Here is a 57,671-nt window from a genome sequence, read left to right as displayed (position 1 = left end):
AAACTTTCACGATTAATAATTATCAATTAATAATTAACAAGACTATTCGTTATTTAATAAGAAACTTATAAACGGTTTCTTGCTTGTACACTTCCCTTTTTTCTAAGGGTTTTACCCCAAACTTCGGCTGATTGATACCATCGGGGAAATCTTGCATCTCAATAGCTACACCTACAAATCGTGGGTTTTTTGATGGTTTTTCTTTGGCAGTACATACCTTATCGAATACAGGAACATCATCTAAAAAGTTACCAGTGTAAATCACAGCCACACGCTGGGTAGTATAGGCTTCCATAGTAATACCACTCTCAGGAGAATGTAATACCAACTGAGGAGCACCATTGAGTCCGCTGTGGTTGAGCACAAAGGGGTGGTCGTAGGCACGAGTGATTTTGAATTGAGGGTGCCCTTTCGCAATACCCTCAGCGATAACTTTACCTTTACGGAGGTCGAAAGTAGTACCTTTTACAGCTATGTAATCACCCGTAGGTATCAATCCTTCTGCCAATTCACAAATATTATCAGCAGCGATTTGTAGTACTTGGGTATCGCCATTCATTTCCATATCACCTGAAAGATTGAAATAACTGTGGTTGGTGATATTAAGGTAGGTTTTGGCATCGGCAACAGCTTCGTAAGCAATGTGCAGGCTGTTGTCATCAGTGATGGTGTAAATCACTTTGAAATCTACCTTTGCAGGGTAGCCTTCTTCACCATCAGGACTTGTGTAGTGCATTTCTAAACCATTAGCGAGCTCTTTTACTTCAAAGAGTTTACTGCTAAAACCTTCTTTACCGCCGTGCAATGAGTTTTCACCATTGTTTTTAAATAGGTGATAGGTTTTCCCGTCGATAGTGAAAGCAGCGTTGTGAATACGTCCTGAAGTGCGCCCTATGGTAGCTCCATTGTAGGCGCCATTACCTATGTAATCTTCTAAATGCGCATAGCCTAACACTACGTTTTTCAGTACGTTGTGCTTATCTTTTACAGCTATTTCGGTAATAGTACCGCCTAAGTTCAAAACAGACACGCGAAAGCCATTTGCGTTCTGTAAGGTATATTGATAGACAGCCTGTCCGTTGTGAGTACCGAACAGGCTTTTGTTGATGGTTATCATACTTTGTCTTGTTTATAGTTTTTTAGCGCCGTCGCTTACAGAAGCGATATAGAAATCGGCAGCATAACCTATTTTGTTTTTGTAAGCCTCGCCTACGTTTTTAATGAAGTCGTCTACTTTGTCTTTTTTCACGATGCTTACAGTGCAACCGCCAAAGCCAGCTCCCGTCATACGTGAACCTACTACCCCAGGTTGTTCCCAAGCAAGAGCAGCCAAAGTATCGAGTTCTACGCCTGTTACCTCATAATCGTCGCGCAAAGAAATGTGCGATTGGTTCATTAACTTACCAAACTCAGCTAAATTACCTGCTGAAAGCTCTTTTTGAGCTTTAAGAGTGCGTTGGTTTTCATATACTGCGTGTTTAGCTCTCTTTTGGCGAACGGGACTCTTGATGAGGTCTTTGTTGGCTTCAAATTGTTCAATAGAGAGTTCTCCTAAGGCTTTAATAGGCAATTTAGTTTGCAATTCGGCTAAGGCTTCATCACATTCGGCACGGCGTTCGTTATATTTAGAATCGGCGAGACCACGACGTTTGTTAGTATTGGCAATCACGATTACCTCATCTTTAAGTACCACAGGAACATAGGCATATTTGAGGGTGTTGCAATCGAGCAGGATAGCGTGGTCTTTCTTACCCATAGCTATCGCGAATTGGTCCATAATACCAGAGTTTACCCCAATGAATAGGTTTTCAGTTTTCTTGCCTAATTGTGCCATTTCCACAGAGTCGATAGAGAGGTGGAAGAGGTCTTTTAGCACAATAGCGGTAAGCATCTCAATAGAAGCAGAAGAAGAAAGCCCTGCGCCATTAGGAATATTCCCAGAGAAGAGAATATCGAAACCAGAGTCGATTTTTTGCCCTGCTTCGAGGAACATTTTAATCACACCCTTTGGGTAGTTAGCCCAATCGTGTTTTTTGTCGTTGGTAAGTTCGTCGAGGGTGAACTCCATTACGCCAAGGTCGGCAAAGTTTTCAGAATACATACGGAATTTGCGGTCATTGCGTTTTTTTACGAGACCGTAAGTACCTTTGTCGATAGCGCAAGGGAACACATTACCGCCATTGTAGTCGGTATGTTCACCGATGAGATTCACACGTCCTGGTGCGAAGAATTGTTTTTCGGCAGGAGCACCGAATACTTCTTGAAACTTTTGTTCTAAGTGTTTCATATAGTTTTAATTTTAGTTATTAGTTTTGTTTAGAAATTACTTAATTAAATAATATAATGGAAAAAGGGAGTGCTGTCAAAGACAATTCCTAATAGATATGATTCTTGTAGAGACAATATATTTCTTATCTTATAAAGGATTTTAGCTGAGTCAAATACCAATCAAAGTCATCATACATAATAAAGTGGAGCCCTTTATTGGCATATCTAAGGTCTCTCAAAGATAAATTTTGATATTGATCTCTTATGTTGTCTTTTGAAGAAGTAAATACGGACTCTAAGAGCACTAAGGCAGGCACTTTTATCTGTTTTATTTCCTCTCTGAGGTCTGTATTAGAGATTTCACACACAAGTTTGGCGAGGGTCTCCCTATCTGAGGCTACACTCCACTGAACGATGGTAGGCTTCTTGGCTTCCTTTGTTGTATAGTACATCATTGAAGCCATTTGCGAACGCTCAAAGTCTTCTTTGGGCATTGCTGTAAGTTCCTTGATCATAGGAGTACAATCCTTGTTAGGTGTTATCTTAAAATTAGGATCAGAAAGCAAAGGCAAGCAAGGCAAAGCATCTACAATCACTATTCTATCAAGTAGGTCAGAGGCTTTAGCAGCTATTTTCATAGCAAGGATGCCCCCTAAGCTATGCCCTACAATCGTAGGTTTTTGGATGTTCTCCTTTTTGATATAGGAGATAATGGCATCTGTCCAATAGTCTAAACTTGGATTCTTTACAGGGGTAATTCCTCCAAACCCCGCTAAGGTAAGCAGGTAGCAAGTGTGGTTAGTGATCAGAGCAGGTACAGTCTCTTGCCAGACATCGCTGGAGCAGCCAAGTCCTGGAATAAACAAAATAGGACTTCCTTTTTCTCCTACTTTTTTCACTGAGAATGGAGATTGTCCAAACGTAGATAGTGGCAAAATAAGTAAAAGGGAGGTTATAAAAACATTTCTCATAGTAAAAAAAAATAGATTTTAAATTAAAAATTAGCTTGGTTTCAACTTTGGCAAAGTTTCAAACTAAAAGTTTGTATTACCTATTTAAAGTACTTTTTAGCAATTGCTCTGAGTTCTTTTTCTTTGTCTTCCAAACGCTGAAAGAGCACGAACTGGTTGCGGGCACGAATGTAATTCTCCTCAGGATATGAGGTTTTAAAGTACACATCGTTATTAAAATAATCGGCGAGGAAACGGATACCGATAATGAATATCATATATTTGGCTCCGTCGACGATATGTTTTTTCTCTGAGGGAGTCATCACAGGGTTCATTACTGAATAACCTTTACAAAGCGCTTCGAAGAACTCGGTATTGAAAACGATTTTGCTTTCATCGGCTTCGTTTTCTTCGGTAGGACTTACCGAAGTGCGCACCATATCGCCGAAATCGTATAGTAAGATACCTTGCATCACTGTATCGAGGTCGATTACTCTAAAATCATCGGGATTGGATTTATTGATGAGTACGTTATTGATTTTGGTGTCGTTGTGGGTTACGCGTATAGGAATACGCTTTTCGTCTACTTCTTTTTGGATAAGGTCGAAAATTACCTTGTGTTTTTGCGCAAATTCGTATAGCTTTTCAGCTTTGTCTTTGCGTGCAGGTGTTGCCTGAGCGTAAGCATCTTCGAGTTGTTGGAAGCGTAAATCTCCGTTATGGAAATTAGGAATGGTAGCCTGCAATCGAGAGGTATCGATATTGGCAAAGGTTTTCATAAAAGTTGCAAAGGCTGTGGCAGCTTTTTCGGCTTGCCAAGGAGCTTCGATGAATTCATAAGAAGTATAGCCTTCTGCAAAAGGGAATACTCGCCATACAATGCCCTCGGCATTTACGGAGTATCCTCCTTGTTTAGCTTTCATCATCGGGAGAATGATGTGATTGTTAGGTTCAGTTTCCCAAAGCAGTTCGATGTTTTTGATGATGCTATTAGGGGTTTTGAACACATTGCTGTTAATCCCTTGAAGGATATAATTTGTATCGGTGGTTTTTACCAAATACGTACGGTTGATGTGTCCGTTGCCATAAGGTTCCACAGAAAGGAGGGTTCCTTTTAAGTTAAATTGATTGGCTATTTCTTTCATTTTAATTTAGGTAAGAGGTAAGAGATAAGAAGTAAAATAAAAACTTATTATCTCTTACGGGTTAAACATTTTATTATTGAACTTTGCCAAAGTTTCAAACTTTGGCAAAGTTGAAAGCTGTTATCTTTTTAGTCTTCAAATGATTAGAACCTATCGGGGTACTCGCCTTTATCTACGAGTTTTTGTATTTCGTTTTGTACCATTGCGAGGTCTTCGTGATAGGTCATACCGAACCAGTTGTCGTGATTGGGTAATACTTCTAATTTATATCCGTAATCCTTAATAGCGTGTTGTACTACCATAGGGATATAAAATTCGGATTTAGGGTCATCTTTATGTTCGGCTACAAATTCTTTGAAATAACGGTCGGCTATATCCAATACTTCGTGAGTAAATCCCCAGAAGTTCATAGATACGTAGGTGCTTAGGGGATACTCGGCGCCTGTAGCTTCGTCTACGGCAGTAGTTTCGTTAATTTTGCGCAGTTTGGTAGCTTCGTTGATAGAGAGTAGGTGATGATTGGCGTCTACTTCGCAGATACCGCGTGAAACAGTTCCGTTTTCACTAAGGGTGTTTTTCAGTAGATATCCTCCTGAGAAGAATGTTTTTTCTTTACCAGCATTGAGTGCTTCGTACATCAATTTAAAGCCTTCTTTGCCATAGTAATCATCGGCATTGATGATGAGGAATGGGTTTTTTACAAACTCTTTTACACAAAGCATAGCGTGCCCTGTACCCCAAGGTTTTTTACGTTCGATGCCTTTTGGGTTAAAATCGTCTTGATATACATAAGTAATGGGCACATTATTGAATCGATTTTCTAAGTGTTGGCGTGCTAAATCGTCGATTTCACGACGGATAATGAGTACTACATTGTCGAAACCAGCTTGTAGTGCGTCGTAAATACCGTAATCAAACAAAGCATTACCATTGTGAATATTTTCTAACTGCTTGTCTGAACCAAAGCGACTTCCTAAACCTGCCGCTAAAATTACTAATGTTGTCATATAAAGTTAATTTCTTAATAAATAAAAGTCTTGATAAGTGAATGTACTTATTTTGCATCGGCAAAGATAGGGATAATTTTGTAATCTGGAAAAAAATATAACGAAATTTTTACGAAGAATTTAAAAATGCTTTCCGTTACTTGTTCTTTTATAAGAGTTTTGATAATGCCAAAAATGCCAATAATACCAATTAACTTAGCCAAAGTTTGAACTTTGGCTAAGTGTGTAGCGCAAAAGCGACGCACCGGAGTTTTTCGGAGAATCTCGGGAGGACTTTGAAAGTCTCGGGAAGAGGAGTGAAAGAGTTGAAAATTTGAGGAGGAACGAAAGTTTTTGGAAGGATTTTAGAAAGGTTTAGAAAGATATTGAAGGTATGGTTTAGTGTACTTAGCTTATAGAAAGCTTATAGGAAGCTTATACGAATCTTGGACGATTGGTATACAAAGACTGTATTAAACGTTGAGAAACAGGCATTTAGGAGGTGTTAAAGATATATTAAAACGAAAGCTGAGGTGTAGGGGTGTGCTTTCGTAATTTAGGGTAAAGGGCGTTTGGGTTAGGGGAGGGGTGTTATAACTTACCTCCCCCGCTCCCCCTCCAAAGGGGGACAATCCGCAATCATACCTATTTAAAACTTTTTGCATATTTTCAATGGAGGAGAATCGGTTAAATGTGAATGCTGTAAGGATTATATGGGTGATTTTGGTAAATTAGTTTTTTTTGTTACCTTTGTGCTTTCATTGCTTATTAGCATTCGCTTTTACTTATAAGTTATGGTATCAGAAAAAGATTTAGAAGCCTTAATGGCTCAGGTAGATGGTGCTGTGGACAGGCAGTACGACTTCATTAAAGAGATGAAGCAGATAAAGCAAACGCTTTGGGAACTGAAAGCCCAAATGCGTGCTTCTTCGGCATTAACTTCGGCGGTACCCGCAGAAACGGCAGTGCCTGAGGGTACACGTGAGGCAGTAACAGAGACTCCCCCTGTGGAAACGGTAACTCCTGTTGAAGAACAAACCGTAATTAATACTGTGGCTGAGGAGATGACGGCAGCTGTTGTAGAGAAGCAAACGCCCGTTGCGGCGGTTGCTGAACCAGTGCAAGAAACTTCGCAACCGAAACAAGAGACCCCTCCGATTACTTTTACAACAAAAACGAATCCGTTTGCGCCTAAAAAGAAGGTGAGAAATCCGTTTGAGCCGAAGCAATCTACTAACTGGGAGCGATTTATCGGTGAGAATTTGTTTAGCAAGATAGGGATAGTGATTATTATTATTGGGGTGTTTATAGGGGTAAAATACTCTATTCAGCACAACCTTATCAGCCCTGCAATGCGCTTGGTTTTAGGTTACTTAATGGGTATAGGGCTTTTTGTAACGGGAGCTATGCTCAAGAAAAAATATGAGAGTTTTAGTGCTATCTTGGTGAGTGGAGCAATGACGATTTTTTACTTCGTCACCTTTATTGCATATGCTGTTTTTGGTTATTTCCCACAATCTCTTGCCTTTGTGCTGATGTTCCTCTTTACAGCCTTTACGGTACTTGCTTCGTTGAGCTATAACCAAGTGGTGATAGCTATTATAGGGCTTGTGGGAGGCTATGCGGTACCTTTTCTTTTGAGTAATAACTCGGGTCAGGTAGAAATCCTATTTGCGTATACAGCAATTATTAATATAGGTGTGCTGATACTTTCGTTTTATAAGCAATGGCGTTCACTGTACATTTCGGCGTTGTTCCTCACTTGGCTATTGTTGTTCTCGACGTGGGCATCGGCTTATCAGTACGACGATTTTATACCTTACTTTGTATTTAATTTGGTAACGTTCCTCACTTTCTATGTTGCTTTTATAGCTCAGAAAATACACAGGGTACAGGAATTGGAAGCGGTAGATGTACTTTTGTTCTTGTTTAGTAGCTTGTCGTTCTACGCGATGGGTGTTTGGCTTATATTGGATTATTATCCTAATAATCGGACTTTTGTGGCGATGTTTACATTGCTTAACGCTGTATTTCACTTTTTGGTGGGTTATTATTTTCACCTCAAAAAGACGCCTTCTCAGGCTTTGAAATACTTAGTTTTGGTGTTGGCACTCTCATTTGCTACTTTGGTAATCCCGATACAGTTTAAAGGAACGTGGATAACTATTTTCTGGATAGCCGAAGCTGCCTTACTCTTTGGGTTTGGGCGTACTAAAAAAATGCCTGTGTACGAGCGAATTTCATACGCAGTAGTGATTTTGGCTACTTTCAGTTTGCTGATAGATTGGGGGAAAGGCTCTTATAGTATCTTTGATATGGAAGACGCGAGTGCGTATATCACACCTTTTGCTAACTCGCTCTTTATTACAGGGTTACTTTATAGTGTGGCGGTAGGAGCAATGGCTTATATCAATGATAAATACAAAGAGACAGGGACGCTTAATAAAGTGTTGAGCTTTTTGTTCAATATTTTTTCGGTACTTATTTTGTATTGCACTTTTTACAGAGAGATAAGCGTGTTTTGCGATATGAGGGCTTTACATCAAGACCCTGAAATTTACAGCCATTATGAGGCATATCAAGACCTGAACACTTTTAAAGGAGTATGGCATATTATATACAGTGTGTTGTTTATTTCGGCTTATAGTTTTCTGAATGTGAAGTACCTGAAAAAGAAATTGTTGGCAGAACTACAAATAGGCTTAAACTTTTTGTTACTGACTATATTTATGACCTTGGGGCTTTACTATTTCAGTGAGTTGCGTGAACGTTATATGGAAGAAGCGCAGGAAGGAGGGCAGTTATCACTTTGGTTTTTAAATATTAGATATGTGGGTTTGCTCTCGCTGGTGGCATTAGGCAATAGCATTTATGCCCTCAGTAAGTTTTTGGAATTTAAAACAGGAGCAAGGCGTGTATTGGAAATGTTGTTGCATTTGGTTATTTTGTGGGTTGCTAGCAGTGAATTACTGCACTGGACAGATATATATGAGTCGGTAGCTAATTATAAATTAGGTCTTACAATTTTATGGGGAGGTTATGCTATTTTATTGGTAGTATTGGGTATTTTTAAAAGGAAGAAATACCAGCGAATATCGGGTATTATACTGGTAGGTTTTACGCTGTTGAAGTTATTCTTTTACGATACTACCCACCTCGACACTCTTCATAAGACCATAGTGTTTGTACTGCTTGGGGTATTGCTACTGGTAGCATCATTCCTCTATAACAAATATACCAAAGAGATAGAGGGAGAGCAAAAATAAGAGGGTGGAAGATTAAAAAGGGAGAGAAAAAATGCTAAATGTGTATTATTTTTCCAAATAAGAAGAGAGAGAATGGAGGAGTTGGTTTTATTATAGTAAGCTGTAAATCAAACTAATAAAAGGCGAAAATTGTTGTAAGGAAAATTTTTTGATAAAAAAATACATATAATTAAAATAAAAGCATTACTTTTGTGCCATAATAACCAAAATTTAATTTTGTAATGATTAGAGATTATAGAGACATTAAGCTTACTGTACAACGTCCTACTCCTATTGACAAGGAGGTGAACTGGAATAAATCGTTGGTAGTGATTAGTGAAACTGATATTTATGGTCGTATTACCAATGTAAACGATGTGTTTTGCAATGTTTGTGGCTATAGTGCTGCGGAAATGGTAGGGCAACCACATAGTATCATTCGCCACCCTGATATGCCTAAACTGATTTTTAAACTGCTTTGGGATAACCTTAAATTGGGGAATAACTTTATTGGGGTGATTAAGAACTTAGCAAAATCAGGGGAGTATTATTGGGTAATCACCGATTTTGAAATGCGTAGAGATGCGGATGGAAATATCACACACTACATTGCACGCCGTAGATCGGTGCCCAAAGGAGTAATAGACAACTATGTAGCGCCGTTTTATGATACGCTTTTGAAGCTTGAGAAGATAGGTGGAATGGAGCTTAGCACCCGTTTTTTCAAGAACTACTTAGCTAAACAAGGCAAGGATTATATTGATTTCATTATAGATATAATGAATGAAAATAGAGAGAATGTGTCTTTCGAAGAAAATCAAGTATCATCAGTAGATACTACACAAGTGATTTCAGATGATATTGTAACTATGAATGAGGCTCAAAACGAGAAACGCAAGAGTTTCTTTGGTAGATTGTTTGTGCAATAACTATCTAGAGCAACTTATGTGATTAACTAAAAAATTTAAAATAATATGTCAGAATTTAAAAGTGCTGTACCTACAATTGCAAGACCCACTCCTATTGACCGTGAAGTACAGTGGGATAAGACCAAAGTACTCATCAGTGAAACAGATGCGGTTGGTACTATTACCAAAGTGAATGATGTGTTTTGTGAGGTATCACACTACACTGCTGAAGAACTCATAGGACAACCTCATAACTTGATACGCCACCCCGATATGCCAAAACTTATTTTTAAGCTTCTTTGGGATAACTTAAAGGCGGGAAATAACTTTGTGGGTGTGATTAAGAACTTAGCTAAAACAGGAGAATACTACTGGGTGGTTACTGATTTTGAAATGCGTCGTGATGCATCGGGTAATATTACACATTACATTGGCAGAAGAAGATCGGTGCCTGAAGCAGCGATTAAAGACTATTTGGCACCTTTCTATGATTCACTTTTGAAAATGGAGAGAATAGGGGGTGTAGAATTGAGCAGTCGTTTCTTTAAAAACTATTTGGCTAAGCAAGGAAAAGATTATATCGATTTTGTGATAAGTATTATGTCAGAGGGTCAAACTAAATTTACAGCTGAAACTGTATCGGGTGTTGATAATAACAACGTGACAGTATCTGACGATATTTACCAAGTAGATGACTCAATGAATGAAAAGCGCAAGAACTTCTTCGAGCGTTTGTTTAACTAATAAAAATATTAGAGAGAGATAAGAGAGGAATAGAGGTAGACTCTATTCCTCTTTTTTGTGGCATAGGATTTGTTATTTATTGAGCGTGGATTGTGAATTGAAAATTATTTTATACTTTTGCCCCGACTAATTAATTCAATAACGAAATGGACTTAACAGCCTATCACTTTGTATCGCTGTTTCGCAATAATGTACAGCAATACCCACAGAAAGACGCTTTGATGGGAAGAGACGCTTCTTCTCATTGGAAAGGTATTACGTGGGAGACCTTAGGCAGTACCACAACCCTTTTATCTAAATCTCTGCTTTCATTGGGTATCCAGCCCCAAGAAACTGTAGGGATTCTTGCACAGAACACCCCACAATGGTCGCTTGCTGACCTTGCTTGCCTGCAAATACGTGCCATTCCGGTACCCATATATACTACAAATACCGCTAAACAAGCCCTCTACGTGATGAACCACGCTGAGGTGAAAGTGCTGTTTGTGGGCGATGAAAAGCAATACCACAAAGCTCTTGAAGTAGCCTCTCAGTGCCCCACTTTGCAAATGATTGTGGTATGTGATAACGAAGTGCCTCTTACTGAAAAACAGTATTCCATTCACTGGAATGACTTTTTGGCTCTCGGTAATAGTCCGCAGTATGATACAGAGTTAGACAAGCGCATTGCAGAACGCAATTTAGACGACCTTTTTACGATAATTTACACTTCGGGTACTACGGGTGAGCCCAAGGGAGTAATGCTCACTTATGAGAATTTAGCTTTCCAGATGGTAGGACATACCGAGCGCTTATCTACCGTAGATAACACTGATACGTCATTGGCTTTCTTGCCACTATCGCACGTATTTGAACGCGCGTGGACGTACTTCTGCCTTTACAAAGCAGTTACTGTTTATTACTTAGATGATACTAACTTAGTGCGCGAAGCTCTTGCTGAGGTGCGTCCTACCTTGATGTGTGCTGTACCGCGCTTTTACGAAAAGATATTTGCCACCGTACACGACCGAGCTGACGCATCGTCATTTGTAAAGCGTAAGCTCTTCCGCTTGGCAATAGCTACTGGTAAACGAGTTTTGACATTACGCGAGCAAGGTAAGAAACCGTCGTTTGTCTTACAGAAAGCTTATAACCTTTTTGATAAAATGGTGTATAAGAAACTGAAAGAGGCTCTTGGTGGACGCATTAAGTTTATGCCTTGTGGAGGGGCAAACCTCGAACCTAGTATCGGACGTTTCTTTCAGTCGATAGGTATTAACCTAAAATTAGGTTATGGGATGACCGAAACGACTGCTACTATATCTTGTTGGGGCGACGATCGTATCAACCCACAATCGGTAGGGAATGTGATGCCTAATGTACAAGTGCGGATAGGAGAGGAGAACGAGATATTGGTAAAAGGAGGAATGGTGATGAAGGGTTACTACAAGAACCCAGAAGAAACCGCCAAAGCTTTTACTCCTGATGGTTATTTGCACACGGGTGATGCGGGTAATTTGGACGGTAATAATAATCTCTTTATCACCGAACGCATTAAAGAACTGATGAAGACCTCTAATGGCAAATACATTGCTCCACAGATGATTGAAGGCAAGGTTGGGAAGTATAACCTTATAGAACAAATAGCCGTGATTGCTGATGGTAAGAAATTTGTTTCTGCCCTTATTGTACCTAATTACGAGATGCTCTCACAAGCACTAAAAGACCTCAATATTAAGTGCAAAAACACGGCAGATATGATAAAGCACAGCCAAGTGATTGAGTATATAGGTAAGCAACTACAAAAATTTCAGAAAGACCTACCCGACTACGAGCAGATTAAGAAGTTTACGCTTCTGCCTTCGGCTTTCACTATTGAGCGTAATGAGATTACTCCTTCGCTTAAACTCAGAAGAAAAGTGATTTATGCCAATTATAGTCGTGAAATAGAGGCGATGTACAGGTAAAAATATTAGAGACTATCCGTAAAAGCATTGTTGTATTTTCTTATTTTGTACCTTTGCGCCCGATTTTTAATATTATCTGCTAATCGAAGAGTAATTTGTATGAAAAGATTCTTATTTATGGCAATATTAAGTTGCCTTGGTCTTGTGTTTGTACAATGTACCAAAACCGACACAGAACGTGTAGAAATTAAAGGAGAACGCGGTGAGCGTGGCAACTTAATCCTCTCAGGAATAGGCGTGCCTGATGCTTCTCAAGGAACGATAGGCGATTATTATCTCGACCTATCTACAGCCAATCTTTATGGAGCTAAAACAGCAAAAGGCTGGGGAACTCCTATTTCTTTAAAAGGCTTAAAAGGTGATGCGGGAGCTGATGGTGCGAATGGTACTAACGGTCAAGACGGGAAAGATGCCCCTGTACCTCAAATAAAGAATGGCTTTTGGTATATAGGTGAAACGAATACTCATATTAAAGCCCAAGGAGAAAAGGGTACTGATGGTACTAATGGCACCAACGGTCAAGACGGTCAAAACGGTCTTACGCCTCATATAGGATACAATGGTAATTGGTTTATAGGGAATCAAGATACTCATATAAAAGCTCAAGGAGACAAAGGAGAAACTGGTGCTACGGGTGCTACAGGAGCACAAGGACTTCCCGGTAAAGATGGCTCTAAAATATATTCAGGACAAGGCAAACCTGTGAGTCAAGGAGTAGAAGGTGATTACTATATCGATACTGAAGCTAAAATATTTTATGGACCTAAAACCAATATAGGTTGGCCTTCTACCGGTATTTCTCTTACCGCTCAACAAATGAGTGACACAGACTATGAACTTAGCACTGACGGAAAAATATTGCTAAAATGGAAAAATGAGAAAACACTTTTTATTGATATGAACACTGACCCTAAGCTTAAAGATGTAGAAATCATAGCTGACAATGCTTTTAACGCAGAAATAAATAAACTCACATACCAGTTGAGAACTTTCGTCATTGGGGATAAAGTAAAAGATATAGGGGCTAAGGCTTTCTATCTATGTACTAAATTGACAAGTATAGAAGTATCGAATGAGAATATAAGAAGAGAGATTACAAAAATAAAAACACAAACCTTTGCTAATTGTACTCATCTACAAAATGTAGATATTCCTTCAAGCGTTACTACTATTGAAGCAAGAGCTTTCACAGGTTGTAATAGACTTACAAGTGTTATACTTCCTGAAACAGTAAACAATATAGTAAATAATGCCTTTGCAAAGTGTGATAATTTGCATACCGTAATCATACGTAACCCTAATGCTTTTAGTATAGGCACTATGGCATTTAATCAAACACTGTTGCGCAACATTTATGTCCCTTCCAGGAAAGTAGAGGAATATAAAATATTAAACCCTCAATACAAAGATTTTATCAAATAAGATATAAACAAAAAAAGCTACCAATTCGGTAGCTTTTTTTATTACCTTTTATCTTTTACCTGTTACCTGAATAAACGCTTCTTCCAAATTAAATGCTTGCACTTCGGTAATAAGGTTTTGAGGTGTGTCTTCTTTTAGCAATTGTCCTTCGTTTAAAATACCTACACGGTCACAAAAATCCTGTGCCTCTTGTAAATGATGGGAGGTGTAAAGTATCGACATTCCTCCTCTGTTCAATTCCTTTAAATAATCGATAATAATATTTTTGGATTGCACATCCACCCCCACCGTAGGTTCGTCTAAGAAAAGCACCTCAGGGCTGTGCAATATACCCGCCACCAAGTTGATACGGCGTTTCATTCCCCCCGAAAAATGAGCAATTTTCTTATTGGCAACTGAGGCTAAGGCTACTCGTTCAAGGGCTTCGTCAGTGAGTGCTTTTAGTTGTTTGCCTTTGAGTCCATACAGGCTACCGAAATAATGCAAGTTTTCGCGAGCGGTAAGCGTAGGATACAAAGCGTATTCTTGCGGAACCACCCCTATTTTATACCTAAGGCTTGTATCTTTATAAGTAAGTCCTACAATAGAAAAACTCCCCATCGTAGGTTTGATACTCCCAAAAAGAATAGACATCAGGGTAGTTTTTCCTGCTCCATTAGGTCCTAAAATACCATAAATTTCTCCTCTTCTCACCTTAAACGTCACATCGTTCAAGGCAAGACTAGTGGCTTCTTTATATTGTTTGCTGAGGTGGGTTACCTCAATGGCATTGGGGGGTGTACTCATATTCTCAAAAGCTAAAAAGCGGGGCAAGTTAGTCAAAATATTGCAATTAGCAAAGTTTTTTGTACATTTGCAGGGTTTTAATAGGTAACAAGTAACACAATGAACGAAAATGTAACGCTTAGAATAGCAATGCCTCAGGATACTTTTGCTATTTGGGCAATCCTATCTGCTGCTATTGAGCGTCGCAAAGCCGATGGCAGTAACCAGTGGCAAGACGGCTACCCTAATGAAGAGGTTATAGCTAACGATATCGCCCATCAATATGGCTATGTACTCACAGAAGACAACGAAATATTAGGCTATGTTGCTCTCCTCATCAACAACGAACCTGCTTATGAGGCTATCAAGGGCGAATGGCTTACCAATGCCGACTTTATGGTATTTCATCGCGTAGCAATTTCGCCTGACTATTTGGGGTGTGGCTTAGCAAAGTTTCTTCTTCAAAAGATAGAAGAAATAGCTCACAATAAAGGCATTCCTTCTTTGCGAGCCGATACTAATTTCGATAATGCCCCGATGTTACACCTATTCGAAAAATTAGGCTATAAGTACTGCGGTGAAGTTACTTTCAGAGGTACTCCCCGCAAAGCCTTTGAGAAAAAACTATGAATCAAGAATTACTCACCTATTTAGAACATTTTATTACCGAAGAACGCAAGGAACGTTTTTTACAGGTAATAAGCGCGCGTACCAATCACTTTACGGTAGCGATGGAAGATGTATTCCAAATGCATAACACCAGTGCCGTAGTGCGCACTTGCGAAGTCTTTGGCGTACAACAAGCACACAGCATAGAAGGACGATTTGGCAAACGCCTTGATGCCAAAATAGCAATGGGTGCTCAAAAATGGGTAGACGTCTTCCGCTATAACGACACCCAAAGTTGTATCGATGCCCTCCGTGTCCAAGGTTACCAAATTGTGGCGACAACCCCACACAAAGACGCTTATTTCCTCAACGACTTCGATATTAGTAAAAAGAGTGCTTTCTTCTTTGGTACAGAAAAAGAAGGGCTTTCCCAGCAAGTACTCTCACAAGCTGATACATATTTAAAAATTCCAATGGTAGGTTTTACCGAAAGTTTGAATATCTCGGTAGCGGTAGCCATTGTCCTGCAACAGCTTACTGATAAACTCCGCCGTAGCCAAGTAGCTTGGCAACTCACCGATGAAGAACGCCTCAGCACTCTTATCAATTGGACAAAGAAATCCATTCGCAACGTAAAAGATGTGCTAAAACGCTACGAAGAACTCACCGCTCAAAAATAAAAACCTTCAATAAACTTCCTTCTATCTTCGCATTAACTACAAGAAATCTTCATCATTTCTTTGTTCATTCTTTTCCTTCTTGCCTGCCCTGCTACGACTGCCCGTGCGGTTTGCACCGTCTTTTGTATGAACTTTGCCGAAGTTTCAAACATTGCCAAAGTTGAATTCCAACTAATAACCTTCTTCTTATCTCTATCTTAGATTCGCCTTACCTTCATCATAGGTTCGTTTTCTGTTCATCATTCCTTCGTCTTTTGTTCGTTGTAGAGCCACTGTAGAGCCACTGTAGAGCCACTGTAGACCCACTGAAAAGCCACTCATCGTTCGATTATCCTATAAGCTTTGTATAATCCTCCTCCAATTTCACCATTAACCATTAACCATTAACAACACTTCCCATTTTCTGATTTTCAAATTCGCTAATTTTCTAATCTTTATTTGGCATTTCTGGTATTTAAGGTATTACAATTTCTTCACTCATTTTTTTCACAATTCGTAATCCGTAATTTGTAATTATTTTGTACCTTTGCACCGAGAAGAGATTTTTAACCATTTACAGAAATGAATACTATAACAAAAACAAACTTTAAATTCCCTAAACAAAAAACCGTTTACAGAGGGAAAGTGCGTGATGTGTATCAACTTAAAGATGATACCCTCATTATGATTGCTACCGACCGTATTTCGGCTTTCGATACCATTCTACCCAAAGGTATTCCTTACAAAGGTCAGATATTAAATCAAATGGCTGTGAGTTTCTTGCAACAAACCGAAGATATTGTACCTAATTGGCTTATTGCTTCTCCTGACCCTAATGTTTCTATTGGTCAAGTATGCGAACCGCTAAAAGTGGAAATGGTCATTCGCGGTTATCTTGCAGGACACTCGGCTCGTCTCTACAAAAATGGCGTTCGCAAACTATCGGGCGTCCCCTTGCCAGAAGGCTTGCGAGAGTTCGATATGTTCCCACAACACCCCATTATTACTCCGGCTACCAAAGCCGAACAAGGCTTGCACGACGAAGATATTTCTCGTGAAGACCTCATTCGCAAAGGAATTGTAAGCGAGGAAGACTATCGATTGATGGAAAAATACACCTACGCACTCTTTGCTCGCGGTACTGAAATCGCCTCTAAACACGGACTCATCTTAGTAGATACTAAATACGAATTCGGTAAAACTCGCGATGGCGAAATAGTGCTCATCGACGAAATTCACACCCCCGATTCCTCTCGTTATTTCTATAAAGAAGGCTATGACGAACGACAAGAAAACGGTGAACCCCAAATACAGCTCTCCAAGGAGTTCGTACGCCAGTGGCTCATTTCGAAGGGCTTTCAAGGTGAAAAAGGACAAAAAGTACCTACGATGACTGATAAGTATGTACAATCCGTTTCTGAGCGTTATATAGAGCTCTACGAGAATATTATGGGCGAGAAATTCCTCCCCGCCGATACTTCCGATATAGAGAACCGCATCTACGACAACATAATGCGATTTTTGCAGAATCAATAATCAATGAAAAAAGGTCGCTTTTGCGCCCTATACTTTACCAAAGTTGAATAGCGCTCGTTAATTGTTAATTGTCAATTGTCAATTGTTAATTGAACCACGATGTCTACATATCATTAGGAAGTAACTTAGGAAATCGTAAAGCCTACCTGCAACAAGCCATTGAAGGCATTGCGATGCGGGTGGGTACTATTGTCGATATAGCCCCTGTTTACGAAACACCCTCGTGGGGTTTTTCGGGGGAAGCTTTCCTGAACACCTGCTTGCTATGTCGTACCTTTCTATCACCTGAGGAAGTATTAGTACAGCTCTTGCAAATAGAACAAGAACTCGGGCGAGAGCGTATGCCTCAGTCTAAAGGCTACCAATCACGCACTATCGACCTCGATATTCTTTTCTACGACGATAAAGTTATTAATACCGAAGTGCTCACCGTGCCTCATCCTCTCTTGCATCGCCGTAAGTTTGTGCTGAAACCTTTAGCAAATATCGACGACCTCAAAGTACACCCTGTACTCAAAAAAACGATTGCCGAACTCCTTCGTACTACCGATGATACTTCACCCGTGCAACGTCTTACCGACCAGCTGTCGTTTCCTGCACAAAAATCACCTTTCTTGAATTATAAGTACATTGCTATTGAGGGGAATATAGGTTCTGGAAAGACCACTTTGGCGACTAAAATAGCCGAAGACTTCAATGCAAAGCTCATCTTAGAACAGTTTTCCGATAATCCTTTCTTGCCTAAATTCTACGAGAACCCTAAACAATACGGTTTTACGTTGGAGATGTCGTTCCTTACCGAACGCTACCAGCAAATGTGTGAACAGTTAGCACAAATGGACTTGTTCAAGGAGTTCGTCGTCTCCGATTATGATATCTTCAAATCACTTATCTTTTCTAAGGTAACTCTTACCGATGATGAATTTGTGTTGTACCGTAAGCTTTTTTACATTCTTTATAGCCAAATCATCAAACCCGATTTGTATGTATTCCTCTATCAAAATACCGACCGTCTTATTGAGAACATCAAGAAGCGTGGCAGGGAGTACGAACAAAACATCTCCCCCGATTATCTGAAAAAGATACACTATGGCTATTTAGATTTCATACAGAAGAATACCGCTATGAATTCTCTTATCATTGATGTAACCGACCTCGATTTTGTAAAACACTACACTCATTACGAGTATATTATAGAAAAGATACGCGAGAATTAATTTTCAGTATACACTTTGTCAAAGTTTTAAATTTTGGCAAAGTTGAATAACTTTTATTTTGATAAATCCACTCTAAAAATACGGTTTTCTATGCATTATAAGTATCCAAATGAAGAAACACAATATGGTTTATACCAATTGGATAGTTTATAAAAGAGTAGACAAAATACTATTTCTCCTAATTAGCTAATTCACAAATTAGCTAATTTGTCAATTATTCGTATCTTTGCCCCCGATTTTTAAACTACAACAAAATGTCAGCAGTTAGAAAAGAATACAAACGAGTAACTACCAAATCGGTAGTAGAGATGAAAGCCAATGGCGAGAAGATTTCGATGCTTACCGCCTACGATTATACATTTGCTAAGCTATTAGATAGTGCCGGTATCGATGTGCTATTGGTAGGCGACTCCGCCAGCAACGTAATGGCAGGTCACGAAACTACCCTCCCTATCACTTTAGACCAAATGATTTATCACGCCTCATCAGTAGTACGTGGGGTGAGTCGCGCCCTTATAGTGGTAGATTTGCCTTTTGGTACTTACCAATCCGACCCTAAAAAGGCGTTGCGCTCAGCTATTAGAATAATGAAAGAAAGTGGGGCTCACGCAATTAAATTGGAGGGAGGTAAAGAGGAAGCCGAGAGCATCAAGCGCATCGTAAATGCGGGTATTCCAGTAATGGGACACTTGGGGCTCACTCCTCAATCTATTCACCAGTTTGGTTCATTCGCTTTGCGTGCTAAAGAAGAAGCCGAATCTCAAAAACTCAAAGAAGATGCTAAGTTATTAGAACAATTGGGTTGTTTTGCTATTGTATTAGAGAAAATCCCTGCTACATTGGCTGAAGAAGTAGCCAAGAGTGTGCATATTCCCATTATAGGGATTGGGGCTGGTAGTGCAGTAGACGGGCAAGTATTGGTGATGCAGGATATGCTGGGTATGAGCAATGAATTCCAACCTCGTTTCTTGCGCAAATATGCTAATTTGCAAGAAGTGATTACTAATGCCGTATCGCATTACATCGAAGACGTAAAAAGCGTCGATTTTCCTAACGAAAAAGAACAGTATTAATGTTCCGTCATCAAGGTAAAAAACGTACCGCCAAACACAATCTACAAATAGCCGTAGTGCTCTCATTCGTTGCAGGAATGGTGAACGTTACCGGCTTTTTGTTTGTGGGTAAACTTACCACCAATGTTACGGGACATTTTGCATATTTTATCTATGATGTGTCGGTAGCTGAGTTTTGGAAAGGGCTCATTTACTTTCTCTACATCTTCGCTTTCCTCATAGGTTCCTTCACTTCGGGCTTGCTCATCGAGAATGCTAATTATCATCGCACTCAGAACAAGTATCTCAAGCCTACACTCTTGGAGTGTTTGGCTTTGTTATCGGTAGTAGGGTTACACGCTTTTTCTTCCAATGATATTCCCGCCGATGTTACTGCTTGTATCTTGCTCTTTGCAATGGGCTTGCAGAATGCTTTTGTGACTAAAATCTCTAACTCGGTAGTGCGCACTACCCACCTTACAGGTCTCTTCACCGATTTAGGTATCGAACTCGCCCAAAGGCTCTACCTGAAACGCAATCACTACGAGAACCAGCATACTCATTTGAAGAATACCATTCGTCTGCGACTCTTTATCATTGCGTTCTTTTTTTTGGGGGGATTTAGTGCGGGGTATTTTTATATTGCACAAGGTTTTTCAATATATACTCTGCTCATTTCGGTAGTCATTCTTCTCTTAGGTCTTTTCTACGACGGAATGCGCTTTTTCTATTTCACTAATAAACGACATTATGAAACTTATCACAAACGCCGAAAACGTAGACGTGCTTTACGAAGACAATCACGTTATCGCCGTAAACAAGCGAGTAGGCGACATAGTTCAGGGCGACAAGACGGGGGACACTCCGCTTAGCGATATTGTCAAACAATACCTTAAACAAAAATATAACAAACCTGGGGAGGTATTCCTTGGAGTGGTACATCGCTTAGATCGCCCTACTACGGGAGTGGTGCTCTTTGCCAAAACCTCTAAAGCTCTCGCACGCCTCAATACGATGTTTGCTAACAAGCAGGAAGTACAGAAAACCTATTGGGCGTTGGTAGATGCAAAACCTCCTGTCGAGGAAGATAAACTTACCCATTGGTTGGTGCGTAATGAAAAGCAAAACAAGTCAGTAGCATATAATAAAGAAATGCAGCAAAGCAAGAAAGCTGTATTACATTATAAGTTATTGAAATCGTATGAACGTTATTACCTATTAGAAATTGACCTTATTACGGGGCGCCATCACCAGATAAGAGCGCAATTAGCTGCCATAGGATTGCACATCAAAGGAGACCTAAAGTACGGCGCTAAACGTTCCAATCCCGATGGAGGTATCTGTCTTCACGCTTATAGCCTGAGCTTTGTTCACCCTGTAAAGAAAGAGCCTATTAAGATTATTGCAAAAGCCCCTTTCTCTTTCTTGTAGTTAATTGCTAATTCGTATAGCTTAGAGTCATAAAATTTTTACAATTTCATTTATACTTTCTTCTTCAGTAAGATTATCCATAGGGATAATATAGTTAGCTTGCATATAAAAAGAGTTGCGTTCAAACAGATGTTTGCGAATGAAATCCTCTAAATCAGCATCATTAATTTCAGAGAGTAGAGGGCGATACGGTTTTTCTTTAATAAGGCGTTTGGCTAAGGTTTTAGGTTGGTATTTTAGATAAATAGATAAAGAAGTAGCTTCTTTTATTAAAGCCATATTATTGCCAAAGCACGGTGTTCCCCCTCCTAAGGATAATATAAAGTCTTCCTCTTTTTGTAATAACTCCTTTAAATAAAGAGTTTCTTTTTTTCGAAAATAAATCTCTCCTTTACTACAAAAAATCTCTTGTACTGATAGCTTTTCACTTTCAGCAATATAAGAATCAAGGTCAATAAAAGGAATGTTTTTAAGGTGAGCTATAGCTTCTCCAAGAGTAGTCTTACCACTTCCCATATAGCCAAGTAAAATTATTTTCATATATAAGGTATTGTATAATAGATGTTTGAAATGTAATGCTAAAAATAAACTGCAAAAATAATACTTTTTTTCTTGTTACATAAGAAATTTGTTATATCTTTGCACCCGCAAAACAATAAAGACACTGAATTGTTATAATGACTCGGTAGCTCAGCTGGTAGAGCACGACACTCTTAATGTTGGGGTCCAGGGTTCGATCCCCTGCCGGGTCACAAGGGTTATACAATTTGTTTTTTTATTTTTAAGGGACTTGGTAGCTCAGTTGGTAGAGCACAACACTTTTAATGTTGGGGTCCTGGGTTCGAGCCCCAGCCAGGTCACAAGGGTTACACGTAAGCCTACGTGGAGAAATTGGTAGACTCGCCATCTTGAGGGGGTGGTGCTCGTTAGGGCGTGCTGGTTCGAATCCAGTCGTAGGCACAAAAAAAAAGACTACTTTATTGATAAAGTAGTCTTTTTTATTGTCTATATTTATATTTTTTTAATTATAGTACTTTTAAAGCACTTTCTTTAGTCCACCCTATTTTTCCATTAGCTAAACGAATTTTTATCCAGTCATTATTCTTTTCTATAATTTCTACTTTAGTACCTTCGTGAAGCTGCACTACTTCATTGCTATAAGAATTGGCTTCAGAAAATACCCGTACCGTTTTATCGAATAAGATAGCATATTTTTCACCGTCTACTTGCCTTTTATGAAAATCGGCGATGAAATAAGTACCTACTGCTACTGCTACTGATACGAACATCAAGGTGAAAAAGAGCCGTTTGAGGGCAGTTTGTTCTAAAAAGTAGTAACAAAAGAAACTCAATACAAATACTATTACTCCTATTATAGAGAGCACTGCCCACGTTTGCAAGCTAAACAAACCTGTAATAGCATCGGAGAGCTGGCGTAACCAAGTTTTAGGTAGGGGTGTAATAGCATCTACCTTCATTTGGTTTGCCAATAGGAGTCCGTTTTTAGCCTGTTGGTTTTTGGGGTTTAGCTGGAGGGCTTTCTCATAATAATAGATACTTTCAGGCACGTGATTCAGTTTGTAATAAGTATTTGCTAAATTATAGTACAAAGCTGATGATTCTTTACCAGACTTCAAAATTGATTTGTATTGGTCAATTGCATTTTGGTACTCTCCTTGGTCGTAATATTGGGTTGCTTTCTCGAAAGGATTTTCGTTAGTTTGAGAAAAAACAGAGAAAGAGAGCAATAGCAAGAGTGATATGATGATGTTGTTTTTCATTTTATTACTTGTTTTTCACTTGTTTGTCGAGGGCAGAGATTACTTGTACTGCCTCGCTAAAATCTTTTTCCATAGAAGCATCGGTGTGATGCTGAGAGTAGCGTGCCATTTCGCAATTAGCGAGTAATGCCATAAACTGAGCTACGGTAGCTTCAGTAGCTTTTCGGCTGAGCAATAGTTCAGTGATTTTATCTTTGCTCATTTCAGCTGTTTCAATTTTTAATTTAGCTTTTAAGTAATTGTGCAAGGCGCGTTCTAACGCTTCGTAGAAGGTACCTTTATCACCTAATTTACGTTTAGCTTCTCCTAGATATTTCTTCGCTAATCTATTGGCTACTCTTACTTTATTACCTTCGATATCTCCGGCTCTTTGCATTTTGATATGCCACCAGATAAGTACAATAGGGATAAGAAGCAAAGGCAAGAACAACCATAAATAGTAAGCTGTAGAACCAAAGAATACAGGTTGGTGCATTGGCTGAAGGTCAGCATTGGTTTGAAGACCTTCTGGTTTTAGAGGAATGTTATTACTATTAGCCGTGTCATTAGGCTGGTTTTCGGCTGTAGGACCTTCGGTTACATCTATCCAAATATCTTCGGTTTTTACAGTTTCATATTTCTGAGTATTAGGGTTGAAATACGAGAAAGAGAGTCCTGAAATAGGATATTTCCCTTTGTATTCAGGAACGATAGTATAGGTTTGTTCTAAGCGTCCTTTCATTCCGTTAAGAGAAGTATTGATGTCTTCTTTTTGTTCGGGAGTATATACTTCTAACGATGAAGGGAAAGTAGGCTTAGGTAAATCAAACAGTTTAAAATTGCCATTACCTGATACTTCTATTTTTAGTTGAGTACTTTCATTAGCTTTGAGTGTTTGTTTAGTAGCATTTACAGAAAAAGAGAAGTTACCGACTGCTCCTGAGAAGTTTTCAGGTTTTCCTTCCTCAGGTAAGGGTTTTATGTTTAAAACGCGACTACCAGAGCTTACTTTGCGTGATATTTCTTCATAGAAAGGACGCCCAAAGAAGTCTCGTTGTCCTGTAGGGGCATTGATAATAGCTTCTACAGACAGAGGCTCAAGAGTGATAGCGCCTGTTTTTTGAGGGTAAAGCACTATTCTTTTTACTACAATACAACGGTAGGAACGACCTTGATAAGAGCAATTTTCTACCTCATAATTTTGCAAACGTATGTCTTGACTCCAGAAGTTAGGGTATTTTGGCACTTCTAACAAACGCAGGTTACTAAGAGATATTTCTCCTCCTACATAAAGTCGATATACCACACTTACAGCTTCGTTAAGGTAAGGGTTGGGTTTTGAAACTTCGGCAAGAAGGAATAGGTTTTCACGTGCAATATCGTTAGTATTTCTGTCTATTGAGGGAGTTTTTACTGCCTCGGTAACAGTGATAGCTATGGGGTTTGTTTTATATGTTCTACCGTCAATTTCTATACTTGCTTGTCCTATGGTAAACTTACCTTTGGCAGTAGGTTGGAGAATGTAAATATAAGTTTTGGAGAAACTACTTACTCCATTAATCCACGATCTTGAAACCGATTGCGAAGGTCCCATTACTATGGTAAAACCGTGAAAGTTAGGCGGAGTAAAGTTATCGCCGTCTTTATTCATAGAGAATTCTATGCGCAAGCGTTCGTTAGCCCCTAATTGATTTTTACTCACTTCGGCTTTGAACTCTACTTGTTGTGCATAGAGACTTTGGATTAAGAAAGTTATAAAGAATATTATCTTGTATTTCATTTTAGCTTTTACTTATTAAAAGGGCGAATAGCCATTCGTCCCTACTACTACCAATCTTTTTCAGTTTTAGCGCGTTGCCCTTTTACTTTTTGAGCGTTAATTTTCTCTTGGGTTTTGCGCTCTTCGTTGTTCATTGCCTCCAAGATACGCTCCATTTGTTGTGGCGAAAGAGAAGAGGGACGTTGCTCACCTTGTCCTTGTCCGCTTTGGTTTTTATCCTGTTGGTTGTTTTGGTTAGGGTCTTTTTGGTCGTCGCCCTTGTCTTTGTTTTTATCCTGTTTATCGCCTTGATCTTTTTTATTATCTTTATTGTCTTTGTTGTCCTGATTATTCTTGTTATCTTGGTTTTTATTCTGGTTATTTTGGTTCTGTTGATTATTCTGATTTTGCTGGTTCTGTTGATTGTTTTGATTTTGTTGGTTGTTTTGATTTTGTTGGTTGTTTTTATCTTTATTGTTTTTGTTGTTTTGAGGTGGAGGTGGGTTTTGTTTAAGCATTTCTTTGGCTACTGCCAAATTGTAACGGGTTTCTTCATCTTTAGGATTATGACGCAAGGCTTCTTTATAAGAGAGCACTGCCTTTTCGTACTCTTTGTTCTTCATAAAGGCATTGCCTAAATTGTGGAAAGCCTTGTGTTTTTCTTCTTCAGTTATCTTATCGGAGGTTGAGGCGTTTTTAAGTCGGGAGAAAGCCTCGTCGTAACTCTTTTGTTGATAGTACATCGTACCGAGATTATACTGTGCAGTAGCGTTGTTTTTATCTTCGGCTATTGCTTTGCGATATTCTACTTCGGCTTGTACGGGTTTATCGCCTTTGAGAGCGGTGTTGCCCTCGTACGTATATTTTTTAGAGTTAGCAATTGCTTTTTGTGCCTCTTTTTCGGCTTTGGTTTGTGCAAAAGCAGAGAGGGATAGTAAGGATAATGTTATGTATAGAACGTTTTTCATAGTAGATTGTTTGTTTTCAACTTTGCCAAAGTTTTAAACTTTGGCAAAGTTCGGGACGCACTATTTGTCTTTTTCTTTTTCGTTGAATAGATTCAATTTCTTTACCCATTGGGTTTTGCGTTCAAAGATAGCGAGGTCTAAGATGAGCAAGAGCAAAGCTCCGCCTAAAAACCACTGAAATTGGTCTTTGAAATCTACAAATTTTTGGGTATCGAACTGACTTTTTTCAGTACCGTCTAATATCTTGTTAATTTGGCTTACTACTTTTTGGGTATTATCGCCGTCGAGGTATTCACCTCCTGCATTGATGGCTATCTGTTGCAAGAGTTCGCGGTTGAGTTTGGTAATCACCACTTCGCCATTGCGGTCGCGCTTATACGTTTGTTCGCCTCCGTCTTTGATAGGGATAGGAGCGCCTTTTTCGGTGCCGATACCTATGGTGTAGATATGTACTCCTTTTTCTTGTGCTTCGGTAGCGATTTCGGTAGCACCCATTTCGTGGTCTTCGCCATCGGTGAGGATAAAGAGCAAGCGCGCGGTGGGAGTATTCTCATCGAAATAGTTGCTTGCCATACGTATTGCTTCCTGAATGGCAGTTCCCTGAGAGGAAAGCATATCGGTGTTCATACCTTGTAGAAACATCTTAGCGGCAGAATGGTCGGTAGTGAGAGCGAGCTGAGGATAAGCGCTAGCTGCATAAGCTACGATACCTACACGGTCGCCTTTTAGCTGACTAATGGTTTCGAAAGCGATGCGTTTTGCCTTTTCCAAACGATTGGGGGCTACGTCTTCGGCAAGCATACTTTTAGAGACATCAATAGCAAAGACGATATCTACCCCTTCGCGTTTTACGGTTTCAATTTTTGTACCTATCTTGGGGTTAGCTAGGGCGATGCTCAGTAGCACAAGCACTACTGCCAAGACACTCCATTTCACCCAGAGTTTGAATCGCGAACGGTCAGGAGCTAAACGCCTAAGGGCAGGGGAGGAGGCAAATTGTCTTTGCAACCGACGTTTGCGAAGCATTGAAAGGGCAAAGATGATGAATAGCGGGATGAGTACCGCTATGAGCCAAAGATATATTTTTTCGTCGATATGAATCATAATTAGTTAAAAGATAAGAGTTAAGAGTTAAAAATCGCAAAGGCTTTTATTATTAACTTTTAATTCATAGCTGTTAATCAAATACTGCGCCAAAACGATGCAAAGATACAAAATAATTTATAAAATTAGAAAATGAGATGCGAGTTTGATTTAGAGGAATGAGGCTGTGCCTCAGAAATTAAACAAAATTTAAACAAAATCAAGGCTACGCCTTGTAAAGTAACTTTTGAGAATTAGCAAATTAGAAAATGAGAGAATGAGAAAATGGAGTGCGAGCTACAAGAAACGCGCCAGCGGAGGGTTTGTCAGTTTATTCAACTTTGCCAAAGGTGCGAGCCGCACAGGCAGTCGTAGCACGACGAGCAATTAATTTTGGCAAAGTGTGTGTCGCAAAAAAATGACACATCGGAGTTTTCGGAAGGAAACGGAATAGTTCGGAAGTAGGTCGAGAGGGATTTTGGTGAAAAAAGGCTATTAGGAGGGTGGGGGTAGCTTATAGAGAGCTTATAGGAAGCTTATACGAATCTTGGACGATTGGTATAGAAAGGGTATATAAGTAGTTGATTCATACTATAATACAATAGCACTAAAAATGTTAAAAACGGGGTTTCGAGGCGAAAGAAAAAGAATCCTCACCCCGTCCCTCTCCCAAGGAGAGGGGGTGTAATGACGAGGGACGGGTGACGAATGACGGAAGGAATATGGTGAAAACTTCTCGCTGGCTATCCTCAAAGGGGGAGATACGATGCAAAAGCGACAATTGAGACTTTGATGAATCTTAGTTGATTGTTATACAAGGGTTATTGGAGTGTTTAATAATCAGTGAATTATATTTTAAGGTTTTAGATTTTGATTATTTAGTTTGTCAATTCAAAAAATAGTTGTACCTTTGCGCCCTGAAAAAATTACGTAATAAAATTAGCATTGCAATGAAAAAAGAAATTCACCCAGAATCTTACCGTTTGGTGGCTTTCAAAGATATGTCGAACGACGATATCTTCATCACAAAGTCTACCGTAGAAACAAAAGAGACTATTGAAGTAGAAGGGGTTGAGTATCCATTAGTAAAATTAGAGATTTCTCGCACTTCGCACCCTTACTACACTGGTAAATCTAAACTTATCGACACAGCCGGACGTATTGATAAGTTTAAAAACAAATACGCTAAGTTCCAAAAATAACATAGCAACTTTTAAAAACCTCCTCACGGAGGTTTTTTTTCTTATGAAAATACTTTCGGTCTCTCTTCATAATATCGCTTCTATAGAAGGTCCCTTTACGCTTAATTTGGAAGCTGAACCCCTTAAATCGGTGGGGTTATTTGCTATTACAGGAGCGACAGGGGCAGGCAAATCTACCATTTTAGATGCTATTTGCCTTGCGCTTTATAACAATACCCCTCGCTTGGCAACTACAAAAAACTCGGTTGCTATTGCTGACGGCTCGGCTGAGGTGCAGGTGAATAATGTGAAGAACCTCTTGCGCAAAGGGGCGATTTCGGGCTATGCCAAAGTGGTATTTCAGGCGGTAGACGGCAAGACTTATGAAGCGGAATGGCAGGTACGCAGAGCCTATAACAAACTTTCGGGGGCAATTCAGCCTGAAACTTTGCAACTTACTTGCCTGACGGATAACCAACTGATTGCTGAGAACCGCAAGACATTGGTGCTCGAAAAGATAAAGGAATGCGTAGGCTTGACTTTTGACGAGTTTACCAAATCGGTGATTTTGGCACAAGGAGACTTTACGTCGTTCTTAAAAGCAAATGATGATAAGCGGTCGGATATCTTAGAAAAACTCACAGGTACGGAGATTTACACACGCATTTCTAAGCAAGTGTACGAACTCAACAAGCAACATAAAAACGAACTCCAACTCTTAGAAAAACAGCTCGAAAACATTGTTTTTTTAACGGAAGAGGAACGCAGTGCCTTAACCGAGCAACTTACAGCCGATGAAGAGAGGTTGAAAACCTTACAAGCATCGCTCGCTTCTTTAAAAGAACAACAACAGTGGTTTGACAATCAGAAGTTGTACACTCAGCAATGGCAAGAGGCTGTTGCCAATAAAGAAAAAGCCGAACAAGAGAAAACCTCGCAAGCGGAACGTTTTGGAGAGCTTGCTATCATAGAGCAATTACAAGCCATAAAAGGGGATATCCTCACCGAGCAAAGGGAAAAAGAACTATTAGCAACCGCTCAGCAACATTTGAAGGAAGCTACTACCGAAAAAGAACGGCTCACAGCTGATAAGGCTAAGGTATCCGAGCAAAAATTGCTAACCGAAAACGATTTGGCTACTGCCAAAAAGGCTTATGAAACTGCCAAACCTGCTATTGCCAGAGCAAAGGAATTGGACGTACGACTTGCAGAACTAACGCAGATTTTTGAGCAAAAACAGCAGCAACAAGAGGCAAAAAAGAGTGCTTTGCAAGCTAAAAAAGAGTCGCTTGAAAAAGTAACTGAACACATACAGAAAGGGGAGAGGTACATTCAGCAAGAAGAGCAGTGGCTCAACACTCACCCTGATGAAGCGCAGTTGTACCGCAATGCGTTGTGGCTCAAACAGCTTGTGGAAGAACAGCAACAACTCAATGAAAAACTAACTGCCCATAGCCAAGCAGAAGAACGCCTTAGACAACAACTTAATGAGCTGAAAGCACAATACCCTATACAGGCACTCCCCTCAACTGATATAGAGACGCTTGCCAAACAGCAGAAGGCTTATCTCACCGCCTTGCAAGTGTATCAGGCGGATAGAGAGATTGCCAAACATATCAAGCAATACACTGACGCAAAGGTTCAGGGAGAAGCGCTCTTACAAGAGATGCAAAACGCCCAAAGCCAAATATTGGAAACATTGCAACGTTTAAAAGCTGAGAAGATAGCCACCCAAATAGCTTGTGATACAGCGGAACGCATTTACCAAAGGGCACAAATAGAAAATACCAAAGATGTAGCGTTTTTGAGAGAACATTTGGTGGAAGGAGAAGCCTGCCCCGTATGTGGTTCGGTACACCACCCCAATGCTCATAAGGCAGTAGCTGAACACCTGATAGATACAGTGCAACAAGAATTTCTAACGGCTAAAAAACAATTAGAAACGCTTACCAAAGAGGTTATCACCAAAGAAACGGAGCTCAAAGAACTGCAAAAGCGTATAGAGAGTCAGACAGCACAAAACACAGAACGTACGGATTTATGGCAACAAGAGAGCGAACGCTTGTCGCAATCAGTGTATTATACGACCTATCCTTCTGTGAGAATAGAAGAATATATCACGGATAAGATAGCAAAAACAGAACATCTTTTAGCGGAAAACGAGCGTCTTTTTGAAGTCCTCAACCGACTCAAATCGCTTACTGATGAGCTGAATACCCTTGCGAAAGACGCTGAAAATTACGAGCAACAACGGCAAAAATACAGTCAGCAATTACAGAGCTTACAACTTTCGGACGCTTGGCTCAACCTTTGGAAAACTGATATTGTGCAATTTCAAAACCAAATCACCACTGCTAAAACCGACTGGGAAGCGCATTCGGCTTGTATCGAGAAATACAAAAAGCGCCTTGCTGAACTCACCCAAGAGCGCACCGAGCTCGCCTCCTCACAACAAGTACTCCGTCAAGAGCTCACCGAATTGACAGTGGCAATCGATAAAGAGCAAGCACAATTGCAAACGCTGAAAGAAGAACGTGCGAGATTGTTAGAAGGAAAATCGGTTCAAGTAATAGAAGAGAGTTACCAACAGCAGTTAGAGCGATTAACAACTCTTTCAGAGCAAACGCAACAGCAATATAACGCTATTTTATTGGAGATGACGGCTAACGAAAAAAACTTAGAGACCTTAGCGACGCAACAACAGCAATCGCAAGCTCATATAGCCGAGGCAACTCACAAAATAGAAGAATGGCTTACAGCCTACAAACCTGCTCAAATAGAGCATATAAGAAGCAAAATGCAAGAGTGGGCGAATCGTTCTCACGAATGGCTACAATCAGAGCGCCAAGCCCTTCAATCCTTAAATGACCGCATTGCACAATACAATACCATTGCGAATGAAAAACAGCAAGCGCTTGAAACACTAAAAGAAAAAAGACCACTCAACCTTACAGAAGAAGATATCGTTCAGCAGTTGGCTGAACAGACAGCAGAAGAAGATACCTTGCGCGATGCGGTAGTCACTCAAAAGAGTCGGCTTTTAAATGATGAGCAACAGCGAGCAATAGCAGTTGAGTTGCACACAGCCAAAGAAGAAAAGGAAAAACTCGCTCATCGTTGGAGCTTGCTCAACGACCTGATAGGAAGTAGTACAGGTAATGCGTTTCGCAAATACGCGCAGGAGTACACTTTGGATATGCTCTTGCAATATGCTAATGTGCAGATGCGCTACCTCAATAGACGCTACACCCTGCAACGCATTCCTAACTCTCTTAGTCTGCAAGTGATAGACAATGATATGGGAGCTGAGGTACGGTCGGTATACTCACTTTCAGGAGGAGAATCGTTTTTGGTGTCCTTGGCTTTAGCTTTGGCACTTTCGTCTCTTTCATCTACCAAAATGAACGTAGAAACCCTCTTTATAGACGAAGGTTTTGGTTCTTTAGACTCTGAGACACTTTCAGTAGCCTTAGATGCCTTAGAGAGTTTGCAAAATCAAGGGAAGAAAGTGGGAGTTATCTCTCACGTGCAGGAGATGGTAGAGCGTATTGCTGTGAAAGTAGTGGTACAGAAGGAAGGTAATGGAAAGAGTAAGATAGTGGTTAGTAATTGATTATGAAAAGAATATATACTATAGGACATTCCACACATACATTGGAAGAATTTATAGAGATGTTACAATCGTTTGAGATACAACATTTAGTTGATATCAGAGGGTTACCAGGCTCTAACAAATATCCGCAATTTAATAAAGAAAACTTAGAGGTAGTATTACCCGAAATTGGAATAGCCTATACCCATCTCACGTTATTAGGTGGTAGACGTAAAGTACATAAAGACTCTAAGAATACTCGTTGGCATAACGAGTCCTTCCGAGCTTATGCTGATTATATGGAGACTTATGATTTTGAAAAAGGTATTGCTCAACTCATTGCTATAGCTGAAAAAGAAACTACTGCTTATATGTGTGCAGAGGCTGTTTGGTGGCGTTGTCATAGGTCGATGGTATCAGATTATTTGAAAGTCAAGGGTTGGCAAGTAAATCATATTATGGCAATAGGTAAGGAAGAACCTCATAGATACACCGCTCCTGCTCGTATTATAGGAGACAGAGTAGTGTATTACGATGATGGAGAGATTTTAAGTCTCTAACACAATAAATCAGATATAGAAAAAGATTAGAGAAAATCTTTATTAAAAGAACTGTGAAAAAGTATGTAAACATTAAAAGAATACGATGAAAGTAAAAGACATAACTAAAGTTCTTGAAACTCTTGCACCACTTGATTATGCTGAGAGTTTTGACAATGTAGGCTTATTGGTAGGTGACGCCAATGCCGAAGTAACAGGAGTTCTCATCACCTTAGATACATTAGAAGCTGTGGTAGAAGAAGCTATTGAAAAGAATTGTAATCTTATTGTTAGTTTCCACCCGATTATCTTCAGTGGGCTTAAGTCGCTTACAGGGAAGACCTATGTGGAACGAGTAGTGATGAAAGCGATTCGACATCAGATAGCTATTTACAGTATGCATACGGCTTTGGACAATCAGCTGTTAGGAGTGAATGCTTCTATTGCTGACCGTTTAGGATTACACAATCGCTCCATACTTATTCCACAGTCTAATGTTATTAGAAAACTTATTACCTATGTTCCAAAAGCCAATGCTGAAAAGCTACGTAAAACGCTCTTCGAAGCAGGAGCGGGGAATATAGGCAACTATGCGGAATGCAGTTTCAATCTTGAAGGGAAAGGCACTTATAAGGGCAATGAATCTTCACACCCAACTATTGGTGAACCCAATGTATTTCACACAGAAGATGAAACACAAATAGGAGTTATTTTTCCCAAGCACTTACAATCTCAAATCCTAAAAGCACTTCACCAAAATCACCCCTATGAAGAGGTGGCTTATGAGATATATATACTCGAAAATGAGCACCAACATATAGGAATGGGTATGATAGGGGAATTTGGAACCCCGATGAGTGAGGCTGATTTCCTTGTTTATTTAAAAGAAAAAATGGAGGTAAGCTGTATTAGGTATTCAGCATTCAGGGGAAAAGAAGTGAAAAAAGTAGCTGTATTGGGAGGAAGTGGAGCTTTTGCAATAGAAGATGCTAAGCGAGCAGGAGCAGATGTTTTTGTGAGTGCAGACTTTAAATACCACGATTTTTTCAGGGCTGAGGGGAAAATATTATTAGCAGATATAGGTCATTTTGAAAGTGAACAATACATAAAATTTATTTTATTTGAGTATCTTTCAAAAAAAATTCCTACTTTTGCCCTCTCAATATCAAATGTAGATACAAATCCTATCAAATATTATTCATAGATATGGCACAAAAAGTGGATATAACCGTAGAAGAAAAATTAAGAGCATTGTATGATTTACAGCTCATCGATTCTAAGATTGATGAGTTACAGAACACTCGTGGAGAGCTTCCGTTAGAAGTTTCAGACCTTGAAGATGAGGTAGAGGGTTTAAAAAAACGTCACGTAAAGTTTAAAGAAGAGTTAGACGAATTGCAGGCAGGAATTGCTGAGAAGAAGGCAAAAATTGAAGAGGCAAAAGCCCTTATTAAAAAATATACTACCCAGCAAAAGAATGTACGTAACAATCGTGAATATACCTCTCTTTCTAAAGAGATAGAATTTCAAGAGTTAGAAGTACAGTTGGCAGAAAAACGCATTAAAGAAGGTAAAGCGCAAGTAGACCAAAAGAAAGAGGCTATTAAGCAAGTAGATGAGCGCAAAGCCCAACGTGATGCGCACCTCAAGCACAAAAAAGCTGAACTTGATTCTGTTTTGGCAGAAACTGAGAAAGAGGAAGAATTTTTAAGAGAAAAAGCAGAAGAGTATGCGGCTAAAATTGAAGAGCGTTTGCTAAAAGCCTATCAACGCATTCGCAGTAGTGTGATGAACCGTTTAGCAATAGTGCCAATTCAGCGTGGAGCCTCTGGAGGTTCTTTTTTTGCTATTCCACCACAAGTACAAGTAGAAATTGCCTCTCGTAGAAAGATTATTACTGATGAGCACAGTGGACGAATCTTGGTAGATGCAGCTTTAGCTGAAGAAGAAAGAGAAAAGATGGAAACTTTGTTTAAAAGTTTTAAAGCATAGAAGATAAGTAATGAGGAAACTAATTATATTAAGAAAAATGAGTCCAGCGATCACTGGACTCATTTTATTTTTAATAAGCTTTAGCAAAAAGCACTCGTTTTTTCGAAGGCTTACCCGAGTAGATGCAATACCCAGACTCTTCCTTGATATCCAATGGTATACAACGTATCGTTGCTTTGGTCTCTTCTTTGATACGCTCTTCAGTTTCGGGAGTACCATCCCAGTGTGCTGAGAGAAAACCTCCTTTAGTTTCTAACAATTCCTTGAACTCGTCATAGCTATTTACCTCGGTAATATGGGTATTGCGGTACTCCAAAGCTTTGTTGTACATATTGGATTGAATATTCTCTAAAAGCTGCTGAATATGAGCTACAATTTGGTCACCAGCTACTGTCTCTTTGGTAAGGGTATCGCGACGGGCTACTTCGAAGGTATTGTGCTCTATGTCGCGTTGTCCTACAGCTAAGCGTACAGGTATCCCTTTGAGTTCGTACTCGTGGAACTTAAAGCCAGGAGACTGTGTATCACGATCGTCGAATTTTACACTGATATTGTGTTTTTTGAGTTCTTCAATTAAAGGCTGAATATGGGAGCGCACTTTTTCTAATTGTTCTGCTCCTTTGTAGATAGGCACGATTACCACTTGTATAGGAGCCAATTTAGGAGGAAGTACTAATCCATTGTCATCGCTGTGGGTCATAATAAGGGCACCCATCAAACGGGTAGAGACGCCCCAAGAGCTCGCCCATACATATTCTTGTTTACCTTCTTTGCTCACATATTTCACGTCAAAGGCTTTGGCGAAGTTCTGTCCTAAGAAGTGTGATGTTCCTGCTTGCAGTGCTTTTCCGTCTTGCATAAGGGCTTCTATACAGTAGGTATCGTCAGCCCCTGCAAAGCGTTCGCTTTCACTTTTTACACCCTTTATTACAGGCACAGCCATAAAGTTCTCTACGAAGTTGGCGTATACGTTCATCATCTTTTGAGCTTCTTCTATGGCTTCGGCTTTAGTGGCGTGGGCGGTGTGTCCTTCTTGCCACAAGAATTCCGCAGTGCGAAGAAATAGACGGGTGCGCATCTCCCAGCGCACAACATTCGCCCATTGGTTGATGAGTATAGGCAAATCACGGTAAGACTGTATCCAGTTTTTGTAGGTGTTCCAAATAATTGCCTCTGAGGTAGGACGTACTATCAGCTCTTCTTCGAGTTTTGCTTCCGGGTCTACCATTAGTTTTCCTTTTTCATTAGGGTCGGCTTTAAGACGATAGTGGGTTACTACGGCACATTCTTTAGCAAAACCTTCAGCATTCTTTTCCTCTGCTTCAAAATAACTTTTGGGTACAAATAAAGGAAAATAAGCATTGGTGTGACCAGTTTCTTTAAACATACGGTCGAGTTCTGCTTGCATTTTTTCCCAAATAGCATAGCCGTAAGGTTTGATTACCATACAGCCACGCACGCCTGAACTTTCGGCTAAATCGGCTTTTACAACCAATTCGTTATACCATTTAGAATAGTCTTCACTACGTGATGTTAAATTCTTGCTCATATATTTTTTAAACTCTTTTTATAGGTTTTTTGGCTTTTCTCCTTACCACTTTGGTAGGATTTTCAGTGCCATTTTTAGGGTGTTTTTGTTTGTAGTAGTGTAGACAGCTTTCTATGTAAAAATCTCCTTGATTCCTGATAAGCCCTGCTACATTATCGTTAAACCATATCTCAGCTAAGTTAGCTTTTAGATATTTTGATATATCATTGCTGTTTCGTTTGAAATCTATGTTGATTTTACGCTCTTTTAAAAACTTTGAAAAGGCGTTGAGCATTTCTTTGGGCACTTTGTATCCCCCTATGAAATAAGACTTTTGTGGCTTATGGTTCTGAGAAGGGTGACTATCTAAATATTCAAACAAAAAGAAGTTCGTAAGTCCTGAGTTTAGCACTTCATTTACCATATAGGTTTCCGGTTTCATATCTACTGGTACATATACATCAGGGTAGATACCACCACCACCATACACTACTTTTCCTTTAGGAGTTGTAAACTTTAAAGAATCGGGGACTGTAGCATTATCTATTTGAAAGCTTCTGCGCTGGTGACGCAAGTTGTAGGGCTTTTGTATAGAGCGTCCTGTTGGAGTGTAGTAGCGAGCGGTAGTAAGGCGTACTGCCGAACCGTCAGGTAGAGGCATTTCGCTTTGTACTAATCCCTTGCCGAAAGTTCTACGTCCTACTATCACACCTCTATCGTTATCCTGTAAAGCCCCTGCTACAATTTCACTAGCTGAGGCGCTATTTTCATTGACAAGTACAAATATAGGTTTATTTTCGAATAACCCACCAGCAGTAGAATAGGTTTCTTCTATTTCTTTGCGATTATTTTTGGTAAATACAATCATCTTATCCTTTGCTAAGAACTCATCGGCTATCTGAATTCCAACATTGAGAAAGCCACCAGAATTATTACGCAAATCTAGAATTAAACTGTTAATACCTTCTTTTTCCAAAGCTTTAAGTGCTGAGTCAAATTCATCATTAGTAGTTTCGGCAAACCTATTCATACGTATATAGCCTAAAGTATCATTTACTTTGTAAAAACAATCAATGCTTTTAATAGGAATAAACTTTCGCTCAATACCTATTTTAAAAAGACTATCTTTACTTTTTCGGTAAATAGTTAAATCTACTTTTGACCCCATTTCTCCTTTGAGAATATTTTTGATTTTATCAGTATTTAAGTGTTTTTTAAACAAGGTATCTTTCCCTGCTATTAAAATACGATCACCAAAGCGAATGCCTTTGTGCATAGCATCACTTCCCTCAATAGGTTTGATTACGGCAATGGTATCTTTGTACATATAAAAGCTAATACCCACACCTACGAACTTACCACTCATCGTTTCGGCTACCTCTTGGATATCACTTTTAGAGATATAAGTAGAGTGAGGATCTAACTTGCGCAAAATACTGTTTATTGTGAGGTCTACAATACTATCGGTATTTACTTTATCTACATAGTCCTCTTCTATATAATCAATAAGTCTGTTTAATTTCACTTTATAAGGATTCTCTTGCACCGTATCTATATCAGTAATAGGCATAGGTACGGGTGGAGGAGGCTTGGGAATGTAAAAATTCGCAAGTTGTCTTCCTAAAACAAGCCCTAATGCTAAACTTAAGCCTATAAATATGGGGAGTATGTAGTGTTTGTTTTTCATCAAATAATTTTATTTGCCAAAGGCAGTAATCCCTTGTTTTATCCATTTGTAAAACTCATCGGGGTCATCGGTATCAAGGGTATATCCTATTGGGTCTACTAAGTTCTCTCCTTGGAGATTCATCAGCACGTAAAAGGGTTGTGTATTGGCTTTGTAATGGAGGGTTTGAAACTCACTCCATTTTTGTCCAATGGTTTTTATCATCTTGCCTTCTCTAATCTGTGAAGGTCTCACTTCGCTTTCGGGTAGCGGACGTTTATCGTCTACGTACAACGAAATTAATACCACCTCATTTCTAAGAGCATCGAGCACTTGAGGGTTAGGCCATACGTTTTGTTCCATTTTGCGGCAGTTTACACAAGACCAGCCAGTAAAGTCTAACAATACGGGTTTGTTCACTTGTTTGGCATAAGCTAATCCTTTTTCATAATCATCAAAAGTAACGATATTGTGAGGTTTGAACAAGTGCGCTCCTTCAGGAAGAGCACCTTCATCTACGCTCGCACTACCTCCGTCAGCGGTATAGCCTACACCGTAAGGCGATTCGCTATAATGTTGCGGAGGAGGAAAAGCATTGATAAGGTTGAGTGGTGCCCCCCATAACCCCGGAATCATATAAACCGTAAAACTAAGGGTTAATAAGCCTAATAGCAGGCGACCTACTGAAATACGGTCGGTGGCATCGTCGTGAGGCAAACGTATTTTTCCAAAAAGGTAGAGTGATAAGGCACCAAAAACTGCAATCCAAATAGCAATAAATACTTCGCGTTCTATCCAATGGTATTGCAATACCAAATCAGCATTAGAAAGGAATTTGAATGCTAATGCCAATTCTAAAAATCCCAATACCACTTTCACGGTGTTCATCCAACCACCTGATTTAGGCAAGGAGTGCAACCAACCAGGGAAGGCTGCGAACAAGGCAAAAGGCAAGGCAATTGCCAATGAGAAGCCGAACATACCAATAATAGGAGCGATCCCCCCTTCGGAGGCAGCTTGTACTAACAAAGTACCTACAATAGGACCTGTACACGAGAATGATACGATAGCTAACGCCAACGCCATAAAGAAGATACCTATAAAACCACTGCGATCGGCTTGAGCATCTACTTTGGTACTCCACGAGCTGGGCAAAGTAATTTCAAACGCACCTAAAAACGAAATGGCAAATACTACCAATATCAAGAAAAAGATGAGGTTAAACCAGAAGTTGCTTGCCAAAGCATTCAAAGCATCTGCACCAAAGATAGCAGTAATAGCTGAGCCCAACAACACGTAAATCACAATAATAGAAATACCATAGATCACAGCATTCTTCACACCTTTAGCTTTAGTTTTGCTCTGTTTGGTAAAATAACTCACCGTCATAGGAATCATTGGGAATACACAAGGAGTGAGCAAGGCAGCAAAGCCAGAAAGAAAAGATATAAAGAATATTGTCCACAGACCTTGACGTGAGATAGGGGTAGTAGCAGGAGCTTTTGCTGTTGTAGTTTGACTTATAGTAGTTGCAGGAACTGTATTATTACTGTCTGTATTATTACCAAAAGTAAACTGAGGAGTTGCCACTTTGCTTGCAACGGGAGCTCCCGAAAGGAAAAACTCTAAATCTACTGTATCGGGAGGCAAACAGTTGCTATCGTCACAGCTCATAAACTCTACCGTTGCTTTTATAGAAGTTATAGGTTTTACTATTTTGATGCGTTGTTTGAAGACAGCTTGATTGTGAAAATAAGCAATTTCCATATCAAAAACCTTGTCGTGTTTTTGTATAGGTTTACTTTCTTCGGTCTTACCCATAAGCTCGAAGTTTGCGCTTTTTTCAAAGGCAAAGGAGGTAGGAATAGGTCCTTTAGGCGGAATGTTTTGTGCGTAGAGCTTCCAGCCAGCCTCAATGGAAGCTGTTGCTACCAAATAATATTCGTTATCGCTGATTTTTTCAACCGCTGTTTTCCATTTTACAGGGTTATGTATTTGAGCATTTGCTATTGCAACAAGTACTACGAATATCAGTGTTATTATTTTCTTCATTCGTTATTGAGTTTATGAGTGATAAAATTTAGAGTGCAAAATTACAACAAAATAATGATATGTACAATTTTTAATGATTAGAGAAATCATTAATCATTAATAAGCCTTGCCATATAGAAACCATCATATCCCGATTGATGAGCAAAAATCACTTCCTCAGCTTCTAAGCGATACTCTTTTCCTGCTTCTGAGGCTAAGAATTTTTCTATTTGTTGTTGGTTTTCACTAGGCAATATAGAACAAGTTGCATAGACAAGTTTGCCTCCTTTTTTTAGCAATTTACTGTACTGTTGTAAAATTTCTTGTTGAGTAGTGCGTATTTCGTCCAAGAATTCAGGTTGCAATTTCCATTTTGCATCTGGGTTACGGCGCAGTACGCCGAGTCCGCTACAAGGGGCATCAATGAGTACGCGGTCGAATGTGCCGTACATACGTTTGAGCTGTTTGGGTTCTATGAGTTTAGTTTCTATGTTAAAAACCCCGTTACGTCGTGCCCTGCGTTTGAGCTCTTGTAATTTCTGCTTGTAGATATCCATCGCTATAATCTGACCTTTGTTTTGCATTAGGGTAGCGAGGTGTAAGGTTTTACCTCCTGCTCCAGCACAAGTGTCAATCACACGTTTCACCTTGTCGTCTATCTGCATAAAGGGAGCTACTTTTTGAGAGGAAGCATCTTGTACCTCAAACAGTCCATCGGCAAAGGCTTGGGTTTTAAAGATATTGCTGCGTTCTACTAACTGCAAAGCATTGGGGTAATCGCGCAAAGGGTAAGTTTCTACTCCTTCTTGTCGCAAAAACTGTTGCAAGTGTTCTAAAGAAGTTTTAAGGGTATTCACGCGCAATACTACGGGAGCTAAACTGTTAAGAGCGTGCAATTCATCTGTCCACAACGTTTCTCCTAATTCTTGTGCTCCCAAAGTATCTAACCAGTCGGGTACTGATTCACGTAGCTTTCTCACCTTAGAGAGTTCGTCGAACTTGCCTTTGATACGACGGGCAGGAGTATCTTCAAAGTAATTTCCCCAATCGGGCAAAGCTATACTTTTGAGAGTCGCCCACACGGCAAACATACGGCGTAGGTTATGCACTGTAAAGGGTTCGTACACTTCGGCAATCTCGGCATAAAGTCGTTTCCAACGCACAATGTCGTAAATAGTTTCGGCAATAAAAGCTCTATCGCGGGTACCCCAACGCTTGTCTTTTTTTAGTTGTTTTTCTACTACCTTATCGGCGTATTGCCCTTCGTTAAAAATAAAGGTAAGTCCCTCTATTACGGCATCTACTAAGTTTCTGTGTAATTTCATTATACTAAAAATAAGACGGTAATTTTTGTATTACCGTCTCTTTACTTTATCTTTTTGAAGGGCGAATTACAATTCGCCCCTACAATATGATGCAAAAGTAACTTTAATAATTATTTAATTAAAAGAGCTGTGCAGTAAAGGTAAACAAGAAGTTACCGTAAGTTGATTTTATTTGAGCATTATCGGTAAGTATTGTTTCGTACATTTGGTATAGGTTTGTTTGTTTAGCAATGTCATAAGACGCATCTAAACGAATACCTCCTAAAGTAACTCCTGCTCCAAACGAATAGCCGGTGAGGTCGCCTACTGTAGCCACCTTTTTGCGATATGGACTTTGCTCGTAACGATAACCTCCACGAAGGCTTACATAATTGGTAGTTTCACCCGTTTTAAATGGAATACGAAACTCAGTTCCTATGCGTACAGTAGAGGTTTCTCCTAACTGATTTTCTATAACATCATTTTCAGCATTTTTTGCAGCAGACCTAAAGTGAAGATTTTTATAATCTTTATAAATATAATCTACACTTAGCATAGCATATCTACCAAATAAGTAAGCTGCACTTGCTGTCCAACTGCCTGGTGTACGAAATTTGTAGTCAGGAAGAGTAACAATCACTCTTGGATCCGCATAATTAGTACGGTTGTTAGTACTTAAATATTGTGTATACTCTTGATTAAAGGTATACCACGTAGGAGAAGTATAAGTTACTCCTAAGCGCAAGCTTTTAGTAGCTTTTACTATAGCTCCTAACTGAAAAGAAAATCCACTACCTGTAGTAGTATAATCATTTTCAAAATAAGCATTTGTTATAGTAGAAGTGCTTGCGTAAGTTTCCCAATGTGATAATTTGTCCTTTTGATTGATACGATGTGCATTTAGGTTAAGTCCTAAGTATAGAAAATCTTCGTATTGAGTTGAAAAATTAAAATTATACTTTGATACACCTCCGCTGGTAACACGCTCAAATCGTTGGTCAGCTCCGTTACTTACATTCTTATCATACTGTGTTTCTTGCAAAATAGCATCTGCAACAGCATCAGAATCTGTTGGTTTAACCTCATCTCTTCCTATGTGTGGACGAATAAGCCCTACATAATGTCCTAAGAGTGCATTTCTATAACGGAAAGCTCTATCTCCTGCTAATCTTCCCATATCAAAATAAATATCTTGGAGAGTATTTCTCTCTATTACTCGTTTATTTTGATAGGTTTCTAATAACAAGTTTTGTTGCTTTATACCATCAGCAAAATATTTAAAATAATCTCCCAAATTTTTGTTTGCGCTTCCAGAAAATGAGAAGTTACTAGCATCAAAATTTTTAGTATTTTGGTAATTAAAACCAAAAGAGACTTTTCTCCATCCTGAAGAGCTAACTTCAATAGGAAATACAACTCCGAACTGATTAATATTAAAGTCAGTATCTCTATTATTAGTTTGAGTACCATTATAAGTAATCTTATTTTTAGTAACATTACTTTGCAAAGTACCTCCTATTTGTGCTCCCGAAAAAACAGAACTTCCAGCAGGATTGATATTGATAGCTGAAAAGTCACCTCCTATAGCTCCAAAGGCACCACTCATTCCTTTAAAACGAGCTGTTCCTGTAAGGTCTTCTGTTGAATAACGCAAGGCATCTTTATAATTTTGAGCTGATACGTTATAGACTACCAAAGACAATATTGTAAATAGTATTTTTTTCATATAATTTTACTTTTTAAGTTAGTAATCTCTTCTTGTAGTACCAGCTCCTGAAGGTTGATTGTTACTTCCCCCAGAATTGCCACTTCCATAATTTCCTCCTGAGTTGTATCGACCGCTGTCATAACTTCTCCCTGAATCATACTGAGGGGAAGAATAACCCCGATTATAATTATTGTTCTGATTGTAGTTATTATTCTGGTTGCTACTGCGATACCTTCCTTCATCATAAGGACGACTATAGGTATTTCTTGAACGATTATCATAAGAAGGATAGTCTCTGCGATTATCATCACGAGGTGTGTCACCTGTGTATGATCTTCTATAACCTCTTTCTCTTACACGATAATCGCTGTCATAGTATCTTCTGTCGTAATAATGGTCATAGTACCCACCATAAGGATAATATCCATAGTATGGGTATCCGTAATATCCATAATAAGGATAGCCATAGTAACCGTAGTAAGGATAGTAACCTCCGTAGTAACCACCCCAATAAGGGTCGTAGTAATTACCCCAGCCCCAACCTAAGGAAAAGCTCCAGCCAGAGCGATAAGGGCGATAGTAAGGGTAGTCGTAATAGCTATAATAAGGATACCAAGCTCCGTAGCCCCAATAGTTATTCCAGCCGTAATAAGGATTTATCCAACCGTTATTATACACATTTACATTCACTCGTGAAGGGTTACTGCCCCAACCTCCGTAAGAGGAGTTGCCTATATAGGCATTGGAGCGATAGCTGTTCACATCGGTGAAATGCGTAAAACTACTGTCAGTTTTTTGTTGATATTGTTGTGCTTTCTCACTGAAAAAATCCTTATATTTATTAGGGGTATAACGGTTTTCAGGAGGATAGTCATAACGTTCAGGATAGCTTTCTCTCTCCACATATCTTACCCTTTCGGGTACAGGGTCGTTATAGATACCATCGGCATAGTAATAACCTACGCACGAGGTAAGTGCTAATGAGGCTACCAGACCTAAGGTGAGGTATCTCATCGTTTTTCTGAGGTTAAAATTCTTTTTCATTGTCAATCGTTTTTAGTTAATAGTGTGTAATTAATGGTTTATGGTCAATGGTTAGTGCTTAATGAATGTAAATCAATTTCTGTGCCAAAATCTATTTACTTCTCACTCTTCACTTTTTACTTCTTTTAGTTGGGTACCCCAAAAGAGAACCTTTTCGCCAAAAGTTTCAGCAGACTGTTGTAGGAGTTTAGGAATAGTGTGCTCAATGAAATGCAATAACTGGGCGGGTGAAGTAGTTTCGTGATGAATGGCATAGTGTTTTTCAGGTACGTCCAATACTTTAAACACTCGTACTCTCTCTATGGCTTTATTAGTGTTTATAGTAGGTAAATAAACGTTTTGTAGCCATTCTTGCCACTGGGGGAATACCTCATCGCTTATCACCACTGTTAAATTATATACATACATTACCCATTTATTTTTTGCAAAGATAATAAATAATTCATAACTTTGCAACCAATTTATAAATAAATTAAAAACGTATGGCAAGTATTCGCAATTTAAAAAAGGACATCAACTACGTGTTGGGTGATATTATTGATGCAGTGTATTTCACAGGAAAGATGCAAACAGAAGGAGGTAAAGCTCTTGTAACCGAAATTCTCAACGATTTTGATACGCTTATCGATAAAGTAGCCGATAAAACAGTGGAAAACAGAGGCGCTCACCTCAAACAAGTGAGAAGAGACTTTGAACAAAAAGCAGGGGCTCTTATCGAGAAACTCAACGCATTACCATAAGTTAGAAATATAGCTTAAACACTGAAAAAGTTTATTTGTAAGAGTATTGCAAAATACCCTTATGGGGTGGTTTGTGTCTGTTTTTGAGAAAGAGATACAGAAGATAAGTTTGGCAAAAAGTATGCAATAAGCCCCATCAAAGGCAAGAAAGAACATAGTTTATAAACGAAGTCAATACTGGTTATGTCTATCAATTTGCCTAATACTGCCGAAGCCAATCCGCCCATACCAAAAGCAAAACCGTAGAAAAAGCCTGAAATCATTCCTATTTTCTGGGGCAAAAGCTCTTGTGAATAGACTAAAATAGAGGCAAAAGCCGATGAGATGATAAACCCTATCAGCACGATGAGTACTGCCGTAGTGGTGGCATCGGCGTAAGGCAACCAAAGCGCAAAGGGGGCAGCCCCTAAGATTGAAAACCAAATAATAAATTTTCTTCCTACTTTATCACCTAAAAAACCTCCAACAAGTGAGCCCGCAGCTACTGCTCCTAAAAAGTAAAATAGGTATACCTGTGCCTCAGCATTACTAAATCCGAATTTTTTAATAGTATAAAACTGAAAGTAATTGTTGATAGCTGCTGTATAGAAGTTCTTGGAGAATACTAGCAACATCAATATAATCATAGAGTTGCGAATTTGTGCACGAGTGAGATTGGGCAACACTACAGGTTTTTTAGCTTTCTTTTTGAGCAATTTAAGCAGAATGCTACGCCATTTGCCTATGAGGAGCAGTATAAGCATTGCAAAGATAGAGAACCCTGCAAACCATATTAAATTGCCTTGATGGCTTTCTTCTATAACTCGTCCGTCGATTACTTTTTTGCTGAACAATAGTAATATCACCAATAGAGGAGCTAAGGCTGTCCCAAAGTTGCCACCCAACTGGAAGATAGCTTGTGCGAACGAGCGTCTGCCTCCTGAGGCTAAAAATGCTACTCTGGACGATTCAGGGTGGAATACCGATGAACCTACCCCTATGAATACTACCGAGCACAGTATAGCTGTATAGCTACTCGCCAACGATAAACTCACGATTCCCATAGTGGTAAATGCCATTCCCAATACTTGTGAGTAGGGCTTAGGGTGCTTATCGGTATAATTGCCTACTAAGGGTTGCAATATAGAGGCTGATAGTTGGTAACAGAGTGTAATCACCCCTACTTGCGCCATTGTGAGAGCATATTTGCTTTGCAGAGCAGGATAAATAGACGGAATGACCCCTTGAATGAGGTCATTGAGTCCGTGTGCTAGGGCGATAAGCAGTAAAATGCGATATTGTGGTTTGTTTTCTTGATACATTTTAAGCGTAGAACAACTGTGTGAGTACCGAGTTAGAAAGGATAATCACTATACTTGTCCATACAAACGAAACGGTACTTGCTTTCCCAACGTCCAGTGCACCTCCTTTCATATAATAGCCGTGATAGGACGGGATAGTAGCCAAGAAGAAGGCAAATACTATCGTTTTGGTGAAAGCGTATATCATACTGTAAGGTTTGAAGTCGTATTGTACTCCTTGCACAAATTCGGCAGAGGTGGTATAACCACTCATCACCGCTGAAGCCCAGCCTCCTAATACGCCTAAGTACATACCTAAGGCGATGAGAAAAGGCATTAACATTAGGGCTACTATTTTGGGGAATACTAAATAATTCACTGAGTTTACTCCCATAATATCAAGAGCGTCTATCTGTTCGGTCACGCGCATAGTACCTATACTGGAAGTGATAAACGATCCTATTTTTCCTGCCAAGATAATAGCTGTAAAGGTGGGGGCAAACTCCAATACAATAGATTGGCGAGTGGCGAAACCTATAAGGTATTTAGGAATAAAAGGGTTATCGATATTTAGAGCGGTTTGTACTGCTACTACCCCTCCTACAAAGAAAGAGATAAAAGTCACGATACCTATTGACCCAAATATTAAATCGTCTATCTCACGCAAGATAAGGTCTTTCATTATCGACCAGCGGGTACGTTTGCGAAAGACATCATAAAGCATTATAAAATAGCCTCCTACGGCTGCAATGTGTTTCATACGTTGTTTAAAAAGCGTTTATTAGTGTTTAAAATGTCGTACTCCTGTGAATACCATTCCCATTTGGTGAGCATCGCAATAATCGATACTGGCTTGGTCTTTGATAGACCCCCCAGGTTGTATCACCGAACGGATACCTTCGTTGTGAGCGATTTCTACACAATCGGGGAAGGGGAAGAAGGCATCGCTTGCCATTACTGCATCGTTGAGGTCAAACTGAAATTCTTTAGCCTTTTCAATAGCTTGTTTAAGAGCATCTACACGACTGGTTTGTCCTGTACCACTTGCAATGAGCTGTTTATTCTTTGCCAATACAATGGCATTCGATTTGGTATTCTTACATATTTTAGAAGCAAAGAAGAGGTCTTCGAGCACTTCGGCTGACGGTTTTACAGCAGTTACGTATTGTACATCTTCTATGCTATCGGTTTTGAGGTCTTTTTCTTGTACCAAATAGCCGTTGAGACACGAGCGCACACTTGTTGTAGGCATTTTGGCTTTCTTCTGTACTAAAATAATACGGTTTTTCTTCTGTTCGAGTATTTTTAGGGCTTCATCGCTGTAAGAAGGTGCAATGATTACCTCAAAAAACAGCGAGTGAATGGTTTCGGCGGTAGCTGAATCTATCTTAGTATTAGAGATGAGAATGCCACCAAAAGCCGATACGGGGTCGCCTGCGAGAGCATCTTTATATGCCTCGTGAATAGTTTTGCGTGTTGCTACCCCGCAAGCATTGTTGTGTTTCAGTATGGCAAAAGTAGGGTCGTCACCTACAAATTCAGCCATTAAGTTTACGGCGGCATCTACATCTAACAAATTGTTATAAGAGAGCTCTTTGCCGTGTAGTTTATCGAAAAGGGCATCGAAATTACCGTAAAATTCTCCTTTTTGATGAGGATTTTCGCCGTAGCGTAATACTTGTCCGTCGCACTCGCTAATTGCTAAGGTAGGAATTTCTTCTGTTTGATTAAAATAGTTGAAGATAGCGGTATCGTAGTGTGAGGATACTCGGAAAGCCTTAGTAGCAAAGGAGTGGCGCTCTTCCAAAGTAGAGCTACCGTGCTGTTCGTTTAAGATGTACAAAAGGTCAGCATATTGGTTTACCGATGCCACACAAAGTACATCTTTATAGTTTTTGGCAGCTGCACGAATAAGCGAAATACCTCCTATATCTATCTTTTCAATAATCTCTTGCTCGCTAGCTCCGCTGGTTACTGTTTTTTCGAAAGGATATAAGTCTACAATCACTATATCGATTTGAGGGATAGCATATTGCTTCATTTCTTCAGTATCTTGTGCATTATCCTGACGGTTGAGGATACCTCCGAAGATTTTAGGGTGGAGCGTCTTGACACGTCCGCCGAAAATGGGAGGATAATCGGTGATAGATTCGACGGGAACTACCTCTACGCCTAATTTCTTGATAAAATCTTCAGTACCTCCTGTGGAGTAAATAGTAATTCCTAAGGTTTTCATTCTGTGAATGATAGGCTCTAATCCTGTTTTGTCGAAAACAGATATTAAGGCAGATTTTGCTTGTTTTGCAGTGCTCATTTGGAAAAAAAAAGGTTTCATTTTAGGCTACAAAAATACTACTTTTTATCAATACCAAGCAAACAAAAGATAAAAAAAATGCCAATAATACCGGAAATTAGGAAATGAGAAAATGAGGAAATGAGAAAATGAGGTGCGAGGTTGAGTTAGAGGAATGAGGCTGTGCCTCAGAAATTGAACAAATTTTAAACAAAATCAAGGCTACGCCTTGTGAAATGGGGAGAGAGGTTGGTCGGAGTTTTTGGAGAATCTTAGAGAGGTTCTGAACTTTCGGAAGATATCGGAGAGATTCGGAAGAAGGTTAAGAGGGATTTTGATGAAAAAAGGGTGTAAGGAGGGTGGGGGTAGCTTATAGAGAGCTTATAGGAAGCTTATACGAATCTTGGACGATTGGTATAGAAAGGGTATATAAGTGGTTGATTAATAATATGATACAACAAGGGTAAAAATGTTAAAAACAGGGTTTCGAGACGAAAGAAAGAGGAAGAGGTGATAGGCCTTAGGCTATAAGCAGTAGGGGAGAGTATGACGGAAAAGATGAAGTGTAGTGACGAAGAAGCGGAGGAAAGAAAAAAATATTTCGTATTTAATTAAAAAAATAATGTACATTTGCAAAAAAGAAATACAAGTATAACTGACCTATGTTTATTTATTTGCAGCTATTAAAGGAGAGTTTTAACTTCGCAATCAAATCGTTGCGAGACAATAAGCTCCGCACTTTCCTTTCGTTATTGGGTGTAACGGTGGGAATCTTCTCTATTATATCGGTATTAGCGGCGGTTGATTCGCTGAATAGAAGTATTCAGGAGAGCCTTTCGGGGTTAGACAAGAATATGATAAACGTCTCTAAATTCTCTTTTGCTCCTACCGATGTACCCCGTTGGCAACGCTTGAACTTTCCGCAAGTTAGCTATCAGGAATACGAATTTATGAAACGCGAAATACCTAATACTGAAGCTGTGGTGTATGAATTGTTTGGGGTATTTTCGACGATAAAATACAATGGCAAAACGATTCCGTCGCCTACTATACAATCTACTTCGGCAGGAGTTGAACAAATAAGTGATATTAGGATAGAAAAAGGTAGGTTTTACAACGAAGCTGAAGCGAATGCCGGTACTGCGGTAGTTATATTAGGGCATAATCTGGCTGAACAGCTTTTTGGTGAGGAAGACCCTATGAATAAAGAGATACGCATTTTTGGTCGCCGACTCACAGTTATTGGGGTACTGAAAAAATATGGCGAACTGGGGGGAGGTCCCGATGATAATGCTTATGTGCCAGCTAATTTCGTAAGAGGATTTATGAATACAGGTCCACAAGGGCTACCCAGTGGAGTAGTGTTAAAGCCTAAAAAAGGGGTGGATATGGCGGAGTATGAAGCTGTATTGCGCCAGAAATTCCGTGCTTATCGCGGACTCAAACCTGAGGATATAGATAACTTTTTCGTCAATAAAATATCGTCGTTTACCGATATGATAGACGAGACGATTAGTATGATGAATGTGGTGGGCTGGATTATAGGAGGCTTTTCAATCTTGGTAGGGGGCTTTGGTATTGCTAATATTATGTTTGTGAGCGTGAAAGAACGCACGAGCCTTATAGGAGTACAAAAGTCGTTAGGAGCTAAAAACCAGTTTATCTTGTTTCAGTTTTTGTTTGAAGCGGTGCTTTTGGCTATCATCGGAGGACTTTTTGGGTTGTTCTTTGTGTGGTTACTTACCTTTATAATTCCGAGTAGTACTGATGGGTTTAATTTTGTGCTATCGTTTAAGAACGTAGCGATAGGCTTAGGAATCTCGTTTGTAGTAGGTTTACTTTCGGGTATTATACCTGCATCGTCGGCTGCACGGCTCAATCCTGTGGAAGCGATTAGAACCGGACAGTAATGTAAAATGATTTTAATATATTTAGTAAGAAAAGAAATTTTATAGGAAGAAAAAGAGAAATATAACTCTCTCATTTTCTACAAGTAAAAAAATAATTAACAATTCATCTTAAAATTTAACACTTTTTTTATGGAGTATGTCAAAAATATTTACTTATTTTGTAGCGAAGAAAGGTGAGAACCTTGCTTGAGAAACTGAGTTTACTAATCAACTAAATTTTTAACCTATGTCTATCAACGCCTTTATTATTTATCTTTCGATAGAGATGAAATATTCTGACCATACAGTTGAGGCTTATAAACACGACCTTAGGAGTTTTGAGAAGTTTATTAAGAGTCTATATGAGGAAAAGGGGGAAGATTGCTGTTTAGAACAAGCTGACCAAGAAGATATAAAGAAATGGATTATACACTTATCGGATGAAACTATTTCATTTAGGAGTATCAATAGGAAGTTATCGGCTTTAAAGACTTATTACAATTTCTTGAAGAAGACGAAACAAATAGAAATAAGTCCGTTTGAGAAAGGCATATTTTTATTGAAAACGGAGAAGAAGCACAAGTTGCCTTTTTCGGAAGCTGAGATTGAAAAGGTGTTGTCTTTTTTTTCATCGAAGGATTCATTTGATGAAGTGAGGAATAGGGCAGTGATTGAGACGCTTTATGCTACGGGTATACGTCGCTCAGAGTTGTCTGGACTAAAAGTAAGCGATGTGGATTTTGAGCAAAAACAAATAAAAGTGCTTGGGAAAGGTGATAAAGAGCGGTATATACCTATTATTCCTGAGCTTGAAAACACTCTTAAAGAATATTTAGTTTTAAGAGAAGAGGTAAAGAATGAAAAAAGCCAGGATTATCTATTTTTAGTAAAGAATGGTAAAAAGATATATTCGACGCTGGTATACAGAATTATTAATTCGTATTTTAGTGTTGTAACAACAAAGAAAGATGTGAGTCCTCACGTATTGAGACACTCATTTGCGAGTCATTTGTTAGATAATGGAGCAGACCTTTATACTGTGAAGGAACTACTGGGGCATTCCAGCTTGGCTTCTACCCAAGTGTATACGAACACCAGCTTGGCTGAACTCAAAAAGCAGTATAAGAAAGCACACCCTCGGGCAAAAGGCAATAGCAATGAGGAAGAATAATTGAATTGTTAAACCTTAAATTTGTAAACATTATGAAAGTACACGTACACCCAGTTGATTTTACAGTCGACCAAAAATTAGTAGACTTTATTCAGAAAAAACTTGATAAGCTCGATAATTTTTACGATAGGATTATCGAAGCAGATGTGCATTTGAAGTTGGAAAATACCAATACCAAAGAAAATAAAATAGTAGAAGTGAAAGTACATATCCCAGGAGAAAGTCTTGTGGTAAAGAAACAGTTTAAGACTTTTGAAGAAGGGGTTGATAGTGCTATCACACCATTGGAAAGAATGTTATTAAAACACAAAGATAAGCACTAAAAACTTATGCAATAGAGAAGAGCAGAAGTTTTAAAGTTTGTTAAAAACTTTTTGAATACAAAAAAAAGTTATATCTTTGCCCCAGTTTTTGTATAATTATAAAATCAGAAAGTAATGAAAAGAAGCATTTTACTATTGGCTTCATTGGTTTTCTCTGGAGTCCAAGCACAACAGAATGACTATAACAAATGGTCTATTGATATAAATGGAGGGTTTAATAAACCTACCACTCCTTTTACAAGTGGGTATAGTACTAATACGCCTAATTTATGGAGCACAAATGCAGGTGTGCGCTATATGGCAAACAACAAGTTTGGGGTTCGCTTAGGCGGTGGTTACGACGTTTTTAAAAATGATGACGATACGCCTAATTTTGAATCTAGACTTTGGAATGTAAACTTACAAGGGGTAGCAAACCTTGCGAGTGTTCTTAGCTTTGAAGAATGGACAAGTGACTTAGGATTACTATTGCACGCAGGTTTTGGATATTCACAGCTTAATAGTGATTATATCTCTAAACCCGACCAAATAGCATTTCTTACAGTAGGTCTTACTCCTCAGCTGAGAATTTCTAACCGTATAGCTTTTTTGCTTGATGCCTCAATATACATCAATAGTAAGCAACAACTTACTTATGACACAAAATCAGCTAATGGACAACAAGGCTTCCAAGGAAACCACTTTACCCTTACTGCTGGTTTAAATATTGCTCTCGGTAAACACGGTAAACACGCCGATTGGGCAGCAACTTCTAAAAAAGACGAATTAGAAGAAGTAGCTCAACGCGTAGCTAACCTTGAAAATAACGTTGCTGACTTGAAGAGCGAAGTGGCTAACAAGCAAAACAAAATGAACGATGCCAATGGCAACAACGTTCCTGATGAAATTGAAAGCTACTTAAACGATAATTATAAAGCAAAAGATAAAGTAGGTGAAAACGGAGACGTAAAAGATGATGATGTAGCTGCTGACCTTATCAGAAAAGGTTATATCAATGCTTACTTTGATTTTAATTCATCTAAACCACAGATATCATCTTCTTGGGCTGTAGATTTTGTAGCTAAATATATGAAATCTAATCCTAATGCACACATTAATATTAATGGTTACGCTGATGAATTAGGAGGTACTCAGTACAACCAAACTTTATCACAAAAACGTGCTGATGCTGTGAAAGATTTGCTTGTGAAAGCAGGTATTGATGGCTCTCGTATTACTGCCGAAGGAAAAGGTGTTGATGCAAGTGTTGATAAGAACTCTTCAAGAGCACGTCAGTTAGCTCGTAAAACAACTTTTGAATTGAAATAGTAAGTATAATCGACTTAGAATAATAATGACAAATGCCCCCAAAGGTTAGTACTTTTGGGGGCATTGCTTTTTATGAGAAGGATTATCTATTTTAACGAACAAAGAGAAGGCTATAGCATAAAAGGATATGCAACTCTACTTACAAAATCATTGTATTAAATTCTTCTTCACTAATCATCTTCACACCTAATTGCTCGGCTTTTTCTTTCTTACTTGGTCCCATATTATCGCCTACTATCACGTAATTAGTTTTAGAAGAGATAGACGACCCTACTTTACCTCCGTGTTGTTCAATAAGGGCTTTGAGTTCCTCCCGTGAATACAAATGAAAGACCCCAGAGACCACAAAGGTAAGCCCTTTGAGGGCATCAGTTTGACCTTCGGTGGATTGTTCATTAATCGAAAACTGCAAGCCATAGCCTTTCAGCCTATCGATGAGTTGACGGTTGTAGTCATCAGCGAAGAAGTTTACTATACTGCTAGCTATTTGGTTCCCTATTTCATCTACTTCCACCAACTGTTCGATAGTGGCATTTTCTAGGGCTTCAATCGTTTTGTAGTGGCGTGCCAGCTTCTTGGCAACAGTCTCACCTACATACCTAATCCCCAAAGCAAAAAGCACGCGTTCAAAAGGTATTTCTTTTGATTTCTGAATACCTTTAACAATATTCTCAGCACTCTTTTGTGCCATACGCTCTAAGGGGAGCAATTTCTCTACGGTTACCTCATAGAGGTCAGCATAAGTATGGATAATACCGGCACGGAAGAGTTGTTCTACTGTCTCTTCACCTAAGCCTTCTATATCCATTGCTTTGCGTGAGATAAAATGCTGAATCTTACCCGTAATCTGGGGCGGACAGCCATAAGCATTAGGACAGTAGTGTTGCGCTTCGCCTTCGTTGCGTACCAACTCGGTACCACATTCAGGACAATGGGTGATATATTTCACGGGCTGAGCATCTGCTTCGCGCTTATCTAAGTTCACGCCTACAATTTTAGGGATAATCTCCCCGCCTTTTTCTACATATACCGAGTCGCCTATGCGAATATCAAGCTTTTCAATCTGGTCAGCATTATGCAATGAAGCGCGTTTTACTACGGTTCCCGCTAGCAACACGGGTTTGAGATTTGCCACCGGAGTAATAGCTCCCGTACGTCCCACTTGGTAGGAAATACTCTCTAAAACAGTGTCTACTTGTTCTGCTTTGAACTTGTAAGCCATTGCCCAACGCGGTGATTTTGAAGTATACCCCAACTCTTCTTGCTGGGCAATATTGTCTACCTTTACCACTACTCCATCAGTTTCATAAGGCAAAGTGTGGCGTTTGGTATCCCATTCATTGATAAAGTCCATCACTTCGGCAGTAGAATGGCACAATTTGGAAATATTAGGTACTTTAAAGCCCCATTCGCGCGCTTTTTCTAAACTCTCAAACTGACTCTTTATACCTGTGTTCCCTACCAAAAAGTACAACAAGCAATCCAAACCTCGTTTAGCAACCTCGGCAGTATCTTGCAATTTGAGACTACCGCTGGCGGTGTTACGAGGGTTCATAAAAGGGTCTTCGCCAGCTGCTATACGTTCCTTATTGAGGTTTTCAAAGGCTTTTTTAGGCATTACTATCTCCCCGCGAATGTAAAAACGTTCAGGGTAATCGCCTTTTAGTTGCAAGGGTACTGAACGAATCGTACGCACATTGGCGGTAATATCGTCACCTTGAATACCATCGCCACGAGTAGTAGCTTGTTTGAGCTTGCCATTTTCGTACAACAAATCTATAGAAGCACCGTCGTATTTCAGTTCGCAAGTAAAGTTAATTTGGTCACTGCCCAACGTCTTGATAATGCGCTGTTCCCATTCCTCTAAGTCTTCCTTAGAATAAGAGTTATCTAACGAGTACATACGGTATTCGTGTACTACGGTTGGAAAACTTTTAGTAACAGAACCTCCCACGCGTACAGTAGGCGAATTCTCATCGTAAAACTCTGGGTATGCTTGCTCTAAGGCTTGTAGTTCTTTAAGCTTTTGGTCGAACTCATAATCCGAAATCGTAGGATTGTCCAGCACATAGTAGTTATAATTGTGCTCATTGAGTTCCTCCCGAAGTTGTTGTATCTTTTCTTTCATAATTTTCCTTGTTACCTTTTACCTCTTACCTTTTACCTTAAAACCCTATCCGGCTCTTTGTTCTTCTCCCATTTTAGGTCTGAAAGCATTGAGGCTTTGATGCCGATAAAGAAATACCACGAACTGCGATAACCGAACGGAGTAAACTGAAAACTCATACGGAAACTGCTCAAATCGCGCTCAAAACGTAATTGGGTATAGGTGAATCCTTGGTTTACAAAGTCATAACCGCTCGAAACTCCTACTTGCCATTTAGGAGTGAGCGATACGTTGCCTGAGAACATTAGCGAGTTGTTGGATATCTTATTTTCGCGTGCCTGATTGCTATAAGTAAGCGAGTGTGCTAAGGTTATGTCCCAAGGGATAACTGCCTTGTAAAAGGTCTTCTTCTCATCTTTATCCTCGCCTTCTTTGCGGTTCTTATCCATATCCTGCACTTCGCTTAGTGGTTTCGACGACCCAAAGAGGTCATCAGTACGTCCTCCCGCTACGTTACCCGTCTGTTTGTCTTTATTCTTGTCTTTTTTATCTTTGTTCGAGAATGAATAGTTGGTAGAAATATTGGCATTAGTAAGCCTAAAAAGGCTACCGCCGTTGTCTATATTCCATTTCTCCATTTGTCGTCCGTTGTTGTCTATTGCATAAGGGTTCAGTGTTGCCCCAAAGTTCACCCCGAGCTTCCCGTTGAAGAACGAAGTACCCCCCGTAATGTTCAGCGGACTAAATTGCTTGGTAATCACGTTGTAGTTAGAACTGAAATTGAGACTGTTCAAGAGCATTACCTTTTTCGGCTCAGCATCAGTGCTATCTTTTTGTTTCACTTTGGCTTCAAAGGTGTTTGCCAATGAGAACCCTATCGATTGCGACTCACCCAAACTTGGCGTACCGTAGATACCCCCCTCAAAACGAGTGTATTGTGAGCGGTTGCCATAAGCGTCCGAAATATAATAATCGTAATACTGGTCAAAAGAAGGATTATAACCAAAACTCACCGAGGGTCGCATTACGTGGCGAATAGCTTGTATTTTAGCGTTCTTGCCAAAACGAAAAGTACCGTAGATAGTTGTACCGAGACTCGCCCCGAGGTTGTACGTCATAAAACGGTCAAAACCGCTGAGGGTGTCAATGCCCACCTTGCCCGTATTGCTGTTGAAGTCCTTACGGCGAATTGTCTTAAATTGCCACGTCTCGTTTACTGATGAGTTCAACCCTAAGGTAACGTATTTAAATAGCTTAGCAGTTGTACTCACTGGTATAGAGTGTCGCACCCCGTTTCTCGCCTCGTCAAACATTTTTTTAGTAAAGAACAAACTGTCATAGGTCGAAAAACGGTTATCAGCTTGCATACTGTACTGGAAATTCAAACTCTTGATAAGTCCTTTCTTCGTTTGTCCTTCACGGGCAAAAGGATAAATGCGCTCCATACTCGCACGCATCGAAGGGAGTGTCATATCAATACTTTTCGTATTCGTATTTTGTGAATGCGATGCCGATAGCGATAAGTTAATCGAAGGATACGCTGGGAACGTCTTGGAATACGAGATAGACGACATCATCGTATTGTTCAAAAAGTTCGACGTATTCGCTTGATTGTAGGATTCTTGATAATATCTACTGTTGCTCGATAGGTTCACCGAAGCCGAAAAGTTGGAATTAGGGTTGGCTTTGCCGTCTTTGGAATGCGACCACTGGATATTGTACATACGGCTACCTGAATAGTCAGGTAAACCCCTCATACTGTATATGTTATTCTCAAATGAAAGATTGAAGTTCCCTGAATACTTGTAACGCTTCACATAAGCCGATTGTGCCCTAAGCCCATAGCTACCATTGGTATAATAGTCACCCGTAAGCGAAAGGTCAAAATTGTCGCTAATTACAAAGTAATAACCTATGTTCTGCAAAAAATAGCCACGGTTATTCACTTCTCCAAAGGTAGGGAAGATAAGCCCCGAAGTGCGTCCCGATACCATAGGGTAATAAGCAAACGGAATAGCCAAAGGCGTAGGAATATCCACGATATACATATTGCTAAACCCTGCAATAACCTTCTTCTTAGGCACGAACTTCGCTTTGCGCACTCTGATGTAATAATCAGGGTCGTCGAGGTCTTCGGCAGTAGTAATAATCGCGTTTCTCATAAAGTAAGTAGAGTCATTCTCCTTCTTGATGATTTCGCCTTTTATGTTGTTTTCGTCCTGCTTAGTATAAGCATTGCGGATAATCGCCTTCTGGTTGCGGTAATTAAAACGTATCGAATCGGGCTCTATTACATCACTACCTTGCTTAAATACAGGGTGTTGGGTATATTCTCCCACGCTGTCTTTTAGGCGTCCGGCATACACTTCGCCTTTCTCATAGTTAATCACGTCTATTCCCGCAGTGATGTCAATATCAGTGTATTGCACATTAGTTTCGTTGTACAAGATGATTTCGTTCTTCACCTTGTTGAACACAATACTATCCTTAGCCTTGTATTTCACAATGTCTTCCAAGGCATTCTTAGGTTTTTTAATCGTATCGTTTTTAAGGGAATCTTTAGCTTTTTCCGAAGGTTTCTTAGGCTTGATACGTCGCCCACGGCGGTCGTTTTTAGGCTCTACAGTATCTTTTTTGATAGTATCGCGTACTGCCCACGCAGTTGTATAGTGAAAACTACCCGACTTAAAGGCGAATGATTCCGCATACCAAAGACAGGAGCTTACCACTAATAAGCTGATAATGAAAGTGAGTTGACGTTTATAATGTAACAAAGTTCTTTCTGTATAGTTTTATTGAGGGGTCAAAAATACAACTTTTTTTTGAATTAACTGCTATCTACGAAAAAATCAACTCCCAAAACACAAGATTTTACAAACAATACCCCTTCATTATAACCTTGTCACACTCACCTTTTTTTCTTTATGTCGTTACCCCGGAGATACTTGGAAAGTCTCAAAATCGCTTTTGCATCGCAAACTTTTCCATAATTTAAAACTTTAGTAAAGTTAAAATCTCCTCCACTTTTCCTCCACTTTCTCTGTCACCACACCCCTACTAAACTCCTCCCACAAATTTGCTAATTTTCAAATTTTCTAATTTGCTAATTCCCTTTTTTGTCATACTCCCTCCTACTGCCTATGGCCTAAGGCCTATCACCTCTTCCTATTTCTTTCGCCTCGAAACCCCGTTTTTAACATTTTTTACATCGCTGTATTATACTATGAGTCAACTTCTTATATACCCTTTCTATACCAATCGTCCAAGATTCGTATAAGCTTCCTATAAGCTCTCTATAAGCTACTCCCACCCTCCTTACACCCTTTTTTCGCCAAAATTCCTCTCAACCTTCTTCCGAATCTCTCCGATATCTTCCGAAAGTTCAGAACCTCTTTAAGATTCTCCAAAAACTCCGACCTACTTCTCTCCCCATTTCACAAGGCGCAGCCTTGATTTTGTTTAATATTTGTTTAATTTCTGAGGCACAGCCTCATTCCTCTAACTCAAGCTCGCACCTCATTT

47 protein-coding genes and 3 tRNA genes (1 of these 50 running past the window's edge) are annotated in these 57,671 nt (G+C 39.5%); 25 read left to right on the top strand and 25 right to left on the bottom strand.

Going from position 1 to position 57,671, the window contains the following annotated elements:
• The 6 genes from HMPREF1321_RS10110 to HMPREF1321_RS10085 form a co-directional block, all read right to left on the bottom strand.
• Positions 1 to 10: the beginning of a UDP-glucose--hexose-1-phosphate uridylyltransferase gene (locus HMPREF1321_RS10110; protein WP_009422471.1), read on the bottom strand. 1,553 nt of this gene lie to the left of the window's left edge; 10 of the gene's 1,563 nt are visible here — the first part of the coding sequence; the start codon lies at positions 8 to 10; its stop codon lies off the left edge, out of view.
• A gap of 39 nt (positions 11 to 49) precedes the next feature.
• A complete protein-coding gene (locus tag HMPREF1321_RS10105; RefSeq protein WP_009422496.1) occupies positions 50 to 1,117 on the bottom strand; it encodes an aldose epimerase family protein in 1,068 nt (355 codons plus the stop codon).
• Between the two features lie 12 nt (positions 1,118 to 1,129).
• Positions 1,130 to 2,287, bottom strand: coding sequence for a galactokinase (locus HMPREF1321_RS10100; RefSeq protein ID WP_009411709.1), 1,158 nt, complete (start codon positions 2,285 to 2,287; stop codon positions 1,130 to 1,132).
• Between the two features lie 124 nt (positions 2,288 to 2,411).
• On the bottom strand, positions 2,412 to 3,239 hold the full coding sequence (locus HMPREF1321_RS10095; protein WP_002681997.1) for an alpha/beta fold hydrolase: 828 nt from the start codon (positions 3,237 to 3,239) through the stop codon (positions 2,412 to 2,414).
• Positions 3,240 to 3,319: 80 nt separating this feature from the next.
• A complete protein-coding gene (locus HMPREF1321_RS10090; RefSeq protein WP_009422497.1) occupies positions 3,320 to 4,363 on the bottom strand; it encodes a phosphotransferase enzyme family protein in 1,044 nt (347 codons plus the stop codon).
• Between the two features lie 143 nt (positions 4,364 to 4,506).
• Positions 4,507 to 5,370 (bottom strand): NDP-sugar synthase, encoded by an 864-nt coding sequence (locus HMPREF1321_RS10085; protein WP_009420678.1) that lies wholly within the window; start codon positions 5,368 to 5,370, stop codon positions 4,507 to 4,509.
• Between the two features lie 773 nt (positions 5,371 to 6,143).
• Between HMPREF1321_RS10085 and HMPREF1321_RS10075 the strand changes: the two genes are divergently transcribed.
• The 5 genes from HMPREF1321_RS10075 to HMPREF1321_RS10055 all read left to right on the top strand — a co-directional run bounded on the left by HMPREF1321_RS10075 (position 6,144) and on the right by HMPREF1321_RS10055 (position 13,614).
• Positions 6,144 to 8,615, top strand: a complete 2,472-nt coding sequence (locus HMPREF1321_RS10075) for a DUF2339 domain-containing protein (RefSeq protein ID WP_009422475.1) — start codon at positions 6,144 to 6,146, stop codon at positions 8,613 to 8,615.
• Between the two features lie 221 nt (positions 8,616 to 8,836).
• The gene (locus HMPREF1321_RS10070) at positions 8,837 to 9,523 is read left to right on the top strand and encodes a PAS domain-containing protein (RefSeq protein ID WP_009422490.1); all 687 of its coding nucleotides are present in this window, start codon (positions 8,837 to 8,839) and stop codon (positions 9,521 to 9,523) included.
• Positions 9,524 to 9,568: 45 nt separating this feature from the next.
• Positions 9,569 to 10,246 (top strand): PAS domain-containing protein, encoded by a 678-nt coding sequence (locus HMPREF1321_RS10065; protein WP_009422493.1) that lies wholly within the window; start codon positions 9,569 to 9,571, stop codon positions 10,244 to 10,246.
• Between the two features lie 146 nt (positions 10,247 to 10,392).
• On the top strand, positions 10,393 to 12,192 hold the full coding sequence (locus tag HMPREF1321_RS10060; RefSeq protein ID WP_009422470.1) for an AMP-dependent synthetase/ligase: 1,800 nt from the start codon (positions 10,393 to 10,395) through the stop codon (positions 12,190 to 12,192).
• A 99-nt stretch (positions 12,193 to 12,291) separates the two neighbouring features.
• The gene (locus HMPREF1321_RS10055) at positions 12,292 to 13,614 is read left to right on the top strand and encodes a leucine-rich repeat domain-containing protein (protein ID WP_050977217.1); all 1,323 of its coding nucleotides are present in this window, start codon (positions 12,292 to 12,294) and stop codon (positions 13,612 to 13,614) included.
• 48 nt (positions 13,615 to 13,662) lie between these two features.
• Here HMPREF1321_RS10055 and HMPREF1321_RS10050 read toward each other — a convergent pair whose 3' ends face one another.
• Positions 13,663 to 14,400 (bottom strand): ABC transporter ATP-binding protein, encoded by a 738-nt coding sequence (locus HMPREF1321_RS10050; protein ID WP_015782628.1) that lies wholly within the window; start codon positions 14,398 to 14,400, stop codon positions 13,663 to 13,665.
• A 99-nt stretch (positions 14,401 to 14,499) separates the two neighbouring features.
• On the opposite strand from HMPREF1321_RS10050, the gene HMPREF1321_RS10045 reads away from it, so the two are divergent.
• Together HMPREF1321_RS10045 and HMPREF1321_RS10040 are read left to right on the top strand one after the other, a co-directional pair.
• Positions 14,500 to 15,009: a GNAT family N-acetyltransferase gene (locus tag HMPREF1321_RS10045; protein WP_009422474.1), complete on the top strand. Its 510-nt coding sequence runs from the start codon at positions 14,500 to 14,502 to the stop codon at positions 15,007 to 15,009.
• Positions 15,006 to 15,668, top strand: a complete 663-nt coding sequence (locus tag HMPREF1321_RS10040) for a TrmH family RNA methyltransferase (RefSeq protein ID WP_009422489.1) — start codon at positions 15,006 to 15,008, stop codon at positions 15,666 to 15,668. Before HMPREF1321_RS10045 ends, HMPREF1321_RS10040 begins: the two co-directional genes overlap by 4 nt.
• Positions 15,669 to 15,860: 192 nt before the next feature.
• On the opposite strand, the gene HMPREF1321_RS12360 is transcribed toward HMPREF1321_RS10040, so the two are convergent.
• On the bottom strand, positions 15,861 to 15,989 hold the full coding sequence (locus HMPREF1321_RS12360; protein ID WP_009422498.1) for a hypothetical protein: 129 nt from the start codon (positions 15,987 to 15,989) through the stop codon (positions 15,861 to 15,863).
• Positions 15,990 to 16,229: 240 nt separating this feature from the next.
• On the opposite strand from HMPREF1321_RS12360, the gene HMPREF1321_RS10035 reads away from it, so the two are divergent.
• The 5 genes from HMPREF1321_RS10035 (at position 16,230) to HMPREF1321_RS11265 (ending at position 20,883) form a co-directional block, all read left to right on the top strand.
• Positions 16,230 to 17,183, top strand: a complete 954-nt coding sequence (locus tag HMPREF1321_RS10035; RefSeq protein WP_009420666.1) for a phosphoribosylaminoimidazolesuccinocarboxamide synthase — start codon at positions 16,230 to 16,232, stop codon at positions 17,181 to 17,183.
• A gap of 89 nt (positions 17,184 to 17,272) precedes the next feature.
• Entirely contained in the window at positions 17,273 to 18,400 is a 1,128-nt protein-coding gene (folK, locus tag HMPREF1321_RS10030) for a 2-amino-4-hydroxy-6-hydroxymethyldihydropteridine diphosphokinase (protein ID WP_009422479.1), read from the top strand.
• 254 nt (positions 18,401 to 18,654) lie between these two features.
• The gene (gene panB / locus HMPREF1321_RS10025; protein WP_009422495.1) at positions 18,655 to 19,473 is read left to right on the top strand and encodes a 3-methyl-2-oxobutanoate hydroxymethyltransferase; all 819 of its coding nucleotides are present in this window, start codon (positions 18,655 to 18,657) and stop codon (positions 19,471 to 19,473) included.
• Positions 19,473 to 20,324, top strand: a complete 852-nt coding sequence (locus tag HMPREF1321_RS10020; protein WP_009422476.1) for a YoaK family protein — start codon at positions 19,473 to 19,475, stop codon at positions 20,322 to 20,324. Before panB ends, HMPREF1321_RS10020 begins: the two co-directional genes overlap by 1 nt.
• Entirely contained in the window at positions 20,236 to 20,883 is a 648-nt protein-coding gene (locus HMPREF1321_RS11265; RefSeq protein WP_050977216.1) for an RluA family pseudouridine synthase, read from the top strand. The genes HMPREF1321_RS10020 and HMPREF1321_RS11265 overlap by 89 nt, the downstream gene beginning before the upstream one ends.
• Positions 20,884 to 20,910: 27 nt before the next feature.
• Here HMPREF1321_RS11265 and HMPREF1321_RS10015 read toward each other — a convergent pair whose 3' ends face one another.
• Entirely contained in the window at positions 20,911 to 21,423 is a 513-nt protein-coding gene (locus HMPREF1321_RS10015) for a shikimate kinase (RefSeq protein ID WP_034576021.1), read from the bottom strand.
• Positions 21,424 to 21,562: 139 nt separating this feature from the next.
• Between HMPREF1321_RS10015 and HMPREF1321_RS10010 the strand changes: the two genes are divergently transcribed.
• The 3 genes from HMPREF1321_RS10010 (at position 21,563) to HMPREF1321_RS10000 (ending at position 21,843) form a co-directional block, all read left to right on the top strand.
• Positions 21,563 to 21,635 (top strand) — tRNA-Lys (locus HMPREF1321_RS10010).
• 35 nt (positions 21,636 to 21,670) lie between these two features.
• Positions 21,671 to 21,743: transfer RNA gene (locus HMPREF1321_RS10005), tRNA-Lys, on the top strand.
• A gap of 16 nt (positions 21,744 to 21,759) precedes the next feature.
• A tRNA-Leu gene (locus HMPREF1321_RS10000) sits at positions 21,760 to 21,843 on the top strand.
• 65 nt (positions 21,844 to 21,908) lie between these two features.
• Here HMPREF1321_RS10000 and HMPREF1321_RS09995 read toward each other — a convergent pair.
• From HMPREF1321_RS09995 to HMPREF1321_RS09980, 4 genes are read right to left on the bottom strand one after another with little or no spacing between them, the layout of a single operon-like run.
• On the bottom strand, positions 21,909 to 22,664 hold the full coding sequence (locus tag HMPREF1321_RS09995; RefSeq protein ID WP_009420661.1) for a tetratricopeptide repeat protein: 756 nt from the start codon (positions 22,662 to 22,664) through the stop codon (positions 21,909 to 21,911).
• 4 nt (positions 22,665 to 22,668) lie between these two features.
• Positions 22,669 to 24,423, bottom strand: a complete 1,755-nt coding sequence (locus tag HMPREF1321_RS09990) for a BatD family protein (RefSeq protein ID WP_009422488.1) — start codon at positions 24,421 to 24,423, stop codon at positions 22,669 to 22,671.
• 47 nt (positions 24,424 to 24,470) lie between these two features.
• A complete protein-coding gene (locus HMPREF1321_RS09985; RefSeq protein ID WP_009422492.1) occupies positions 24,471 to 25,370 on the bottom strand; it encodes a tetratricopeptide repeat protein in 900 nt (299 codons plus the stop codon).
• Positions 25,371 to 25,430: 60 nt separating this feature from the next.
• Complete coding sequence (locus tag HMPREF1321_RS09980; RefSeq protein ID WP_009411730.1) at positions 25,431 to 26,474, bottom strand: VWA domain-containing protein; 1,044 nt, start codon at positions 26,472 to 26,474, stop codon at positions 25,431 to 25,433.
• 929 nt (positions 26,475 to 27,403) lie between these two features.
• Here HMPREF1321_RS09980 and HMPREF1321_RS09975 point away from each other — a divergent pair.
• From HMPREF1321_RS09975 to HMPREF1321_RS09955, 5 genes are all read left to right on the top strand, one after another.
• Positions 27,404 to 27,655: a type B 50S ribosomal protein L31 gene (locus HMPREF1321_RS09975; protein WP_002671135.1), complete on the top strand. Its 252-nt coding sequence runs from the start codon at positions 27,404 to 27,406 to the stop codon at positions 27,653 to 27,655.
• 43 nt (positions 27,656 to 27,698) lie between these two features.
• On the top strand, positions 27,699 to 31,247 hold the full coding sequence (locus HMPREF1321_RS09970) for an AAA family ATPase (protein WP_009422491.1): 3,549 nt from the start codon (positions 27,699 to 27,701) through the stop codon (positions 31,245 to 31,247).
• A 2-nt stretch (positions 31,248 to 31,249) separates the two neighbouring features.
• Entirely contained in the window at positions 31,250 to 31,786 is a 537-nt protein-coding gene (locus tag HMPREF1321_RS09965; RefSeq protein WP_009422472.1) for a DUF488 family protein, read from the top strand.
• A gap of 85 nt (positions 31,787 to 31,871) precedes the next feature.
• Entirely contained in the window at positions 31,872 to 32,969 is a 1,098-nt protein-coding gene (locus HMPREF1321_RS09960; protein WP_009422484.1) for a Nif3-like dinuclear metal center hexameric protein, read from the top strand.
• A gap of 2 nt (positions 32,970 to 32,971) precedes the next feature.
• Entirely contained in the window at positions 32,972 to 33,757 is a 786-nt protein-coding gene (locus HMPREF1321_RS09955) for a zinc ribbon domain-containing protein (RefSeq protein WP_002671132.1), read from the top strand.
• A gap of 70 nt (positions 33,758 to 33,827) precedes the next feature.
• Here HMPREF1321_RS09955 and proS read toward each other — a convergent pair whose 3' ends face one another.
• The 7 genes from proS to HMPREF1321_RS09920 form a co-directional block, all read right to left on the bottom strand.
• Positions 33,828 to 35,306, bottom strand: a complete 1,479-nt coding sequence (gene proS, locus HMPREF1321_RS09950) for a proline--tRNA ligase (protein WP_009422473.1) — start codon at positions 35,304 to 35,306, stop codon at positions 33,828 to 33,830.
• Between the two features lie 7 nt (positions 35,307 to 35,313).
• Complete coding sequence (locus HMPREF1321_RS09945; RefSeq protein ID WP_009420653.1) at positions 35,314 to 36,972, bottom strand: S41 family peptidase; 1,659 nt, start codon at positions 36,970 to 36,972, stop codon at positions 35,314 to 35,316.
• A 9-nt stretch (positions 36,973 to 36,981) separates the two neighbouring features.
• Complete coding sequence (locus HMPREF1321_RS09940) at positions 36,982 to 39,003, bottom strand: protein-disulfide reductase DsbD family protein (protein ID WP_009422481.1); 2,022 nt, start codon at positions 39,001 to 39,003, stop codon at positions 36,982 to 36,984.
• A gap of 89 nt (positions 39,004 to 39,092) precedes the next feature.
• Positions 39,093 to 40,307: an RsmB/NOP family class I SAM-dependent RNA methyltransferase gene (locus HMPREF1321_RS09935; RefSeq protein WP_009422464.1), complete on the bottom strand. Its 1,215-nt coding sequence runs from the start codon at positions 40,305 to 40,307 to the stop codon at positions 39,093 to 39,095.
• 118 nt (positions 40,308 to 40,425) lie between these two features.
• Positions 40,426 to 42,012 (bottom strand): OmpP1/FadL family transporter, encoded by a 1,587-nt coding sequence (locus HMPREF1321_RS09930; protein WP_009411742.1) that lies wholly within the window; start codon positions 42,010 to 42,012, stop codon positions 40,426 to 40,428.
• A gap of 18 nt (positions 42,013 to 42,030) precedes the next feature.
• A complete protein-coding gene (locus tag HMPREF1321_RS09925) occupies positions 42,031 to 43,038 on the bottom strand; it encodes a hypothetical protein (protein WP_009422480.1) in 1,008 nt (335 codons plus the stop codon).
• A gap of 102 nt (positions 43,039 to 43,140) precedes the next feature.
• A complete protein-coding gene (locus HMPREF1321_RS09920) occupies positions 43,141 to 43,446 on the bottom strand; it encodes a DUF4286 family protein (protein WP_009422485.1) in 306 nt (101 codons plus the stop codon).
• Between the two features lie 74 nt (positions 43,447 to 43,520).
• Here HMPREF1321_RS09920 and HMPREF1321_RS09915 point away from each other — a divergent pair, with 74 nt between their 5' ends.
• The gene (locus HMPREF1321_RS09915) at positions 43,521 to 43,778 is read left to right on the top strand and encodes a hypothetical protein (RefSeq protein ID WP_009411745.1); all 258 of its coding nucleotides are present in this window, start codon (positions 43,521 to 43,523) and stop codon (positions 43,776 to 43,778) included.
• Between the two features lie 59 nt (positions 43,779 to 43,837).
• Here HMPREF1321_RS09915 and HMPREF1321_RS09910 read toward each other — a convergent pair whose 3' ends face one another.
• The 3 genes from HMPREF1321_RS09910 to purH are packed head-to-tail and all read right to left on the bottom strand — an operon-like array spanning position 43,838 to position 47,372.
• Positions 43,838 to 45,079: an MFS transporter gene (locus HMPREF1321_RS09910; RefSeq protein WP_009422487.1), complete on the bottom strand. Its 1,242-nt coding sequence runs from the start codon at positions 45,077 to 45,079 to the stop codon at positions 43,838 to 43,840.
• Between the two features lies 1 nt (position 45,080).
• Entirely contained in the window at positions 45,081 to 45,818 is a 738-nt protein-coding gene (locus HMPREF1321_RS09905) for an MlaE family ABC transporter permease (protein ID WP_009411747.1), read from the bottom strand.
• A gap of 21 nt (positions 45,819 to 45,839) precedes the next feature.
• Complete coding sequence (gene purH, locus HMPREF1321_RS09900) at positions 45,840 to 47,372, bottom strand: bifunctional phosphoribosylaminoimidazolecarboxamide formyltransferase/IMP cyclohydrolase (protein ID WP_009422469.1); 1,533 nt, start codon at positions 47,370 to 47,372, stop codon at positions 45,840 to 45,842.
• A gap of 641 nt (positions 47,373 to 48,013) precedes the next feature.
• On the opposite strand from purH, the gene HMPREF1321_RS09895 reads away from it, so the two are divergent.
• From HMPREF1321_RS09895 to HMPREF1321_RS09880, 4 genes are all read left to right on the top strand, one after another.
• Positions 48,014 to 49,261 carry an ABC transporter permease gene (locus HMPREF1321_RS09895; RefSeq protein ID WP_009417773.1) on the top strand — a complete coding sequence of 416 codons (1,248 nt, stop codon included), beginning with the start codon at positions 48,014 to 48,016 and terminating at the stop codon, positions 49,259 to 49,261.
• Between the two features lie 226 nt (positions 49,262 to 49,487).
• Entirely contained in the window at positions 49,488 to 50,411 is a 924-nt protein-coding gene (locus tag HMPREF1321_RS09890) for a tyrosine-type recombinase/integrase (protein ID WP_002671087.1), read from the top strand.
• Between the two features lie 32 nt (positions 50,412 to 50,443).
• Positions 50,444 to 50,734 carry a ribosome hibernation-promoting factor, HPF/YfiA family gene (gene hpf, locus HMPREF1321_RS09885; RefSeq protein ID WP_002671089.1) on the top strand — a complete coding sequence of 97 codons (291 nt, stop codon included), beginning with the start codon at positions 50,444 to 50,446 and terminating at the stop codon, positions 50,732 to 50,734.
• Between the two features lie 114 nt (positions 50,735 to 50,848).
• On the top strand, positions 50,849 to 52,042 hold the full coding sequence (locus HMPREF1321_RS09880; protein WP_009422499.1) for an OmpA family protein: 1,194 nt from the start codon (positions 50,849 to 50,851) through the stop codon (positions 52,040 to 52,042).
• A 139-nt stretch (positions 52,043 to 52,181) separates the two neighbouring features.
• Here the strand turns inward: HMPREF1321_RS09880 and ligA are convergent, their stop codons facing one another.
• Complete coding sequence (gene ligA, locus HMPREF1321_RS09875) at positions 52,182 to 54,170, bottom strand: NAD-dependent DNA ligase LigA (protein WP_009422463.1); 1,989 nt, start codon at positions 54,168 to 54,170, stop codon at positions 52,182 to 52,184.
• A gap of 32 nt (positions 54,171 to 54,202) precedes the next feature.
• Complete coding sequence (locus HMPREF1321_RS09870; protein ID WP_009422477.1) at positions 54,203 to 56,878, bottom strand: putative LPS assembly protein LptD; 2,676 nt, start codon at positions 56,876 to 56,878, stop codon at positions 54,203 to 54,205.
• Positions 56,879 to 57,671 lie beyond the last annotated feature (793 nt).

The organism is Capnocytophaga sp. oral taxon 412 str. F0487 (genome assembly GCF_000271925.1).
Taxonomy (GTDB): Bacteria; Bacteroidota; Bacteroidia; order Flavobacteriales; family Flavobacteriaceae; genus Capnocytophaga; species Capnocytophaga ochracea.
Note: the sequence above shows the minus strand (reverse complement) of the source record. Positions and strands in the feature narration are given on the sequence as shown.

Bases quoted from the DNA above. Each gene is read 5' to 3' on its own strand.
- HMPREF1321_RS10105 (WP_009422496.1), bottom strand. From the start codon at position 1,117: ATGATAACCATCAACAAAAGCCTGTTCGGTACTCACAACGGACAGGCT.
- HMPREF1321_RS10100 (WP_009411709.1), bottom strand. From the start codon at position 2,287: ATGAAACACTTAGAACAAAAGTTTCAAGAAGTATTCGGTGCTCCTGCC.
- HMPREF1321_RS10095 (WP_002681997.1), bottom strand. From the start codon at position 3,239: ATGAGAAATGTTTTTATAACCTCCCTTTTACTTATTTTGCCACTATCT.
- HMPREF1321_RS10090 (WP_009422497.1), bottom strand. From the start codon at position 4,363: ATGAAAGAAATAGCCAATCAATTTAACTTAAAAGGAACCCTCCTTTCT.
- HMPREF1321_RS10085 (WP_009420678.1), bottom strand. From the start codon at position 5,370: ATGACAACATTAGTAATTTTAGCGGCAGGTTTAGGAAGTCGCTTTGGT.
- HMPREF1321_RS10075 (WP_009422475.1), top strand. From the start codon at position 6,144: ATGGTATCAGAAAAAGATTTAGAAGCCTTAATGGCTCAGGTAGATGGT.
- HMPREF1321_RS10070 (WP_009422490.1), top strand. From the start codon at position 8,837: ATGATTAGAGATTATAGAGACATTAAGCTTACTGTACAACGTCCTACT.
- HMPREF1321_RS10065 (WP_009422493.1), top strand. From the start codon at position 9,569: ATGTCAGAATTTAAAAGTGCTGTACCTACAATTGCAAGACCCACTCCT.
- HMPREF1321_RS10060 (WP_009422470.1), top strand. From the start codon at position 10,393: ATGGACTTAACAGCCTATCACTTTGTATCGCTGTTTCGCAATAATGTA.
- HMPREF1321_RS10055 (WP_050977217.1), top strand. From the start codon at position 12,292: ATGAAAAGATTCTTATTTATGGCAATATTAAGTTGCCTTGGTCTTGTG.
- HMPREF1321_RS10050 (WP_015782628.1), bottom strand. From the start codon at position 14,400: ATGAGTACACCCCCCAATGCCATTGAGGTAACCCACCTCAGCAAACAA.
- HMPREF1321_RS10045 (WP_009422474.1), top strand. From the start codon at position 14,500: ATGAACGAAAATGTAACGCTTAGAATAGCAATGCCTCAGGATACTTTT.
- HMPREF1321_RS10040 (WP_009422489.1), top strand. From the start codon at position 15,006: ATGAATCAAGAATTACTCACCTATTTAGAACATTTTATTACCGAAGAA.
- HMPREF1321_RS12360 (WP_009422498.1), bottom strand. From the start codon at position 15,989: ATGAGTGGCTTTTCAGTGGGTCTACAGTGGCTCTACAGTGGCTCTACA.
- HMPREF1321_RS10035 (WP_009420666.1), top strand. From the start codon at position 16,230: ATGAATACTATAACAAAAACAAACTTTAAATTCCCTAAACAAAAAACC.
- panB (WP_009422495.1), top strand. From the start codon at position 18,655: ATGTCAGCAGTTAGAAAAGAATACAAACGAGTAACTACCAAATCGGTA.
- HMPREF1321_RS10020 (WP_009422476.1), top strand. From the start codon at position 19,473: ATGTTCCGTCATCAAGGTAAAAAACGTACCGCCAAACACAATCTACAA.
- HMPREF1321_RS10015 (WP_034576021.1), bottom strand. From the start codon at position 21,423: ATGAAAATAATTTTACTTGGCTATATGGGAAGTGGTAAGACTACTCTT.
- HMPREF1321_RS09995 (WP_009420661.1), bottom strand. From the start codon at position 22,664: ATGAAAAACAACATCATCATATCACTCTTGCTATTGCTCTCTTTCTCT.
- HMPREF1321_RS09990 (WP_009422488.1), bottom strand. From the start codon at position 24,423: ATGAAATACAAGATAATATTCTTTATAACTTTCTTAATCCAAAGTCTC.
- HMPREF1321_RS09985 (WP_009422492.1), bottom strand. From the start codon at position 25,370: ATGAAAAACGTTCTATACATAACATTATCCTTACTATCCCTCTCTGCT.
- HMPREF1321_RS09980 (WP_009411730.1), bottom strand. From the start codon at position 26,474: ATGATTCATATCGACGAAAAAATATATCTTTGGCTCATAGCGGTACTC.
- HMPREF1321_RS09975 (WP_002671135.1), top strand. From the start codon at position 27,404: ATGAAAAAAGAAATTCACCCAGAATCTTACCGTTTGGTGGCTTTCAAA.
- HMPREF1321_RS09970 (WP_009422491.1), top strand. From the start codon at position 27,699: ATGAAAATACTTTCGGTCTCTCTTCATAATATCGCTTCTATAGAAGGT.
- HMPREF1321_RS09965 (WP_009422472.1), top strand. From the start codon at position 31,250: ATGAAAAGAATATATACTATAGGACATTCCACACATACATTGGAAGAA.
- HMPREF1321_RS09960 (WP_009422484.1), top strand. From the start codon at position 31,872: ATGAAAGTAAAAGACATAACTAAAGTTCTTGAAACTCTTGCACCACTT.
- HMPREF1321_RS09955 (WP_002671132.1), top strand. From the start codon at position 32,972: ATGGCACAAAAAGTGGATATAACCGTAGAAGAAAAATTAAGAGCATTG.
- proS (WP_009422473.1), bottom strand. From the start codon at position 35,306: ATGAGCAAGAATTTAACATCACGTAGTGAAGACTATTCTAAATGGTAT.
- HMPREF1321_RS09945 (WP_009420653.1), bottom strand. From the start codon at position 36,972: ATGAAAAACAAACACTACATACTCCCCATATTTATAGGCTTAAGTTTA.
- HMPREF1321_RS09940 (WP_009422481.1), bottom strand. From the start codon at position 39,003: ATGAAGAAAATAATAACACTGATATTCGTAGTACTTGTTGCAATAGCA.
- HMPREF1321_RS09935 (WP_009422464.1), bottom strand. From the start codon at position 40,307: ATGAAATTACACAGAAACTTAGTAGATGCCGTAATAGAGGGACTTACC.
- HMPREF1321_RS09930 (WP_009411742.1), bottom strand. From the start codon at position 42,012: ATGAAAAAAATACTATTTACAATATTGTCTTTGGTAGTCTATAACGTA.
- HMPREF1321_RS09925 (WP_009422480.1), bottom strand. From the start codon at position 43,038: ATGAAAAAGAATTTTAACCTCAGAAAAACGATGAGATACCTCACCTTA.
- HMPREF1321_RS09920 (WP_009422485.1), bottom strand. From the start codon at position 43,446: ATGTATGTATATAATTTAACAGTGGTGATAAGCGATGAGGTATTCCCC.
- HMPREF1321_RS09915 (WP_009411745.1), top strand. From the start codon at position 43,521: ATGGCAAGTATTCGCAATTTAAAAAAGGACATCAACTACGTGTTGGGT.
- HMPREF1321_RS09910 (WP_009422487.1), bottom strand. From the start codon at position 45,079: ATGTATCAAGAAAACAAACCACAATATCGCATTTTACTGCTTATCGCC.
- HMPREF1321_RS09905 (WP_009411747.1), bottom strand. From the start codon at position 45,818: ATGAAACACATTGCAGCCGTAGGAGGCTATTTTATAATGCTTTATGAT.
- purH (WP_009422469.1), bottom strand. From the start codon at position 47,372: ATGAGCACTGCAAAACAAGCAAAATCTGCCTTAATATCTGTTTTCGAC.
- HMPREF1321_RS09895 (WP_009417773.1), top strand. From the start codon at position 48,014: ATGTTTATTTATTTGCAGCTATTAAAGGAGAGTTTTAACTTCGCAATC.
- HMPREF1321_RS09890 (WP_002671087.1), top strand. From the start codon at position 49,488: ATGTCTATCAACGCCTTTATTATTTATCTTTCGATAGAGATGAAATAT.
- hpf (WP_002671089.1), top strand. From the start codon at position 50,444: ATGAAAGTACACGTACACCCAGTTGATTTTACAGTCGACCAAAAATTA.
- HMPREF1321_RS09880 (WP_009422499.1), top strand. From the start codon at position 50,849: ATGAAAAGAAGCATTTTACTATTGGCTTCATTGGTTTTCTCTGGAGTC.
- ligA (WP_009422463.1), bottom strand. From the start codon at position 54,170: ATGAAAGAAAAGATACAACAACTTCGGGAGGAACTCAATGAGCACAAT.